The sequence below is a fragment of the Cohnella sp. OV330 genome, from assembly GCF_900112065.1.
Taxonomy (GTDB): Bacteria; Bacillota; Bacilli; order Paenibacillales; family Paenibacillaceae; genus Cohnella.
In genome coordinates this window covers 199,980-257,650 of the sequence record NZ_FOKE01000012.1, presented here as the reverse complement: position 1 = coordinate 257,650, position 57,671 = coordinate 199,980, and the positions used below count along the sequence as shown (strand labels likewise).

The window sequence follows — 57,671 nt, the reverse complement described above, 5'->3', positions numbered from 1 at the left end:
CGCTTCGAAGATCATGCAGGACCGCGCGCGGGAGAATCCGAAGATCGATTGGGGACTCGACAAGACGCCGCTCGAGGTCGTCGCAGGCCCGCTGGGCGTCACCGGCCTGAAGGTTCGCGACAACAAGACGGGCGAAGAAGAAGTGCTGGCAACGGACGGCGTCTTCATCGCCATCGGCCATACGCCGAACACGAAGTTCCTCGGCGGTCAGGTCGAGACCGATGAAAACGGCTATATCGTGACGAAGCCGGGCTCTTCCGAGACCAACATTCAGGGCGTATTCGCTTGCGGCGACGTGCAGGATACGAAGTACCGCCAGGCGATCACCGCCGCCGGCAGCGGCTGCATGGCCGCGCTCGATTGCGAGAAGTATCTCGAGGGCAGCATGATTCACGATTGGAGTCAGACGCTGGGCTGATCGGAAGACTGGGTCGCGCCGGCCTCCGGGCCGGCGCTTCTCGCTTGATGACTTATCCAATACTTTCAAGAGGTGTCTAACACTATGTCTCAATCGCTATACGTTGGCGTCGACCTGGGCGGCACGACGATCAAGATCGGTCTTTGCAACCACCTCGGCGAGCTTCTGCGCACCTACGAAGGACCGACCGAGACCGAGCTCGGCACCGACCGCATTTTGGACAATATCGCGGCTTACGTGCATTCGCTCGTGCCTCCCGGCACGCCGGAGTGGGAGCAGGTTCACGGCATCGGCATCGGGATCGCGGGCTTCCTCGACATTCCGGGCGGCGTCATCAAGTTCTCCGCCAACCTGCCTTTCCGGCAAGTGCCGGTCCGGCATATCATGGAGGAGAAGCTCGGCAAGCCGGTCAAGATCAACAACGACGCCAACGTAGCCGCGTTGGGCGAAGTATGGGGCGGCGCCGGCCGCGGCGTGCACAACTGCGTGTGCTACACGCTCGGCACCGGCGTCGGCGGCGGCATCATCGTGAACGGCCGGCTGATCGAAGGCTTTAACGGCATGGCGGGCGAGCTGGGCCATATGGCCGTCGTGCCGGACCTTGAAGCGATCCAGTGCGGCTGCGGCCAGATGGGTTGCCTCGAGACGGTATCCTCGGCGACAGGCATCATCCGGATGGCGAACGACGCCGTCGCGCGCGGCGACCGGACCTCGCTGTCCCTGGTCGACAAGATCATGGCGAAGGACGTATTCGACGCAGCCAAGGCAGGAGACGAAGTTTCCCAGCGTATCGTCGCGCGGGCGGCCTTCTATCTCGGCAAGTCGATGGCGGCACTCGCGGTCATCGTCAATCCGCAGCGGTTCATCATCGGCGGCGGCGTGAGCAAGGCCGGCGAATATCTGTTCGAGCAGATCCGCGAGACGTTCGAGAAGTTCTCGACGGATACGGCAAAGGAAGGCGTGGACATCGTTCCCGCCGAACTGGGCAACAACGCCGGCGTCGTAGGCGCGGCCGGACTTTTCTTATACGCTTAATTCGATTGAGAGGCGCCTGCTTGTCCGGTCAACGGCGGTCAGGCGCTTCGCATGTGGCAGGGGGGATGCACGTGGAAACTACGAGCACGACGGTATCAAGACCGACGCTCGTCATCATCACGGGAATGTCGGGCGCGGGCAAGACGATCGCGGTGCAGAGCATGGAGGACCTCGGCTTTTTTTGCGTCGACAATCTGCCGCCGGTGCTCATCCCGAAGTTTGCCGAGCTGATCGATCAATCCCAAGGCCGCATCGGCAAAGTCGCGCTCGTCATCGACCTCCGCGGCCGGGAGTTTTTCACGGCGCTGTCCGAGTCGCTGAATTATATTCGCGAGCACTATACGCTGCATTACGAGATCCTGTTTCTCGACGCGACCGACTCCGTGCTCGTCCAGCGCTACAAGGAAACCCGACGTCGGCATCCGCTCGCGCCCGAAGGCTTGCCGCTCGAAGGCATTCATGCCGAGCGCAAGCTGCTGGAGGATCTGAAGGGCTGGGCGACGCAGGTCATCGACACGAGCAGCATCAAGCCTGCCCAGCTTAAAGACAAGATTATCTCCCGGTTCACCGAGGAGGGGCGGAATTCGCTCGCCGTCAACGTCACGTCGTTCGGCTTCAAGTACGGCGTGCCGATCGACGCCGACCTGATTTTCGACGTTCGCTTTTTGCCGAATCCGCACTATGTCGAAAATCTGCGTCCCAAGACGGGGCAGGACGCCGAAGTTTACGACTACGTGATGAAGTGGCCGGAGACGCAGACGTTCCTGGCGAAGCTGCTCGACATGCTGCAGTACCTCATCCCGCTGTACCACAAGGAAGGCAAGAGCCAGGTCGTCATCGGGATCGGCTGCACCGGAGGCAAGCACCGCTCCGTCGCGCTCGCCGAATATCTCGGCCGCATGCTGAGCGCCGGCGAGACCGAAGCGGTCCGCGTCAGCCACCGCGACGCTGAGAGAGACCGTCATGGCTAAGCCGGGGCAGGGCGCCAGGAAGCCCCGCATCGTCGTGATCGGCGGCGGCACGGGACTGTCCGTCATGCTGAGGGGGCTGAAGCAAAAACCGCTCGATATTACCGCGATCGTCACGGTAGCCGACGACGGAGGCAGCTCGGGCATTCTGCGTTCGGAGCTGCAGATGCCGCCGCCGGGCGATATTCGCAACGTGCTGACCGCGCTGGCGGATGCCGAGCCGCTCCTGGCCGACATGTTGTCCTACCGCTTCATGGGCGGCGCGGGATTGGCCGGTCATAGCTTGGGCAATCTGATATTGGCGGCGATGACCGACATCTCGGGCGACTTCGTCGCCGGGGTGAGAGAGTTGAGCCGGGTACTCGCCGTGCGGGGACGCGTGCTCCCGGCCGCTAACCTGGCGATCCTCTTGAAGGCCGAGATGGAGGACGGCAGCATCGTCGAGGGCGAGTCGCAGATTCCGAAGTCGGGACTCGCGATCCGGCGGGTGTTCATCGAGCCGGCCGACGTCGAGCCGCTCGAGGAGGCCGTCGAGGCGATCGCGGAGGCGGACGCCATTCTGATCGGCCCGGGCAGCCTGTACACGAGCATCATGCCCAATCTGCTCGTGCCCAAGCTGGCGGAGGCGATCTTGAACTCGGACGCCGTGAAGATTTTCGTATGCAACGTCATGACGCAGCCGGGCGAAACCGACAATTACTCGGTAGGCGACCATCTCGATGCGATCCATGCGCACATCGGCCATCATTTATTCGATTATGTCATCGTGAACAACGGGGAGATTCCCCCGCAGGTGCACAGCATGTACGCGGAGCAGGGCTCGGCAGCCGTCCATCTGGACTTGGACGAGGTGGAGCGGCGCGGCTATAAAGTCATCGCCGACCGCTTGGTGCTGTTCCGAACCTATCTGCGCCATGATGCCGCCAAGCTGAGCGAGCACATCTACCAGCTGGTGGAGAACTGGATGCTGAGGAAGGAGTGAAGGCGACGTGTCGTTCGCCGCGCAGACCAAAAAAGAATTGACGCTCGTGGAGTCCGAGGGCTGCTGCGATATCTCCGAGCTGTCGGCGCTGATCCGGATGAACGGCGCGGTGTCGCTGACCAACAAGCGGATCGTGCTCGACATCTCGACGGAAAACGCGGCCATCGCCCGGCGTATTTACACCTTGATGAAGCGGCACTACTCCGTGCCGACCGAGCTGCTCGTACGCAAAAAGATGCGGCTCAAGAAAAACAACGTCTACATCGTTCGCGTGCCTGCGGGAGTCGAGCAACTGCTCGGCGAACTGAAGATCGCGAGCGCCGGATTCCAGTTCAATTCGGATATCGACAAGGATCTGGTGCGCAAGCCCTGCTGCAAAAAAGCTTATCTGCGCGGCGCCTTCCTTGCCGGCGGGTCCGTGAACAATCCGGAGGGTTCGTCTTACCATCTGGAGATCGCCTCCATGTACGAGGAGCACTGCAAAGCGCTCGTGGATCTCGCGAACAAGTTTCACCTGAACGCCAGGTTCATCGAACGCAAAAAGGGCTTCATCCTGTACATCAAGGAAGGCGAGAAGATCATCGAGTTTCTCAGCATCATCGGCGCGCATCAGGCCCTGTTCAAGTTCGAGGACGTTCGCATCATGCGGGACATGCGCAATTCGGTCAACCGGATCGTGAACTGCGAGACCGCGAACCTGAACAAGACGATCGGAGCCGCCGTCCGTCAGATCGACAACATCAAGCTGCTGCAAAAGGAAGTCGGGCTCGAGAACATGCCCGACAAGCTGCGAGAGGTCGCGGAGATCCGGCTCATGCATCCCGACATGAACCTCAAGGAAGTCGGGGACATGCTGAAGGGACAGGTCAGCAAGTCCGGCGTCAATCACCGGCTTCGCAAGATCGACGAGTGGGCGGAAAAAATACGGGGCGGCGCTTTATAAGCCTGTGGCACAACCAAGTGCTCTAATGCTATAATAGATAACAAACCATGTGCGGTGGGTCCCGTGTACCGGGATGAGAACAAAGACAGGGGGATTCGTTCCATGACGAGACAGCCGGTTGTTGTTCGGCTTAAGACGGGGCTTCACGCCAGACCGGCGGCCTTATTCGTGCAAGAAGCCAATAAATTCTCCTCGGACGTGTTCGTGGAGAAGGAAGACAAGCGCGTGAACGCGAAGAGCATCATGGGTATTATGAGTCTGGCGATCAGCTCGGGCACCGAAGTATCCATCAGTGCCGAAGGTTCGGACGCAGAGCAAGCTGTAACCGCTTTAGTCCAACTGGTCAGCAAGGAAGAGCTGGAGAACCAATAACAAGCAGATGCGCGAGCTCCCGGACGGGGGCTTTTTGCTTTTTTCGGACTATTTTATGGTTGACCTGCAACCTTTTGCCTATAATAGCCGTTGAGTAGACAAACCTGAATATGGAGGCGTCTATAATGGGTAAAAGGACCGTGCAAGTCGCATTGCTGGCCGCTACGATGGTAGCGGCGGGATGGTTCGGAGCGACGAAGCTGGGAGCGGATCAAGCGATGGCGGAGACGACAGGCGCCGTGCAGGCGGCAAGCATCCAGAACGCGGTGACGGTGGGTGCCGAAGGTACGATCAAGGTGGAACCGGACGTAGCGTATCTGAGCTTCGGCGTGGACGCGCGCGGCAAGACGGCGCAGGAAGCCCAGCAGGCTTCGGCGGCGAAGTTCGCGGCAGTCGAGAAGGCGCTGTACGAGACGTACAAGATCGATAAGAAGGACGTGCAGACGTCGAACTTCGGCGTACAGCCGGAGTACAACTACACGGAGAAAGACGGCCAGGTGCTGAAGGGCTACCTCGCGACCCATTCGGTGCGCGTCGCGTACCGCGATCTCGCGGGCATCGGCAAGCTTCTGGACGCGGTCTCCGCGGCAGGCGCGAACCGGGTGGACGGCGTGCAGTTCGGTACGGAGAAGCAGGACCAATACGAGCTTGAGGCGCTGAAGAAGGCGATGACCAACGCCGGCGCCAAAGCTTCGGTGCTCGCGACGTCGGCCAGCCGCACGTTGGGTCCGGTCATCAACATCGTGCAGGGCAGCGCGGCGAACGTGCCGATCGTCACGCCGAACTTCGGCATCGTGAAGTCGGCCGCTGCATCCGATGCCGGCGCTTCGTCCTCCGTGCAAAGCGGGCAGATCGAGATCACGACGAGCGTGACGGTGCAGTACCAGCTGAAGTAATAAGCGTCCGCGCTACGCGGATCGAGCCGCTCTCCGGTCGGAGGGCGGCTTTTTTTTGCGATCGAGAGAAGACGGGCGATGACGTGACGGGGGATTGACTCTCCCCTTGGAGGAGGCCTTACGATCGGAATATCCCATAGGAGGTGTCCGTATGAGATACACGGTCAAGGAAATGTCGGATCTGTCGAAAGTGACGATTAAGACGCTGCATCACTATCACAAGATCGGACTGCTCGTGCCGCTCGAGGTGAGCGAAGCCGGGTACAGGCTATACGGCCAGAAGGAGATCGAACGGCTGCAAGAGATTCTGTTCTATCGGGAGCTGGAATTCCCGTTGGGGGAAATCAAGCGTTTGCTGGATGGGGCGCAGGACCGTCTGCGCATCTTGGAGAGTCAGCGCGAGCTTATTCGAGAAAAGCAGCGGCGCATGGAACGTTTGTCCGTCACGCTGGAGGCTTCGATCGACTCGGAGCGGGAGGGCGCTTCTCTGCCGGCAGCGGCATTGTTCAGCGGATTCGGTACGGCGGAAGCGTGGGAAGCCGCGTTGGCGGAACAGAGCAGGCATCTGAAGGAAACGTACGACTTCGAGCTGCCCGGGGCGGATGCGATCGACCCCGTGCGGATGAATCGCCAGGCGGCAGAGGCTGCGCGATTTATGGATGAGATGGCGCGGGCGCTTCGCGAGGGTCGAGCGCATGACGACGAGGAAGCGCATGCCCGGATTGAACGTCACCTGGCGGCGCGCGCGGCAGAGGGTCAGCCTGCCAGCCCGGACGACTTTGCGGGACAGTCGCGTTTTTTCCTGGGCGACGTCTTCCACCGGGGCATGCTGGAGTCGATGCAGACCGGTCTATCTTATTATCTCTGCTTCGCCGCGGAATCGTATGCCGAAGCCAGTCGTCGAGCGTCATGAAAAAAGCCTCCTCTATCGTCGGAAAATCGACGGTGGAGGAGGCTTTTTGCGATGATTGCATTAAGCTTTAAGGCGATGCTCAAGGTTGCGCAGCTCGATGGCATCCTCTAACAGCTCGATGAATTCGTTGGACAAATTCATTTTCTTCGCTTCGCGATAAACTTCGAGCAGATGCTCGTCCTTCAGCGGGCGGAGCAGCGAGGCTTTATCCTTAAGCGTGCGTGCGATCATATGGCTTGAATCATCGTTAAAGGAGTGAGACGGCGGAATCGGGTTTTCAGGCATATGACGCGGCACCAAGTGCAAGGAGTGATAAGATTGGTTCATCAAAAATCTCCTTTCCGGCTTGCTGTCCAATTCCTCCTATTCCATAGCAATATATGGAGGGAAATGGCACGACTAGTGATTATAGAATAACATGCTCACGCGAGTCCGAAGAGGGGGCACTCGAGTTGTTAAATTTCTCTTGACGAAATTATCGATCTGTGTTAATAAAACCTATTCGATAGGGGCGGGAATGAGCCCTACTCTTGCTTACCCAATTATCGTTCAACTTCAGCCGGAAATTCAGACAATTGGCGCCTTACGCTATAAAGAGTGCATTGCGAAACGAAGGAAACGCATGCACAGCCGAATAGCCGCTCGTGATTATTGACTGAACCTTCTTCTATTGACTAAGCTGGGGCGGCCCCCTGCGGGCGGAACACCGGGGAGTGGACTTAAGATGAGGCCGTTACGCTTACGCTATTACCACAAGCTGATCCTGTTCGCCGTATGTCTGATTACGCTTCCCGTTGCGGCGGTCGGCGGCTTTTCCTATTTCAAGTCGTCCGATACGATTCAGGAAAAGGTGAACGGCAGCGCGCTGCAGCTGCTGATGCTCACCAGACAGCAGGTGGAACAAATCCTGGTGACGGCAGATAATGCCCTGACGCAGCTCGCGTCCAGCTCCACGCTGTCCAGAGCGCTGAACAACGACGTGTCGGCCCTGAATCGCAGCGACAACGTCCAACTCATCAATGACCTGCGTGAAGGAATGGGCCGGATCAAGCTCCATGACAGCGGCACGGGAGAAGTGAAGTTCGTGCAATTGCGCTATGCCTGGAGCCTGTCCACGACCTTCGGGTTCGTCAAATACGATCCGGAGGAGCGGGATTGGCGGGATGCCGTCCAACTAAAGCAGGGCGCGTATTGGACCGTCGGCGAGCAGTCGATCAGCTACGTCAAGCCGCTGCCCGCGGTATCCTTGGATCCTTCCGCCGTCGTCATCCTAAACATTCCGTATGCCGACATCAGCCGATATCTGGCTCCCCGGCAGGAGATGGGGATGCCGTTCATTTACGACCGGGATTTCCACATGATCCATGACCAACTGCCGCTGGCAGACGAGCAGCTGCCGGATTTGGCCCGCTATGCCCAGAAGATCGAAGATACCGGGCTCCAGCAAGGGTTGATACCCGTGCGCGTGAACGGCGAGAGCTACAATATTATTTTTACCAAATCGGACTACAACGGAGGCTGGACGTACGCCTCCTTCATCTCCGTCCGGGAGATGACGAAGGAAGCGGCGGCCATCAAATGGTTCACCCTCGCGGTCTGCCTGCTGGTGGCGACGGCGGGCGTCGCGCTTTCCCTCCCGGGAACCAGAAGCATTTACGTACCGGTAAGGCGCCTGTACGACCAGGTCATCGTCGCTCCCGGACGCGGCAAGCCCGCCGAAGCTAAGGATGAATTCGAAGAGATCGGCGAAAAGGTCAGGCACATCCTCCTCAGCGAGAAGCGGCTGAACAACGAGTTGGAGTACCAGCGGAAGCAATTGAACGACTTCCTCATGCTGAAGCGGTGCTGACCCTGTGTGCGGGTCAGTGCTTTTTTTTGAACATATCTGAAAGTTTAAATCGGAAGAAACCGCCGCTGCAGGCGAGGAAAACAACGTTGCAGGATCGGATAGGGTGCCAGAGCGTGCTGTAAGCGAGATAAGTACGGTTACAGGAGAAAGCCGCCGCTGCAAGCGAGGAAAGCAACGTTACTGGAGCGACTAGGGTGCCGGAGCGTGCTGTAAGCGAGAAAAGCGCGGTTACAGGAACGGATGAGGCGGAGTGTGCAGCCGAAGGGGCCGACAGGCCGAGCTTCTCTGACCGTTTTTCTTGCGGCGGAAGGTCGTCCGTCCAAAGCAAAAGCCCCCAAGAACCGCCTTGATGCGGCAGTTCTTGGGGGCTTATTGCCGATGGAACGCGCTATGCAAGTTCCTGTTAAACCTTCTCGATAACCTTGTCGACGAGGCCGTACTCTCTTGCCGTCTCGGCTTCCATGAAGTTGTCGCGGTCGGTGTCCTTCTCGATGCGCTCGAGCGGCTGGCCCGTGCGCTCCGAGAGGATGCGGTTCAGCTTGTCGCGAAGCTTCAGGATGCGGCGGGCGCGAATCTCGATATCGCTGGCTTGTCCTTCGGCGCCGCCGAGCGGCTGGTGGATCATCACTTCGGCGTTCGGCAGCGCGAAGCGCTTGCCCTTGGCGCCTGCGGCGAGCAGGAACGCGCCCATGGAAGCGGCCATGCCGACGCAAATCGTGGAGACGTCCGGCTTGATGTACTGCATCGTATCGAAGATCGCCATGCCGGCGGTGATGGATCCGCCTGGGCTGTTGATGTATAAGTGGATGTCTTTCTCCGGATCTTCGGCCGCGAGGAAAAGCATCTGCGCGATGATGGAGTTGGCGACCACATCGTTGACCTGGGTGCCCAGGAAGATGATGCGGTCCTTGAGCAGACGGGAATAGATGTCGTATGCCCGCTCTCCTCGATTAGTCTGTTCGACGACCATAGGGACAAAGCTCATTGCGTGATCCCTCCTCGGGGTTGTGAAAAGTGGTGTGGCGGTCCTGGCTCCGACGTCTCCCGGAAAGGCGCGGGTCGACCGTGAATCCATTCTAATAGATCATGAACCCAATGTCAAAGAAAGTCAAACATAGGTCAAATAAAAAGCGTCCGTATGGTACGGACGCGTCTGCTGCATCATAAGTTTCGGCAAAACTGCCTATTGAAGCGAATATGGCGCGCCCGTAGGGAATCGAACCCCAATCTCAGGCTCCGGAGGCCTGCGTCATATCCGTTGGACCACGGGCGCATGTCGATAACAGCAAGACTCATTATAGGCGATAGGGTAGGGAAAAGCAAGGGCTTTGAAAAGGATTCGAAAGGGGTACAAAGGGTACAGGGTCTTTCCATGTCTATATAGTCTCGCGGTGCTTGCGCGTATCGTCCGCGGCCGATATTGGGCTTGCAACGCGCCGGCGAATCCGATAGAATGAAAACAGGAAGTGGGACTTAAAATGTCACAGTGGGACGTAATCGGTCCCATACCGTGATTCCCCGTCGCATTCCGGCCATATTTATTCGGCATTTAAGGGAGAGACGGTAGAGGATGCGGAACATTCTTGAAATGCAGAAAAAGCTCGTGCCCGACATCATGCAGGTGCTGCAGAAGCGTTACGACATTCTGCGCCGCATCGGGGTCACGGGCACGGGCGGCAGACGGACGCTGGCGGCCAGCCTGGAGCTGACGGAGCGGACGCTGCGCGCCGAGCTCGACCTGCTGCGTTCGCAAGGCCTCATCGAGGCGGGAACGACGGGCGTCAGCCTGACCGACCGGGGGCGCCGCCTGCTGGAAGAGATGGAGCCGATGGTCCGGGAGCTGTTCGGCCTGTCCGACCTGGAGGCGGCGCTTCGCAAGCGGTTCGGCCTGAAGCAGGCGGTCGTCGTCCCCGGCGACTCCGACGTCTCCGAAGAAGCCAAGCGCGAGCTTGGCCGCGCGGGGAGCAAGGTGCTGCGCCGCGTCATCGGCCCCGGCGACGTCGTCGCCGTCATGGGCGGCACGACGATGGCGCGCATGGCCTCGCAGTTTTCGGTGCCCTCGCCGCTGCGCGACAACTGGTTCGTGCCGGCGCGCGGCGGTCTCGGCGAGAGCGTGGACTACCAGGCCAACACGATCGCTTCGGAGCTCGCCAAGCGGACGGGCGCGCGGTACCGCATGCTCCACGTGCCGGATCACCTGAGCGAGGACGCCTACCAGACGATCATGCAGGAGCCGAACGTGCGGGAGGTCGTGGACATGATCCGCAGCGCGCGTATCGTGGTCCACGGCATCGGGGACGCTAGCGCCATGGCCCGCCGGCGCAAGCTCGACGCGGGCACCGTGCAGGAGATTCTGCGCGACGGCGCGCTCGCGGAGGCGTTCGGCTACTACTTCGACCGGGAGGGCGCCGTCGTGCACCGCATGGCGACCGCCGGGCTCCGCCTCGAGGACATCGAGGCGGCCGAGTCGGTCATCGGGATCGCCGGCGGCCGCAGCAAGGGCGAGGCGATCGCCGCGGTCATGCGCTTCGGACACGACGACATGCTCGTCACCGACGAGGCGGCCGCCGAAGAAGCGCTGAAGCATGCCGGCGTCTGACGCTGACGCCGGCACCCAAGGACCGGGACGCAGCTCCCGGTCCGCCAGAACAAGTGGTCTCGGCGCTCCGTGCGCCTGACATAGATCAAATCTTATTTTCAAAACCCAAGGAGGAACTATCAATGACGGTCAAAATCGGTATCAACGGCTTCGGTCGCATCGGTCGCAACGTATTCCGCGCTTCGCTCAACAACCCTGAGGTAGAAGTGGTCGCCATCAACGACCTGACGGACGTTAACACGCTGAAGCACCTGCTCAAATACGACACGACGCACGGCAAGCTGAACGCGACGGTCGAAGCGGGCGAAGGCGCGCTGATCGTAAACGGCAAGACCATCAAGGTATTCGCGGAGCGCGATCCGGGCAACCTGCCTTGGGCTTCCGTAGGCGCCGAGATCGTCGTTGAATCCACGGGTATCTTCACGGCGAAGGAAAAGGCCGAGCTTCACCTGAAGGGCGGCGCGAAGAAGGTCATCATCTCCGCTCCGGCTACGAACGAAGACATCACGATCGTTATGGGCGTCAACGAAGACAAGTACGATCCGTCCGCTCACACGATTCTCTCCAACGCTTCTTGCACCACGAACTGCCTGGCGCCTTTCGCTAAGGTTATCAACGACCAATTCGGCATCGTCAAGGGCATGATGACGACGATCCACTCCTATACGAACGACCAAAGCGTACTCGACCTGCCGCACAAGGATCTGCGCCGCGCCCGCGCCGCTGCAGAAAACATCATCCCGTCCACGACGGGCGCTGCAAAGGCCGTATCGCTGGTACTGCCTGAACTGAAGGGCAAGCTGAACGGCATGTCGTTCCGCGTACCTACGCCTAACGTTTCCGTCACCGACCTTGTCGCCGAAGTTAAGGGCAACGTTACGGTCGACGAAGTCAACGCTGCGCTGAAGGCTGCTGCAGAAGGCCCGCTGAAGGGCATTCTGAACTACTCCGACGAGCCGCTCGTATCGAGCGACTACAACGGCGACCCGGCTTCCTCCACGATCGACGCGCTGTCCACGATGGTCGTCGAAGGCAACATGGTCAAGGTCGTTTCCTGGTACGACAACGAGTGGGGCTACTCCAACCGCGTCGTGGACCTGGCTGCGTTCGTCGCTTCCAAAGGTCTGTAAGAGTCACTTCATAGATGCATGAAAACGGCAAAGAGGAGACCTGGCGCTCCTCTTTCCGTCCGTACGGGCTTTATTGAAAACTGGAGGGAGAGTCTGCCTTATGAACAAGAAGAGTGTCCGCGACGTGAACGTATCCGGACTCAAAGTATTCGTCCGCGTCGACTTCAACGTCCCCGTCGAAAACGGCGCGATCACCGACGACACGCGCATCCGCGAAACGCTGCCTACGATCAAGTACCTGATCGAAAACGGCGCAAAGGTTATCCTGGCGAGCCACTTTGGCCGTCCGAAGGGCGAAGTCGTCGAAGAGTTGCGCCTGACGCCGGTCGCGGCACGCCTGTCCGAGCTGCTCGGCAAGCCGGTCGCCAAGGCCGACGAAGCCGTAGGCGCCGCAGTTCAAGCTAAAGTCGATGCGCTGCAAAACGGCGACGTGCTGCTGCTTGAAAACGTCCGTTTCTACCCGGGCGAAGAGAAGAACGATCCCGAGCTCGCGAAGCAATTCGCGGCGCTGGCCGATCTGTTCGTCAACGACGCGTTCGGCGCCGCTCACCGCGCGCACGCTTCCACCGAGGGCATCGCGCACCATCTGCCGGCCGTTTCCGGTCTCCTGATGGAGAAGGAACTCGACGTGCTGGGCAAGGCGCTTAACGATCCGGACCGCCCGTTCACGGCGATCGTCGGCGGCTCCAAGGTCAAGGACAAGATCGACGTCATCGACAAGATGATCGAGATCGCCGACAACATCATCATCGGCGGCGGCATCTCCTACACCTTCTTCAAGTCCCAAGGCTACGAGATCGGCCAATCGCTGCTCGACGAGTCCAAGCTTGAGAAGGTCAAGGAATTCGTCGAAAAGGCGAAGAAGCTCGGCAAGAAGCTGTACCTGCCGGTCGACCTCGTCATCTCCGACGACTTCAAGTCCGACAAGAACGTCGAGATCGTCGGTATCGACGGCATCCGTCCCGACTGGGAAGGCGTCGACATCGGTCCGAAGACCCGCGAGATCTACGCGGACGTCATCAAGAACTCCAAGCTGGTCGTGTGGAACGGGCCGATGGGCGTCTTCGAAGTCGAAGGCTTCTCGAAGGGCACCCGCGCGGTCGCGCAAGCTTGCGCCGACACGTCCGCATACACCGTCATCGGCGGCGGCGACTCCGCTGCCGCGGCTGAGAAGTTCAAGCTGGCCGACAAGATGGACCATATCTCCACCGGCGGCGGCGCGTCGCTCGAATTCATGGAGGGCAAGGCGCTTCCGGGTGTCGTAGCCCTTAACGACAAGTGAGGGTGAACCCATGAGCAGAACTCCGATCATCGCAGGCAACTGGAAAATGTTCAAGACCGTCTCCGAAGCTATCGGCTTCGTGTCCGAAGTAAAGGGCAAGGCTGAAGTCGCTGGCGTCGAGACCGTCGTCTGCGCGCCGTTCACGGCGCTGCCGGCGCTCGTCGAAGCGGTCAAGGGCACGTCGATCAAGGTCGGCGCGCAAAACATGCACTTCGAAGACAACGGCGCCTTCACGGGCGAGATCAGCGGCGTCTTCCTGAAGGATTTGGGCGTCGATTACGTCATCATCGGCCACTCCGAACGCCGGCAGTACTTCGCCGAGACCGACGAGACCGTGAACAAGAAGACGCACGCGGCGTTCAAGCACGGCTTGACTCCGATCGTATGCGTCGGCGAGAAGCTCGAAGAGCGCGAAGCCGGCAAGACCGACGAAGTCAACCGCGTACAGACGACGGCAGCGCTGGCCGGCCTTACTGCCGAGCAAGCGGCTGAAGTCGTCATCGCTTACGAGCCGATCTGGGCGATCGGCACGGGCAAGTCGTCGACGGCGACGGACGCGAACGACGCGATCAAGGCGATCCGCGGCGTCGTCGAAGGCCTTTTCGGCGCAGAAGTCGCCGCGAAGGTACGCATCCAATACGGCGGCAGCGTGAAGCCGAACAATGTCGCCGAGTACATGGGCGAATCCGATATCGACGGCGCGCTCGTCGGCGGCGCCAGCCTGGAGCCGGCTTCCTTCATCGCCCTGGTCGAGGGGGCGAAGTAAGATGGCCGCACCCAAGCCGGTCGCGCTCATCATTCTGGACGGCTTCGGCCTTCGCGAGGAGACGCACGGCAACGCCGTCGCTCAAGCGAAAAAGCCGATTTTCGACCGTCTGTGGGCGACCTACCCGCATACGCAATTAACCGCCCAAGGCGAGGCCGTCGGCCTCCCCGAAGGCCAGATGGGCAACTCCGAAGTCGGACACCTGAACATCGGCGCGGGACGCATCGTGTATCAGGACCTGACCCGGATTACCAAGTCCATTCGCGAAGGCGACTTTTTCGCGAACGAGACGCTGCTCGGCGCCGTGAACCATGCCAAGACGAACGGCAAAAAGCTGCATCTGTACGGCCTTGTGTCGGACGGCGGCGTTCATAGCCATATCGCGCACCTGTTCGCGCTGCTTGAACTGGCGAAGCGCGAAGGCCTGAACGACGTATATATTCATGCGTTCCTCGACGGCCGCGACGTAGCGCCGGACAGCGCGGTCGGCTACCTGACCCAGCTGCAGGCGAAGATCGAAGAGCTCGGCATCGGCAAGATCGCCACCGTGCAAGGGCGCTACTACGCGATGGACCGCGACAAGCGGTGGGATCGCGTCGAGAAGTCTTACCGCGCGATGGTGTACGGCGACGGCCCGACGGCCGTCGATCCGATCCAGGCGGTCAAGGCTTCGTACGAAGCGTCGGTCTACGACGAGTTCGTGCTGCCGACCGTCATCGTCGGCGCCGACGGCAAGCCCGTCGGTCTGGTCGAGTCCGAAGACGCGGTCGTGTTCTTCAACTTCCGTCCGGACCGCGCGATCCAGCTGTCCAACGTATTCACGAACGACGACTTTCGCGGCTTCGAGCGCGGCGATGGACGTCCGGTCGGCCTGTACTTCGTCTGCCTGACGCTGTTCAGCGAGACGGTCGGCGGGTTCGTCGCGTACAAGCCCAAAGAGCTCGACAACACGCTGGGCGAGGTGCTCGTGCAGCAGGGCAAGACGCAGCTGCGCATCGCCGAGACCGAGAAGTACCCGCACGTCACGTTCTTCTTCAGCGGCGGACGCGATCTGCAGCTGCCGGGCGAGACGCGGGTGCTGATCAACTCGCCGAAGGTCGCCACGTACGACCTTCAGCCGGAGATGAGCGCCTACGAGGTCGCGGACGCGGCGGTGAAGGAGATCGAGTCGGAGAAGCATGACGCGATCATCCTGAACTTCGCGAACCCGGACATGGTCGGCCACTCCGGCATGCTGGAGCCGACGATCAAAGCCGTCGAAGCGACGGACGCGTGCCTCGGCCGCGTCGTCGACGCCATCCTCGCCAAGGGCGGCGTCGCCGTCATCATCGCGGACCACGGCAACGCCGACATGGTCATCGACGATGCGGGCCGCCCGTTCACGGCGCACACGACCAACCCGGTCCCGTGCATCGTGACGAAGCACGGCGTGACGGTGCGCGACGGCGGCATGCTGGCCGACGTGGCGCCGACGCTGCTGTCGCTGCTCGAGCTGCCGCAGCCGGCCGAGATGACCGGACGCACGCTGCTCGCGCCGCTCGGCGAGTAACTCTTGAAGGAGGCGGCGGGTTCGCCGCCTTCGCCGGCCGCCGTCGCCCGGTCATCGAATCGTGTCCGGACGGCGGCAGGAATTCAGGCCTCTCGCGGCGAAGCTTGAGGACGGAGTTTCGTTTGCGGCGGCGATCGTTTCGGATACCGACAGCGCAATGCAAGCGAAAAATAGCTGCATTTTAGCAGTTATTCGTCGCTAGCCGCAGCGTGGGGATGCAAATAACTGCAAATAAGCAGTTATTTCGCTCCAAATCGGAGTAAACGGCTCGCGCAGGCGGAATTAGCTGCATTTTTGCAGCTAATCGGCTTGCATCGGCTTCACTGGGCGAAAATAGCTGCACATTCGCAGCTAACCCGCTGGAGGCGCGCGCAGTGACGAATCGCCGTGTATTCGCTTCGCAACGACGCTGCAGCGCATCCGCATCGCAACGAAGCTGCAGCGCATCCGCATCGCAACGAAGCTGCAGCGCATCCGCATCGCAATGACGCCTTTGCTTGCAGCCGAACTCAAGCCTGCAACGTAACAATCTACCACTAAAACAATCCTAAGGAGTGTTCACTCAAAATGACGATTATCTCTGACGTCTATGCACGCGAAGTACTGGACTCCCGCGGCAACCCGACGGTTGAAGTAGAAGTCCGCCTGGAATCCGGCGCGTTCGGCAGCGCCATCGTACCGTCCGGCGCATCCACCGGCGCTTACGAAGCCGTTGAGCTTCGCGACGGCGACAAGGACCGCTACCTCGGCAAGGGTGTCGAGAAGGCCGTCGACAACGTCAACTCCATCATCGCGCCCGAGATCATCGGCTACGACGCGCTCGACCAAGTCGCGATCGACCGCAAGATGATCGAGCTCGACGGCACGCCGAACAAGGCGAAGCTGGGCGCCAACGCGATCCTGGCCGTCTCCATCGCCGTCGCGCGCGCTGCCGCAGACGCGCTGGACCTGCCGATCTACGCTTACCTCGGCGGCTTCAACTCCAAGACGCTGCCCGTGCCGATGATGAACATCGTCAACGGCGGCGCGCACGCCGACAACAACGTCGACGTGCAAGAGTTCATGGTACTGCCGGTCGGCGCGCCTACGTTTAAAGAAGCGCTCCGCACGGGCGCCGAGATCTTCCACTCGCTGAAGAGCGTACTCAAGTCGAAGGGCCTGAACACGGCTGTCGGCGACGAAGGCGGCTTCGCGCCGAACTTCGGCTCCAACGAAGAAGCGCTGTCCACGATCATCGAAGCCATCGAAAAAGCCGGCTACAAGCCGGGCGTCGACGTGTTCCTGGGCATGGACGTCGCTTCCACCGAGTTCTACAAGGACGGCAAGTATCACCTCGAGGGCGAAGGCAAGTCTTACACGTCCGCCGAGTTCGTCGACCTGCTCGCAAGCTGGGTTGACAAGTACCCGCTGATCACGATCGAAGACGGCTGCTCCGAAGACGACTGGGAAGGCTGGAAGCTGCTGACCGAGAAGCTCGGCGACAAGATCCAGCTCGTCGGCGACGACCTGTTCGTCACCAACACCGAGCGTCTGTCGAAGGGCATCGAGCAAGGCATCGGCAACTCGATCCTCGTCAAGGTCAACCAAATCGGCTCCCTGACCGAGACGTTCGAAGCGATCGAAATGGCGAAGACCGCCGGCTACACGGCCGTCATCTCCCACCGCTCCGGCGAGTCCGAAGACAGCACGATCGCAGACATCGCGGTCGCGACCAACGCCGGCCAGATCAAGACGGGCGCGCCGTCCCGTACGGACCGCGTCGCGAAGTACAACCAACTGCTTCGCATCGAAGACCGCCTGGCAGGCTCCGCCGTCTACGCGGGCAAGAAGGCGTTCTACAACCTGAAGAACTTCAAGTAAGCCCTGCACGGCCCGCCGCGGCTGCGCGAATAGCATGACCTGACGATCCCCGGGGAACGCTGCCTTTACGGCAGCGCCTTCGGGGATTGTTTTATTTCGTGCTATAATGAAAGCCGTTCATCCAGACTGCGGGGGAGCTTTCGAAGTGAGAATCAAAAAGGTGTACCGGAACTATTTTCAGAACAATCTGTTCGTGAAAGTCATTCTCGTATTTACCGTCATCGTCAATCTGACGATCATAGCGTTTTCTTATTTTTTGTTCCACTTCAGCTCGGCCTCCATCGTGCGAAGCCAGCTGAACGACCAGCGCGAGGCGATGGACCGCGTCAATTTGTACATGGAAGCCAAGTACGATTGGGTCCAGAACGTCGTGCAGGACATTTACCGGAACAACCTGCTGGCGGATAACGTGTCTTATCTGCTGCGGCATTCTTATCAAGAATACATTCAATATACGCTGGGCGAAAATTACGCCAACGGCAGCGCCAGCGCGGCCAATGCGCTCGAATACTTCGGGAACAAGCTCGGCACCGACTCCGACATCCGCAACCTGATTCTGTACAGCGCCGACCAGCAGCTCATGTACGTTTACAAATACGCCGGAAACCCGAAGCTGTATCAAACGAACGCCGCCCGCTCCTTCATTCCGGACATCATGTCGCTGGAGGGCCCCAATGCTTCGACGCCGAACGTGTGGATCCGGAAGGCGATCGGACAATGGGATACGCGGCTATACGCGATGCGGAGCCAGATCAACGACAAAAGCACGCTCAAAAACGTCGGTCAGCTCATGGTGTATTTCGATTCCGAGATGGTTCGCCAGGCGCTGCTGCGCGTTTCTTCGCCTCTCAAAGGCACGATCCTCGTCCTGACCCAAGGCGGCAGCGTCATGTTCGACTCTTCCGGCAAGTACTACGGGCAAGCCTATCCTTATATGGACCAGATCAACGGCTCCCAGGACACCGGCAATACGGGAGAGCCGGCCTATATCTCGCGGCTGACGCAGAACGCGGCGGGCTATACGGTCGTGGGCATCGCGCCGAAGGCGGAGATCGCGCAGGCTTACGCCGGGCTGAAACGGGCGATCGTGCTCATCGGCGCCGTCTGCATCGCGTTTGCGGTCCTGATCCCGTCCCTGCTCATCGTCAACATCGCGAAGCGGACCAACAAGATCGTGCGCTTCATGAAGAAGGTCGAAGGCGGCGATCTGAGCGTTCGCCTGCAGGATGCCCGGGAGGACGAGCTCGGGCAGATCTCCCAGAGCTTCAACGAGATGGTGGAGGAGCTGAACCGGACGATCGACCGGGAATATAAATCGGAGATCAGGCTGAAGCAGACCGAGCTGGCGGCGCTTCAGGCGCGGGTCAATCCGCACTTCCTGTACAACACGCTGGAAGTGATCCGGATGCGGGCGATGTCCCAAGGAGCGAGCGATGTCGGCGAGATGATTTACAGCTTGGCCGCGCTGTTCCGCAACTCGGTGCGGGCGGGCCCGGACTGCACGCTCGGCGAGGAGCTGGAGACATGCCGGCTGTACCTCGAGCTTTTCCGCATCCGGTACAAGGACCGGATCTCTTATTCGATCGACTGCTCGCTTGCGTACGCTTCGGTCGCGATCCCGAAGATGCTGCTGCAGCCCGTGGTCGAAAATTATATCGTTCACGGCATGGAAAACGACCGTACCGACAACCGGATCGCCATCGAGGTCGCTGCGGAGGACGGCATGTTGCAGATCCGGGTGGTTAACAACGGCGCGCCGATCGACCCGGAGCGTCTTCGGCAGATCCGGGCCGATCTTGATTATCCGGAGCAGCGCGAGGGTTCGTTCGGGCTGCGGAGCGTGCATGAGCGGCTGAAGCTCATGTACGGGCCGGAGCACGGCATCGAGATCGAGAGCGAGCCCGGCAAGGGAACACGGGTCACGATCGGGATTCCGCTGGCCGAATAAGCGGTTAAAAACCGAAGGACCGAGGGACCGAAGGAGGACGTTGCGAAAATGTATAAGGTATTTATCGTGGACGACGAACCGTTCATCATCGAAGGCCTCATCGACTCGATCGACTGGCCGGCCTTCGGTCTCGAAGTCGTCGGCAGCGCAGAGAACGGAGAGCAAGCGCTCCGCCGCATCGGGCAGACGCCCGTCGACCTGCTGATCACCGACATCTCGATGCCCCGCATGAACGGCCTGGACCTGATCCGCGCCGCCCGCGAGAGCCGCCCCGACCTGAAGGCGATCATCCTGAGCGGCTTCAACGAATTCGATTATTTGAAGGAAGGCATGCGCCTCGGCATCGAGAACTACCTGCTTAAGCCGATCAACGTCAAGGAGCTGCACGATACGCTGAACAACGCCGTCGAGAAGCTGAACAGCGTCCATGCGGACGCGCTGCTGTCGCCGTACGACGTTCAGATCATGAAGGACAACACGCTGTACCGGTGGATCGGCGGCCGGATCTCGGAGGCCGAGTTCAACGAGCGTGCCGGCCTGCTGAATATCTCGTTGACGGATCCCTACGGCGTCATCGCCCTGCTGAGGCTTCCGTCCGCCGGCTCCGATGCGCAGGAAGACACGTTCGAGCGCGTCGCCCGCGCCTTCGAGGGGAGCGCCTCCGTATACCCTTTCCGCGACATGGACGGAGACATCGTCATCTTGGCCGGCCTCCCTTCCGATGAGGAGGCGGGCAAGCTGGAGCTGGCTCGCCGGGTCCTCCCGCTGCTCGAACAAGGCAGCCCGGGCGAAACGGCGAGACTATCGCTCGGCGGCGTGCATCCGCTCCGGACGGAGATCGCGTCCAGCTATAGCGAGGCGAAGAAGGCGCAGGAATATTTCATGATCTATCCGGAGCGCGAGTGGATAGACTATGCGGTGACGGAGCCGTTCAAGGAAGCGGAGCCGTCCGAGTTCCCGATCGATTGGGAGGCTTGCCGCAAGCTGCTCGTCGCCAGAGACAAGGAAGGCCTGGCGGCGGCCGTCGAAGCCGATCTCGAGCGGTTAAGGCGCCGGGAAGGCGTCACGCCGTCCTATCTGCACGAAGTGGCGGTGGAGCTCATCGTCCGCTTCAAGATGGAGCTCAAGGCGATCAAGCATTCGGACGAGACGGAGATGTTCTCGCAGGGCTTCGCCCAGGCGAACGCGGCTTCCGATTATACGGAGCTCGCCAAAGCGCTGCGGTCCGTCGCGGAGCGCTGCGTCGATTCGCTGGTGAAGGACAGCCGCAGTCCGGTCGTGCTGCAGGTGCTCGAGGAGATCCACCGTCACTACGCGGACGAGCTGTCCTTGAAACAGCTTGGCGCGCGGTATCACATTCATCCGGTATACCTGGGGCAGCTGTTCCAGAAGGAGACGGGCGAGAGCTTCACGGAGTATATCAACAAATACCGGATCGAGCAGGCCAAAAGGCTGCTGAAGTCCTCCGCGCTGAAGGTGCACGACATCGCGCGCCAGGCGGGCTATTGGGAGACGGGATACTTTTACAAGCAATTCAAGAAATACGTCGGCATCTCCCCGACCGAGTTCAAAGGCCTGCATTGACGCGGGATGAGCCTATAGGAGCCTACGGACTGCCGGTTGCGCAGTCCTTTCTTTATTTTGAACATGATTTATTAGGTTTGTCTTCTATTTGAAACTGCTTTCATGAATTAAAGTTGAATTGTTGCTGAGGGAATCAGAAATAAGGGAGGGCACAAGAAACATGAGTAAAATGACTAAAAAAACCGGCCTGACGGCCGCGGCTACCGTAACCGCGCTGTCGCTCGCGCTAAGCGCTTGCGGCGGCAACGACGCCAAATCGGATAGCGCTTCGGACAAGCCTGTCGAGCTGATCTGGTACACGATCGGCACGCCGCAGAAGGACGTCGACACCGTCATGGCGGAAGTCAGCAAGTACACCCAAGAGAAAATCAACGCCACCATCAAAATGAAAATGATCGACTGGGGCGACTATACGCAGAAGATGCAGGTACTGGTCGCTTCGGGCGAACCGATGGACATCATGTTCACCTCGGCAGGCGGCTTCGACTACGTGCAGAACGCGCGTAAGGGCGCGTTCCTCGAGCTCGACGAGCTGCTGGACAAGTACGGCCAAGGCATCAAGGACACGATCGATCCGGGCTTCCTGAGCGGATCCAAGGTTGACGGCCACAACTACGGCATCCCGGCGAACAAGGAGCTCCCGCAGCTCGAAGTATGGCGCTTCAACCAGAACCTCGTGGACAAGTACAAGCTGGACACGACCGGCGTCCGCACGCTGGACAGCCTCGAGCCGCTGCTGAAGACGATCAAGGCGCAGGATCCGTCGATCACGCCGTTCGCGATGGACAAGAACTACGTGCCGTACGTGCCTTACGACTATCTCGTGACGAACATGCCGATGGCCGTCAAGCTCGACGGTACGGACCTGAAGGTCGTCGATATCCTCGAGACGGACGAGATGAAGCAAGCGCTGAACACGATGCACAAATACTACCAAGCGGGCTACGTCGCGCCTGAAGCCGCGACGACCGGCTCGACGCAAGACCTGATGACTTCCGGCAAATGGCTGCTCGACCGCGCGCAAACCCAGCCGCTTGCAGAGACCTCCTGGTCGGCTTCCAACGGCTATCCGATCACTTCGACGCCTGCCAGCGACGCCGTGATCACGAACACGTCGGTACAAGGCTCGATCATGGCGATCTCGGCCAACTCCGAGCACCCGGACAAGGCGATGGAATTCTTGAACCTGCTCAATACCGATCCGGTCCTCCGCAACATGGTCGACTCCGGCATCGAAGGCACGCACTACGAGAAGATCGACGACAAGCACATGAAGAACCTCGACGCTTCCCAGAACTACAACATGCCTTCGTACTCGCTGGGCAACAACATGCTGCTCTACCTGAACGAGAACGATCCGGACGACAAGTGGGATCAATTCAAGAAGTTCAACGCGGAAGGCAAGCCTTCCCCGATCCTGGGCTTCAACTTCGACAGCACGAAGGTATCCACCGAAATGACGGCCATCCAGAACGTCAAGGAGCAATTCTGGGCGTCCCTGATGACCGGCACGGTCGACCCGGCGACATATCTGCCGAAGGCGATCGAACAGTTCAAGTCGGCCGGCCTCGACAAGATCATCGCCGAAGCGCAAACCCAGCTGGACGCTTGGGTCGCAGCCAACAAAGCTTAATAATCGGATGAAAATCGCGAGATCGGGCGGGTGAGCAATTCGCCCGATCTTTCGTTATTTTTTGTCGTATTCACAAAAGACCATAGGAGGGATTGGCGAACATGGTCGGATCCTTTTTCCGCTCGTTCAACCGCAACAAGGTTATGCTGCTCATGGTGCTCCCGGGCGCCATCTGGTTCCTTTTCTTTTCCTACCTGCCCCTGGTGGGCACGATCGCCGCATTCAAGCAATACCGCTTCAGCCGCCATGGCTTCTGGTACAGCCTCGTCCACAGCAAAAACGTCGGATGGGCCAATTTCAAGTTTCTCTTCAGCACGGACGCCGCGTGGTCGATCACTCGCAACACGCTGCTTTACAATATCGCGTTTATCGTTCTCGGCCTCGTATTCGCCGTCGCCCTGGCCATTCTGCTGTCGGAGCTGGCGAACAAGAAGCTGGCCAAGCTGTATCAGACCGGCATGTTCCTCCCGTACTTCCTGTCGTGGGTCATCGTCGGTTACTTCGCGTTCAGCTTCCTGAGCATGGACCGCGGCCTGCTGAACCATACGCTCGAATACTTCGGCATGGACCGCATGCAATGGTACAACGATCCGAAGGTCTGGCCTTATATTCTGGTGTTGGTCTATTTGTGGAAATCGATCGGCTACAGCAGCGTCGTCTATCTGGCCTCCATCCTCGGCATCGACCGTTCGCTGTACGAAGCCGCGATGATCGACGGCGCCAGCAAGATGCAGCAAGTGCGCAACATCACGCTGCCGATGCTCAAGCCGATCATCATCATCATGACGCTGCTCGCCGTGGGCAAGATCTTCTACGCCGACTTCGGCCTCTTCTATCAGGTGCCGCGCGACTCGGGCACGCTCTACTCCGTGACGAACGTTATCGACACGTACGTATACCGGGGCCTCAAGACGACCGGCGAGATCGGTATGAGCACGGCCGCGGGCCTATATCAATCCGTCGTCGGCTTCGTGCTCGTCATGGTGTCCAACTATGTCGTGCGCAAGGTCGACAAGGACAGCGCGCTGTTCTAAATTCCTGAATCGAAAGGAGGGCATATCCGGTGCCCAACGTGATGAAAAAGAAACGCAACTTCCACCAGGCATCGCCGGGCTGGAACATCGTGTTCAACCTGATCGCCGGCATATTCGCTTTTCTGTGCGTGTTTCCGTTCGTGTTCGTCGTCATCATCTCCTTCACCGAGGAGAAGACGCTGGCGACGGACGGGTATCGCATCATTCCCAAGGCCTGGAGCCTGGATGCTTATCAATATATATTCAAAACCGGCGATACGCTGCTGCGCTCCTACGGAGTCACGATCCTCGTAACGGTCATCGGCACGGTCGTCAGCCTGCTTCTGATCTCGCTGTATGCCTACGCGGTATCGCGCCGCAGCTTCGCGTACCGCCGCTTTTTCTCTCTGTTCGCGATCTTCACGATGCTGTTCAGCGGCGGCATGATCCCGACTTATATCGTCGTGACGCAGCTGCTCGGCCTGAAGGACAGCATCTGGGCGCTCATCCTGCCGCTCGCGCTCAATGCCTTCTATATCATGATCCTGCGGACGTTCTACATCACCGGCATTCCCGACGCGATCATCGAGTCCGGCAAGATCGACGGCGCCGGCGAATTCCGCATTTTCTCCACCATCGTACTGCCGCTGTCGCTGCCCGGCCTCGCTACGATCGGCCTGTTCAGTACGCTCGGCTACTGGAACGACTGGTTTAACGCCCTGTTGTACATCGACGATCCGAACAAGGTGCCGCTGCAGGCGATGCTGATGCGAATCGAATCGAGCATGCAGTTCATCCAGCAAAATTCGGCGAACGGCTCCATCAGCCTCGAGGTACTGCAGTCGATGCCGCAGGATACGGCCCGCATGGCCATGGTCGTGCTGGCGACGGTGCCGATCATTTTCGCTTATCCGTTTTTCCAGCGTTACTTCGTTCAGGGCCTGACGGTCGGGGGCGTAAAAGAATAAGCGGGATCTGAGCATAACCGCAGGAAAGGCGCAGGAAGGGCAAGAAAAGCGCCGGAAAGCGAAGGGAAGGTCGGGAAGGGCGCGGGAAAGGCACAGGAAAGCGAAGGCAAACAGGAGCTATCGTGCAAAAGTACACGATCGAGAGTCGCATTCTTTCGTCGTTCCGCCTATCGCGCAAAAGTGCAGGATTTTATGCCGAAGCACCCGGGTCCTCGCTTAAATAGACGAGCTACCGTGCACTTTTGCGCGATAGATCGCAAAAACCCTCCATACCAGCCTTGGATGATGCACTTTTGCAGGATAGCACTAGGTTAAGCAGAGGATAGGCAGTAGCCAAAGAACGAGCGGGATGTGAAAAAGAATGGATTTCAAGGACCCGTCGAAGCCGCCCCGCGTACGCGCGGAGCTGCTGCTTCGGCAGATGACGGCGGAAGAAAAGGTCGGCCAGCTCGTTCAGCCGTTCGGCTGGCAAGCCTATGCGCATAAAGACGGGAACGTCGTCCTGAAGGAGACGTTCAAGGCGCAGGTCGCGCGAGGCGGCGTCGGCTCGCTGTACGGCACGCTGCGCGCGGACCCGTGGACCGGCGTCACGCTGGAGACGGGTCTGTCGCCCGTTCGCGGCGCAGAGGCGGTCAACGAGATTCAGCGCTATGCGATCGAGCACTCGCGCCTTGGCATTCCGCTGCTGATCGGCGAAGAGTGCTCGCATGGCCATATGGCGATCGGCGCGACGGTATTTCCCGTGCCGCTGTCGATCGGCAGCGCCTGGAACGTCGATCTGTACCGCGAGATGTGCCGCGCGGTGGCGAAGGAGACGCGCGCCCAGGGCGGCGCGGTCACGTATTCGCCCGTGCTGGACATCGTCCGGGATCCCCGGTGGGGCCGGACGGAGGAGTGCTTTGGCGAGGACCCATTTCTCGTGGGCGCGCTGGCGGTCGCCGCGGTCGAGGGCATGCAGGGCGAGCGCCTCGACGCGCCGGACAGCGTCGCCGTGACGCTGAAGCACTTCGTCGGCTACGGCAGCTCGGAGGGCGGGCGCAATGCCGGGCCCGTCCATATGGGCTGGCGCGAGCTGCTCGAGGTCGACCTGCAACCGTTCCGCAAGGCGGTCGAGGCGGGCGCAGCTTCGATCATGCCGGCTTACAACGAGATTGACGGCGTCCCGTGCACGACGAACGCGAAGCTGCTGGACGAGGTGCTGGTCCGGGACTGGGGCTTCGACGGCATGATCATCACCGACTGCGGGGCGATCGATATGCTCGCGGCGGGGCACGACACGGCCGAAGACGGCATGGAAGCCGCCGTGCGGGCGCTCGAAGCCGGCATCGATATGGAAATGTCGGGCGAAATGTTCGGCAAGTACCTGCTACAGGCGCTGAGCGAGGGCAAGCTGAAGGAAGAGGCGCTGGACCGCGCGGTCGTGCGCGTCCTGACGCTCAAGTTCAAGCTCGGCCTGTTCGAGCGGCCGTACGTCGATGCGCAGCTCGCCGGCGAGGCGATCGGCGCGGATGCGCATGTCGCGCTGGCCAGGCAGCTGGCGGCCGAAGGCGTCGTGCTGCTAAAGAACGAAGGCGACGCGCTGCCGCTCGATCCGTCGGCCGGGAAGGTCGCGGTCATCGGCCCGAACGCCGACCTCGGCTATAACCAGCTGGGCGATTATACATCGCCTCAGCCGGCGGACAAGGTCACCACGGTGCTCGCGGGCATCCGTGCCAAGCTCGGGGCCGAGCGCGTGCTGTACGCGCCGGGCTGCCGGATCCGCGGCGAAGACCGGGACGGATTCCCGGCCGCGCTCGAGACGGCGCAGCAGGCGGACACCGTCGTCATGGTCGTCGGCGGCTCCAGCGCGCGGGACTTCGGCGACGGCACGATCGACCTGAGGACGGGCGCGTCCAAGGTGACCGAGGACGCCTGGAACGATATGGACTGCGGCGAAGGCATCGACCGCCTGTCGCTGCGTCTCTCCGGCGTGCAGCTGCAGCTGATCCAGGAAGTTCATAAGCTTGGCAAGCGGCTCGTGGTCGTCTACATCAACGGCCGGCCGATCGCGGAGCCGTGGATCGACGCGAATGCGGACGCGATCCTGGAGGCCTGGTATCCTGGGCAAGAGGGCGGCCACGCGATCGCAGACATTCTGTTCGGCGACGTCAATCCGTCCGGGCGCCTTACGCTATCGATTCCGAAGGATGTCGGGCAGCTGCCCGTTTATTATAACGGCAAGCGCTCGCGGGGCAAGCGGTATCTGGAGAGCGACTTGCAGCCGCAGTATCCGTTCGGATACGGGCTCAGTTACACGAATTACGAATATGCCAACCTGACGGTGACGCCTGTCGCGATCGGACCCGACGAAGAAGCAACCGTCTCCGTTGACGTGACCAACGCGGGCGGCGTCGCCGGTTCCGAGGTCGTGCAGTTGTACATCTCCGACGTCGCGAGCGAATGCACGCGGCCGGCGCTGGAGCTGAAGGGCTTCGCGAAGATCGGGCTGGCTCCGGGGGAGACGCGCGCCGTGCAGTTCCGGGTAGGCAGGGAACAGCTTGAATACGTAGGCCCGGCTTACGAACGGGTCGTCGAGCCCGGCCGCTTCAAGGTGCTGGTCGGGCGGCATTCGGCCGACACGCTGGCAGCCGATCTGCTCGTCAAGGAGGACGGGAACCGATGAACGCAAAAGACATTTTGGAACGTCTGCGCCGCTTCCTTCGCGAGCTGTCCGAGGCGCAATGGCTGGAACGGGCGGAAGTGAGCGATTGGGCGATCGACCGGGCTACCTACGTGTTGCCCGGGCAGTATGAAGAGATCGGGCCGTACGAATCGGAAGGGCTCGCCGCGTTTCCCAGCAAGCAGGGGACGACTTACTTTTTCCGCAAAAAGCTCGAGCTGCCCGGAGACTGGATCGCGTCGGGCGCCAGAATCGGCCTCGTATTCGAGTCCGGCGGCGAGGGGCTGCTGCGCGTAAACGGCGCCTCTTACCAGGGGCTTGACCGCAACCATACGTTCGTGACGCTCGACGCGGCTCGCACAGGCACGTCGCCGGAGCTGGAGATCGAGCTGTACGACCCGATCCCCGAACCCGTCGATCCGCTGAATCGGCAGGCGGTCATCCAGCCGCCGATCACCTCGATCCGCAGCGAGCTGGTACTGGCGAATGGCCCGGTGCAGCGGCTCATGTACGCCGCGACGGTCGTTCGAGACTCGGCGGTGCTGCTGCCGGAGTCGGACTTCCGCAAGGCGCGGCTGCTTGAAGCGCTGCTTCGCGCGATGGACGCGTACGTGTCCCTGAGCGAAGGGGATATTCGCGAGGGCGCGGCGGTCGCCGTCATCGAGGCGCGGCTTGAAGCGGACGTGCGCGCGGTCGGCGGCAACGCCGAAGGCGTCCAGCACATGGTCGGGCAGTCGCATATCGACGTCGCCTGGCTGTGGCCGGTGCGGGAGACGGTGCGCAAGACGAGCCGGACGTTCTCGACGGTGGACGCGCTCATGCGCGAGTATCCGGATTTCCGGTACGCGCAGAGCCAGCCGCTGCTGTTCGAGTTTCTGAAAAACAACGATCCGGAGCTGTATGCCCGCGTGAAGGGACGGATCGCCGAGGGCCGCTGGGAGCTCGTCGGCGGCATGTACGTCGAGCCCGACCTGAACATTCCGAGCGGGGAGTCGCTCATGCGGCAGATGCTGTACGGCCAGCGTTTCTACCAGGAAGAATTCGGGCGCGTCTCGGACATCGAGTGGCTGCCGGATACGTTCGGCTATTGCGCGTCCCTGCCTCAGATTCTGAAGCACGGCGGCGTTCGCTACTTCATGACGACCAAACTCAACTGGAACGATACGAACGTGTTCCCTTACGACCTGTTCCGCTGGGTCGGCATCGACGGCACGCCGATGCTGTCGTACCTGAACCATGGCATCAACGAGCACACGACGCCGAAGGATATCCACGAGCATTGGCAATCGTACCGGCAAAAGGACGTCTATCCCGAGCAGATGCTGCTTTACGGACATGGCGACGGGGGCGGCGGCGTGACGCGCGAGATGCTCGAATACGTCGACCGCGCGGACCTGATGGTCGGCCAGCCGGCCAGTAAGCACAGCACGGCAGCCGATTTCTTCGCTGGCGCGGAGGAGAAGCAGGGCGAGGTGCCGGAATGGCACGGCGACCTGTATCTCGAGCTGCACCGCGGGACGTACACGACCCACGGTCGCAACAAGCGCAGCAACCGCAAAGCCGAAGTGCTGTACCGGGAAGCCGAGCTGTGGCATGCCCTCGCGCTGCCGAAGCTGGACGCCGGACTCGACGGACGGCTGCGCAGCGACCTGCATGAAGGCTGGAAGCTGATTCTGCTCAACCAGTTCCACGACATCATCCCGGGGTCGGCCATTACCGAAGCGTACGTCACCTCGGACAAGGAGTACGGGACGATCTTCGAAAAGGGAAGCGATAGCCTGAACGCGATTCTGCCGGCGCTCGCAGGCGGCATCGATACGACGGCCGGCAAAGGCGTGCCGTACGTTGTATTTAACGGACTTGGCTGGGCGCGGGACGTGCAGGCTTTGCTGGCGGCTGAAAGGTTGCCCGCTGATGCGTTCGCCGCTTATGACGCTGAAGGCGTCCGTTTGACCGCCGATGCCGTCGGCGAGGATCGTCTGGCCGTGCGCGTGCCGGCGGTGCCGGCGTTCGGCTATAAGACGATCTGGCTGCGCGAGCAGAGTGAAACAAGCTCGGTTGCTGCGGACGCCAGGGCTCGCACGCTTGGCGACAGCTGGGAGACCGAAGCCTACCGCGTTCGGTTCAACGCGCGGGGCGAGATCGTCAGCCTGTTCGACAAGGCGGCCGGGCGGGAGATCGTGAAGGGCGGCGAAGCCGCGAACCGCTTCGGCTTCTACCACGACCGTCCGACGCTGTGGGACGCCTGGGACATCGACGAGCGCTACGAGCTGCAGCCGGCCGGCGAAGCCGAACTGCTGGAGAAAAGCGTCGCGCTGCAAGGCGAGACGATGGACGTGCTGCGGTTCCGCTGGCGGCTCCATCAGTCGGAGATCAGCCAGGACGTCGTGTTCTATCACGGCGACCGGCGCATCGACTTCCGCACGCGCGTCGTCTGGAACGAAGCGCATAAGCTGCTCAAGGTCGGCTTCCCGATCGACGTCGTGGCGAGCAAGGCGACGTACGAGATTCCGTACGGCGCGCTCGAGCGTCCGACGCATCGCAACACGAGCTGGGAGCAGGCCCAATACGAAGTCTGCGGCCACCGGTTCGTCGACGTGTCGGAACACGGCTACGGCGTCAGCCTGCTGAACGACTGCAAATACGGCTACGACATCCAGGGCACGACGATCCGCCTGTCCTTGCTCCGCGCCCCCAAGTGGCCGGACATCACCGCGGATCTCGGCGAGCATGAATTCACGTACTCGCTTTATCCGCACGAAGGCGACTGGCGGACGGCGCATACGCTGCGCCGTGCGGCCGAGCTTAACGCCGAGGACGTCGTGGTTTTGGCCGACCGTCAGAGCGGCTCCCTCCCGGCGTCTGGCGCGTTGCTGCCGTTCGAGAGCGAGCATGTCGTGCTCGACTCGGTCAAGCCTGCCGAGGACGGCGACGGCATCGTGCTGCGCTTGTACGAATCGTCCGGCGGTCGCGGCCGCGCCGTGCTGAACTGGCCTCGTCCGTTCGCGCGCGCCGTGCTGTCGGACGCGCTCGAGGCTGAGGGAGAGGCGATTGCGGCCGAGGACGACCGGATCGCGCTGTCGTTCGCGCCGTTTGAGATTAAGACCGTTAAGCTTTTAGATCACTAATATAATCCCGGCGGGATCGGCGGTACGTGGCGGAATATCGGTGCGCGAGCGTCTTCACTCGGTTAAATGTCCCGTTCGCGACGGAATAGCGATGTGCCAGCGTGTTATCTGGGCAGAATCGGCCTTTCGCAACGGAATAACGATGCGCCAGCGTCCTATCTCGGGGCCACCGACGGTACGCCCAAGCGCCGACAGCGGCACGAATTGCCGCTAACACACGCGGCTCTGCCGCTTCCAGGCCCATTAGCGGCACTAAATACCGCTAATATACGCCACGGTCGCACCCATTTTTTTAGCGGTACGCAACGGTATAGGGATGCGCCAGCGTCTTATCTCGGTTGGATTGGGGATCACGGTCCGGCGGTAATGCTTAATAAAATTTTAGATCGTTAAATCACATAGAAGCGGGGTCTTGCCTGCCATGGAACAATTCAGATTGCCACAGATCGCGATGCCGAAGCTGACGCTGCCGGCGGCCGTGCGGGACGTGCTGGCGGAAGCCGAGCAGCGTCTCGCGCACCGTCCGAAGCTGCTCCGGCTTTTCAAAAACTGCTTCCCGAACACCCTCGAGACGACGACCAAGCTGCTGGACGACGGCACGACGTTCGTCATCACCGGCGACATCCCGGCCTCGTGGCTGCGGGATTCCGTCGAGCAAGTCGTCCACTACGTGCCGCTGGCCAAGGACGACGCCGACCTGCAGCGCATCATCGCGGGCCTCATCCGCCGCCACATCGCGTACATTCAGATCGACCCTTACGCGAACGCGTTTAACGAATCCGCCAACGACTGGCACTGGAACACGACCGACGTCACCGAGATGTCGCCGTGGGTATGGGAGCGCAAGTTCGAGATCGACTCGCTGTGCTTCTCGATGCGCCTGGCGTACCTGTACTGGAAGGAGACGGGACGCGCGGACGTATTCGACGCAGGCTTCAAGCGGGCGATGCGCCTGATCGTCGACCTGTTCAAGACCGAGCAGCGCCACTTCGAGCAATCGCCGTACCGCTTCACGCGCAACAACGGCATCCCGACTGATTCCCTGTGCAATAACGGCTTGGGCATGCCGGTCAACTACACGGGCATGGTCTGGTCCGGCTTCCGCTCGAGCGACGACGCTTGCGATTTCCACTACAACATCCCGGGCAACATGTTCGCGGTCGTGGCGCTGCGCCATATGCAGGAGTTCGCCGAGTGGGTGTTCCGCGACATGGCGCTGCTGGAAGAGCTGAAGGCGCTCGAGGCCGACATCGACCACGGCATTCAGCTGTACGGCATCTACCGTCACCCCGAGTTCGGGCCGATTTACGCATACGAGACCGACGGCTACGGCAACTACTGCCTGATGGACGACGCGGGCACGCCGGGCCTGATGTCTATCCCGTACCTTGGCTACGTATCGGCGGACGATCCGATCTACCAGAACACGCGCCGCTTCGCGCTGAGCAAGGAAAATCCGTTCTACTACGAAGGCAAGGTCGCGCGCGGCATCGGCAGCCCGCATACGCCGCCGGATTACATCTGGCATATGGCGCTGTCCATGCAGGGCATCACGGCGTCGACCGCCGAGGAGAAGCTCGAGATGATCGCGATGCTCGAGGCGACGGACGGGGACACCGGGTTCATGCACGAAGGCTTCCACGCCGACGATCCGGCCGTGTTCACGCGCAAGTGGTTCGCCTGGTCCAACAGCCTGTTCTCGCAGCTCGTCTACCGCGCGATGAAGGATGGATTGCTCGATGGATAAGGATTCGGTAAATAAGGGTTCGATAAATAGGGATTCGTCGAAAATCATCGTCTTTTACGACCCGGCATTTCCGGGCGCTCCGGCGCTGACGGAAGAGGAGGCGCGGCTGATCGGCGTAGTGGCGAATGCGGAGGAGCTCGGCGAGCGCCTGCGCCGCGCGGACGGCGGCAGCTTCGTGTCGCTGCACGCGCCGTACTTCCCCGTCGGCGCGTGGGAGGACATCCTTGCGTACCTGAAGCGCGGGGGCGGTCTGCTCAGCGCGGGCGGCGCGCCGTTCCGCAAGCCGGTTCTCCGCAAGGACGGCGCTTGGCATGTCCAAGCCGAGCAGACGGCCTATCATCGCCAGCTTCGCATACACGAGATGCTGCGGGTGTCCGCGGATCCCGTGGCGCGGCACGCTTCGCACGCCGATATCCCGCTGTTCGCGGGACAGGAGGCGTTGCTTGACGTTACCGACACATGGAACCTCGTGCCGCACGTGTCGAGAGCGAGCGACCTGCCGCATCAGATGGGCTCGGCAGGCCCGATGGACGCGCACGTGTACGCGCTGCTCAGGGGCATGTCGGCCGACGGACGCGAGCGGTCCGCGCCGGTCGTCCTGTGGGAGAACACCAAGGGCGACTTCGCCGGCAGCCGCTGGCTGTTCGTGAACCAGCCGCTCGGCGACGCGTTCGCGGCGCGCGGCGGCTGGGCGGCCCTTGCGGGCTGGGCGCGTTTCTGCGCGCGCGGCGTGACCGAGCTGTGGCTCAAGCCGAGCTATGCGGTCTATGAAGCGCACGAGCGTCCGCTGCTGACGCTGCAGGCGCAGGCGCTCGGACGCGGCGGCGCAGCAGGCGGCGAGTCCGTCAATGCGGCCGACCGCGGCAAGCAAAAGTGGACGTTCGACCTTCGGGTCGAAAGGGAGGCGAAGGGACAAGACGGCGCGGAAGAGCCGTTCCGCCTGACGCTTAGCAAGAAGGTAGGCCGGGAGCTGGACGTATGGCGGATTCCGGTACCGACGGACGTGCAAAACGGCTTCTACCGGGTGTCCTGCCGGGCCGAATCGGAGGACGGCGAAGTCCGTTATCTCCGCCAGGGCTTCTGGGGCGCAGATCCGGACCTGCTGGCCGAAGGCACGCCGATTCGGGCGGGACGCGACTACTTCGAGCAGGACGGGCGTCCGCTGCCGATCGTCGGCATGACGTACATGACGAGCGACGTCGCGCGCAAATTCCTGTTCCTCCCGAACGTATCGGTATGGGACCGCGACATGGCGCAGATGCGCCGGGCGGGCATCAACTGGATCCGCACGGGCATCTGGACGGCTTATCGCAACATCATGCAGGTCGACGGCCACGTCTCGGAGGACGCGCTGCGCGCGATCGACGCGTTTCTGTTGACCGCCAAGAAGCACGGGCTGCAGGTGACGTTCACCTTCTTCTCGTTCACGCCGGAGACGTGGGAGGGCGTCAACCCTTATCTCGATCCCCGCAGCGTAGAAGCGCAGAAGCGGTTCATTCGCTCGATCGTCAGCCGTCATCGGGAAACGAAGCACGTCGACTGGGATCTGATCAACGAGCCTTCGATGTTCGATCCGGTCCGCATCTTCTCCGACGGTCCGCGTTCGAGCCGCGATCCTTTCGAGCGGGGGGCGTTCGCCGAGTGGCTGGAGCGGCGGCACGGCACGATCGCACGCCTGCGCGAGCGCTGGAGCATGACGCCGGGCGAGCTGCCGGACTTCGCGTCGGCCGAGATTCCCGAGCCCGAACAGATCAACTTCGACGTGCAGGACATGCACAGCGGGAAAAAGGGAACGCGCTGGCTCGACTACGCGCTGTTCTCGATGGACATGCACAACCGGTGGGCGAGCCAGCTCGTCGCCGCGATCAAAGACGTTTGCCCGGACCATCTCGTGACCGTCGGCCAGGACGAGGCGCTCGGCGCGCAGCGGCCGTCTCCGTTTTTCTATGGAAAGGCGGTCGACTACACGACGGTGCATTCCTGGTGGCTGAACGACCAGCTGCTGTGGGACGGCGTCTTCGCCAAGACGGCGGACAAGCCGAACGTCGTGCAGGAGACAGGCATCATGTACGTAGAAACGCCGGAGGGGCTCGCGAAGCGCTCGGAGCAAGAGCTGAAAGCGATGCTGGAGCGCAAATACGCCTATGCCTTCGCGGCAGGCGGCGCCGGCGCGATCCAATGGATCTGGAACACGAACTTCTATATGGACAACGCGAACGAATCCCATATCGGGGCGCTTCGCGCGGACGGCACGGAGAAACCGGAGGCGGACGTCTCTTACGACTTCGGCGCGTTCATGGAGAAGACGCGCGATCTGTTCAAAGGGCGCGAGCTCGAGGGCGTGGCGGTCGTCTTCCCGTATTCGAACGATCTGTCCAACCGCAAGCTGGCCTTCGACGCTACGACGAAGCTGACCCGCGTGCTGTCCTACGAGCTGAACGTGCCGTTCCGCGGCGTGTCCGAGTACGACCTGAAGCCGCTGCTGGACGAGCCGGCCAAGCTGATCGTGCTGCCTTCCGCCCACAACGTGGACGACGCTGCGTTTGCGCAGCTGCTTGACATCGTCGGCCGGACAGGCGCGACGCTGCTCGTCACCGGTCCCGCGGGCCTCGACGCGTACTGGCGGCATACGGACCGTCTCGCGGAGACGCTGGGCGCGCGCAAGCCCGCCAACGTCGTTCGCGAAGAGCGGCTCGCTGTCCGCGGCAAGCGCTACGCGGTCAGCTACGGCAGCCGGCGCATCGCGCAGGTCGCCAAGGAAGTGCCGGCCGACGGCGCCGGCTCGGGAGCGGATGTCGTGGTCGACGTGTTCTACGGAATCGGCCGCATCCTCTGGTGCCCGCTGCCGGTCGAGCTGAACGAACGCAGCGAGCCGATCGCGGCGCTGTACGCGCACGCGCTGGAGACGGCAGGCTATAAGCCTGCGCTCGAGTGGCTAGATGGCGGCGACCTGCCGGGCGTCTACGGGCGCAAGCTTTCTTTTGCGGATGGCGCGTTGTACGTATTCGTCTCGGAATATGCATACGATACGCCGATCCGGGTGAAGGACGCTTCGACCGGAGCGACCTATTCGTTCCTGCTGGAGCGAGAGCGCTCGGTGCTGTTCTCGGTCGACCGGGAGGGCCGCGCGACGGCCGTCTATCGCCCCGGCGAGACGACAATACAAACAGATATCGACGCCTGAGCGATCAGGAGAGGAGAGAATCATGTTGGAGCCAAAAAGAACGGCCCATATCATCTCGCACACCCACTGGGACCGCGAATGGTATTTACCCTATGAAAAGCATCACGTCCGCCTGATCCGCCTGATGGATACGCTGATGGACACGCTCGAGCGGGAAAAAGAGTACCGCAGCTTTTTCCTCGATGGCCAGACGATCATTCTGGAGGACTACCTCCAGGTGCGTCCGGAACGCCGGGAGCGGCTGGAAAAGCTGATCCGCGAAGGCCGGATTCATATCGGTCCCTGGTACATTCTGCAGGACGCGTTCTTGACGAGCGGCGAGGCCAACCTGCGCAACCTGCTCATCGGTCACCGCGACGCCGCGCGGTACGGGACGATCTCGAAGGTCGGCTACTTCCCCGACACGTTCGGCAATATCGGCCAGGCGCCGCAGATCATGAAGCAGGCAGGCATCGACAACGCCGTGTTCGGACGCGGCGTGAAGCCGACCGGGTTCAACAACACGGTGGCCGATTCGGAGTACGAATCGTCGTTTTCCGAACTCGTCTGGGAAGGACCGGACGGGTCGCGCGTGCTCGGCATTCTGTTCGCCAACTGGTACAGCAATGGCAACGAAGTGCCCGTAGACGCGGCCGAAGCGAAGGCATACTGGGATCGCAAGCTGGCGGATGCGGAGCGCTATGCGTCGACCGGCCAACTGCTCTATATGAACGGCTGCGACCACCAGCCGATTCAGACGGATCTGCCCGAGGCGATTCGCGTCGCCCGCGAGCTGTATCCGGACACGAAGTTCGTGCATTCGAGCTTCGAAGACTATCTTGCGTCGGTTCGGCAGTCGCTCGGCGACAACCTGTCCGTCGTCAAGGGCGAGCTGCGCAGCCAGCGCACCGACGGCTGGTCGACGCTCGTAAATACCGCTTCCGCACGGGTATACCTCAAGCAGATGAACCAGCTGGGGCAAGCGCTGCTGGAGCGCGTGGCGGAGCCGCTGGCCGCGATCGCGCACGGCGTCGGCGAAGCTTACCCGCATCACCTGATGACCTATGCATGGAAGACGCTTATGCAGAACCATCCGCACGACAGCATCTGCGGCTGCAGCGTCGACGAGGTCCATCGCGAGATGGTGACCCGGTTCGAGAAAAGCCGGCACGTCGCCGAGGCGATCATCGACGACAGCAAGCGGGCCGCGGCGGATGCCGTGGATACGTCGGCATTCGGCCGTTACGGCGCGGACGCGCTGCCGCTCGTGGCGTTCAACACGACCGGCTGGCCGCGCACGGGCACGGTCGAGATCGAGCTCGACGTCGAGCGTATCTATTATCGCGACGGCGTGCCGCCCGAGGAGATGCAGCGCCGCATGAAGACGCTGGACATCGGCGGGCGCGTATTGGTGGATGAAGAAGGGCGTGCCGTAGCTTGCCAAGTGGAAGATCTCGGCCTGCAGTTCGGCTACGATCTGCCGGACGACAAGTTCCGCCAGGCTTACTGGACACGGCGCGTGAAGCTGACGTTCGAGGCGGCGGACGTGCCGGCGCTCGGTTGGAAGGCATACGCGTGGGTCAAGGCGGCCGCTGCTGGAGAGGCTGCCGGCGGAGCGGCTGCTGCGGTGACTGCGGCGCCTTCGCTTGTCAGCGGCAAGCGAGCGCTTGAGAACGACCGCCTGCGCGTCGAAGTCGCGGACGACGGCACGTTGGCCATGACGGACAAGCAGACCGGACGCACCTACCGCGATCTGCTCGTCTACGAGGATACCGGCGACATCGGCAACGAGTACATGTACCGGCAGCCGGAGGGCGAGACGGCGCTGACGACGCGCGGCCTTGCGGCCGACATTCGGATCGTGGAGGACGAAGCGCATCGCGGCGCCATCGAGATCGTGCATCGCTGGGCCGTGCCGGCTTCGGCGGACGCGCTGTTCGAGGAAGAGAAGCGGGAAGCCGTTTACTTCCCGGAACGCAAGGCGCAGCGCGTGGCGGAGACAGTGCCGATGGAGATCCGTACCGTCGTCAGCCTGGAGCGCTCGGGCCGCGGCGTCGGCATCCGCACGACGATCGACAACCGCGCCAAGGATCACCGGGTACGGGCGTTGTTCCCATCGGACATTCAAGCGAAAACGCATATGGCGGACGCGATCTTCGAGATCGCGCGCCGGGATACCGAGCCTGCCGCCGAATGGCGCAACCCGAGCAACGCCCAGCATCAACAGGCGTTCGTGGACGTCGCGGACGGCGAAGCCTTCGGCTTGACGGTCGCGAACCTCGGCCTGAACGAGTACGAGGTGCTCCGCGACGGACGCGGCACGATCGCGGTGACGCTGCTGCGGTCGGTCGCCGAGCTGGGCGACTGGGGCGTCTTCCCGACGCCGGAAGCGCAGTGCCTGGGCGTGCATACGGCCGAGCTGCTGCTCGTTCCGCACGGCGGCGACGGGGCGACCGACGGCGCTTATGCCGAGGCGTATCAGTTCCAGGCGCCGTGGACGCTGGCGCAGACCGGCATGCACGAGGGCGCGCTGGCTGCCTCCGGGCAGCTTCTGAGCTGGGAAGGCGAGGGCGTGGCGTTCTCCTCCGCCGCGATCGGCGAGGAGAGCGGGGACTTGATGGTCCGCTGGTTCAACATGCGGCCGGAAGCGGCCGAGCTGCGCGTTGCGGCGACGGCAGCGTCGTTCTACGAGAGCGACGTGCTTGAGCGGCGCGTGGCTGAAGCTGCCCCGGCAGCGGCAGGCGTCGCATTTTCCCGCCAACTGGGCGCCTGCGAGATATTCACGCTGGGCATCCGGAGCGCGGCACCGGCGCGAGCGTAAGGTAACGTCATACAGCGTTACTTTTGCGTGCTGACCGGCCGTAAAGGCGAAAGTAGCATCGTATAGCGTTTCTTAAGCGAGCTGACCGTCCATAGCGGTGAAAGTGGCGTCGTACGGCGTTACTTTAACGTGTTGACCTTCCGTAGCGGCGAAAGTAGCATCGTATGGCGTTACTTTAGCGTGCTGACCGGACAGAGCGACGAAAGTAGCATCGTATGGCGTTACTTTAGCGTGCTGACCGGACGGAGCGACGAAAGTAGCATCGTATGGCGTTACTTTAGCGTGAAGACAGTCGTAGCGGCGAAGTAGCATAGTACGGCGTTACTTTAGCGTGCAGACCGTCTGTAGCGGCGAATTAGCGTCGTACAGCGTTACTTTAGATTGTTAATCAGCCAACATGTAAACGGGATGGTAGCAGGACGATCTGCTTCCATCCCGTTTTTTGCCGTAGCGGCTAGGGTGTGAAGGGATGCGCTGGGCATAGCAAAGCTCGGCGGAACATCGTGACCTTTTGGTGCCGTTGGGCCGAAAATGGGTGCGGCATGATGTACCCGTTAACGGCATGAAAGGGAGCGGCGGGCGCGGGCGCGGGTCACGAAGTCCAAATGCCATATAAAATGAGCTAATATCGGAATCGTAAGCGTTCTCCTTGAATGCCTATAATAGGATCAAGCACAATAAACGCTATAAGCGCGTCCGCGCTAATCCCCTATTTGGAGGTAAATGACGATGAGCAAGCCGCAAGTGGGCATCCAGCTTTACTCCGTACGCGACCGCAGCGAGAAGGACTTCCTCGGCACGATCCGCGAGATCGCCGAGATCGGATACAAGAACGTCGAATTGGCCGGCAACTACGGCGTTTCCGCCGCCGACCTGAAGAAGGCGCTGGCAGACGCAGGCCTGAACGTCAACTCGGCGCACGTCGGCCTGAACGTGCAGGAGCCGGACAAGTTCGAATCCGACCTGAACGAGAAGGTCGCCTATTATAAGGAGCTCGGCGTCAAGCGATTCGTCGTGCCTTACTACCCGCTGCCCGAAAATCCGTCCGTCGAGGACGTCAACAAGTTCGCCGACACGCTGAAGCGCGCTTCCGCGGCCGTGCGCGCGGCCGGCCTCGAATTCGGCTACCACAACCATGCGTTCGAATTCAAGCCGGCCCAGGACGGCAAGCTGGTTATCGATCACCTCGCCGAACAGCTGTCGGCTGAAGAGCTGACCTTCGAATTCGACCTCGGCTGGGTGAAGGTCGCAGGCCAGAATCCCGCCGCGTTCATCGAGAAGTACGCAGGCCGCCTGCCGCTCGTGCATGCCAAGGACTTCAAGGACGACGGCAAGGACACCGAGATCGGCAAGGGCTCGGTCGATTGGGACTCCGCGCTGGCGGCTGCCGAGAAGGCGGGCGTCGAGTACGTCATCATCGAGCAGGAGCAGTACGACGTGAGCTCGCTCGAGAGCGCGAAGCTGAACTACGCTTGGTTCAAGGAGCGCGGCTGGATCTAAAAGACCGCACCGCGATTCGCTGACGACAGCCCGGCCGGACGGCCGGGCTTTTTGCTATGCGCGCCTCATTCTTCACCTCCCCTTCATGCGGAATTCATACCATCTTCATGCATATCCTGCCAGTCCAGGGATAGAGTAAGAATAGCGATTCATTCTTACTTATAGAGGTGACCATGGGATGGCGAACGAGACGAATCAGAACGGCGGACAACAACAAGGCGCGGAAACGGATATGACGCTGACCAATCGCCAAGGACATCCGATCACGGACAACCAGAACGTGCGAACGGTGGGCAGCAGAGGTCCGACGACGCTGGAAAACTATCATTTCCTCGAGAAAATCACGCACTTCGACCGCGAGCGCATTCCCGAGCGGGTCGTGCATGCGCGCGGCGCCGGGGCGCACGGCTACTTCGAAGCGTACGGAAAGGCGGGTGAAGAGCCCGTCTCGAAGTATACGCGCGCGAAGCTGTTCCAGGAGGCGGGCAAGCGGACGCCGGTATTCGTTCGTTTTTCGACCGTCGTGCACGGCGGCCACTCCCCGGAGACGCTGCGCGATCCGCGCGGATTCGCGGTCAAGTTCTATACGGAGGACGGCAACTGGGATCTCGTCGGCAACAACCTCAAGATCTTCTTCATCCGCGATCCGCTGAAATTTCCAGACATGGTGCACGCGTTCAAGCCGGATCCGGTGACGAACGTCAACAATATGGAGCGCATGTTCGACTTTCTCTCGCTTACGCCTGAAGCTACGCATATGGTCACGTTCCTTTTTTCACCCTGGGGAATTCCGGCGAACTATCGGCAGATGCAGGGCTCGGGCGTCAACACGTATAAATGGGTTAACAAGGACGGCGTCGGCGTGCTCGTCAAGTACCACTTCGAGCCGCTCAAGCTGCCGATCCGCAACCTGACGCAGGCCGATGCCGACAAGATCATCAGCAAGAACTACAGCCATGCGACGCAGGACCTTTACGAGGCGATCGAAAAAGGGGAGTATCCGGAGTGGGAGCTGCGGGTGCAGATTTTAAGCGACGACGAGCATCCCGAGCTCGACTTCGACCCGCTCGACCCGACCAAGCTGTGGCCGGAAGACGTGGCGCCGATGCTGCCCGTCGGCAAGATGGTTCTCGACCGCAATCCGGCTAATTACTTTGCGGAAGTGGAACAGGCCGCGTTCGGTACCGGTGTACTGGTGGACGGTCTCGACTTTTCGGACGACAAGCTGCTGCAGGGACGGACGTTCTCCTATTCGGACACGCAGCGCCATCGCGTCGGCACGAACTATCTGCAGCTGCCGATCAATGCGCCCAAGACGCATGTCGCGACGAACCAGCGGGACGGTCAGATGGCGTACAACGTCGACTCGGCGCCTGGCCAAAGCCCGCACGTCAACTACGAGCCTTCCTCGCTCGGCGGGCTGAAGGAAGCGCCCAAGCCGGGCAAGGATCACGAGCCGGCGTACAATGCGAAGCTCGTGCGGCAGAAAATCGACCGGCCGAACGACTTCAAGCAGGCGGGAGAGACGTACCGCGCGTTCGAGGACTGGGAGCGCGACGAGCTGATCGCGAACCTGGTCGCGAACCTCAGCATCTGCAAAGCGGACATTCGCGAGCGGATGATCGGCTATTTTACGCAGGCCGATCCGGACTACGGCCGCCGCGTTCGCGAGGGGCTGGAGGCGAACGGGCTGCAGCACGGCAATCCGGCCACGGGAGCGGCCGCTTCGGACGCCGGCGTCGAAGAAGCGAAGAAGCTGGGCGGAGAGACGGACGGGTATTGAACCGTAACGATGGATATTGACGGTACCGTTGCGCAGGACGACTAGCGCGGCAGCAGAAGGCCCAGCATCCGGCATGACCGGCGGCCGGGCTTTCTGTTCCTTTAAAGCTATGGTTGCTACGTTCCTGGGGCTTGTGCTATTATGAAACTAACGTTTTATGCCTATTGAACCGTTTCTCAGTGTTCCGGCATCACGGGGGGTGGAAGCAGTGGAAATCGCTTTGAAAATCGTACTGGTCATTTTCTCGCTCGGTCTGATCGGCACCGTATTGTTGCAGCGCGGCAAGAGCGCAGGCCTGTCGGGCGCCATCTCCGGCGGTGCGGAGCACTTGTTCGGCAAGCAAAAGGCACGGGGATTGGATCTGTTCCTTCAACGCCTCACGATCGTTCTGGCAGTCGGATTTTTCGTTCTGTCCTTGGTCGTTGCTTACGTCGTGAGTGTGTAATTGCAACGTCGATCAAGCGGGAAGCACGGGCTTCCCGCTTTTTTTGTATCGCGAATCGGCCTGGTGCGATTTACCAAGCGTCTGCTTCCCCGTCCGACCGCGTCCCGGTACCGTAGCGATATTTGGTTCGGGACATCTTGCTGCGCTCCGATTGGCTCACCGCTAAATCGTGTATACTATTGGAAGATGAGGTGATGCCAGTGCCATCGTGGAGCGAGCAGGAGCTGCTCGAGATGATGAAGAATCCAGACTACAAGCCGCTCACGTACAAGGAGCTCGAAGAACACTTCGAGATTACGGACGCCGCCGACTTCAAGGCATTTCTGCGTCTGTTGACGGAGATGGAGGAAGCGGGGAAAATCATGCGTTCCCGCGCGCAGCGCTACGGCCTGCCCGAGCAAATGAATCTGCTGCGGGGCCGGCTGCAGGTGCACGCGAAGGGCTTCGCCTTCCTGCTGCCCGAGCAGGAGGGACATCCGGATCTCTATATTAACGCGAACGATCTGAAGGGCGCGATGAACGGGGATATCGTACTCGCCCGTATCACGTCCAAAAACCACGACGGCAGCCGCATGGAAGGCGAAGTGGTGAAGATCGTCAGCCGGGCCGTCACGCAGGTCGTCGGCGTGTTCGAGCATCACGAGAGCTACGGGCTCGTCATTCCGGACGACAAGCGGATCAACAAGGAGATCTACGTCCGTCCGGCGAATTTCAAAGGTGCGGTAACCGGACAGAAGGTCGTAGCCGACATCGTGCACTATCCGGAGGGCAAGGCGGCCGCCGAAGGCGAGATCGTCGAGGTGCTCGGCCACAAGGACGATCCCGGGGTCGACATCCTCAGCATCATCCGCAAGCACGGTCTGCCGGAGAAGTTCCCGGACGAGGTGAACGCCGAAGCGGAAGCCGCGCCGGACGCCATCTCCGAGGAAGAGATCGTCGCCCAAGGCCGGCGCGACCTGCGGGGCAAGACGATCGTGACGATCGACGGCGAAGACGCCAAGGATCTGGACGACGCGGTAAACGTGGAGCGATTGCCGAACGGCAACTATCTGCTCGGCGTACATATCGCGGACGTCAGCTACTACGTGAAGGACAAGTCCCGGCTGGACGAGGAAGCGTACAACCGCGGTTGCAGCGTGTACCTCGTCGACCGCGTCATTCCGATGCTGCCGCACCGGCTGTCGAACGGCATCTGCTCGCTGAATCCGAAGGTGGACCGCCTGACGATGTCCTGCGAGATGGAGTTCGAAGCCGGCACGATGAAGCGGGTCCGCCACGACGTTTTCACCAGCGTTATCAAGACGACGGAGCGCATGACCTACACGAACGTCCGCAAGATCCTCGTCGACGAGGATCCGGAGCAGATGGAGCGGTACGCGCCGCTCGTCGAGACGTTCCGCACGATGCGCGAGCTGGCGCTGGCGCTGCGCGACAGCCGGATGCGCCGCGGCGCGATCGACTTCGACTTCGAGGAGTCCAAGGTCATCGTGGACGAGGAAGGCAAGCCGGTCGACATCGTGAAGCGCGAGCGCTCGATCGCCGAGCAGATCATCGAGGAGTTCATGCTGGCGGCGAACGAGACGGTGGCGGAGCATTTCCACTGGCTGAAGGTGCCGTTCCTGTACCGGATTCATGAGGATCCGGACAGCGAGAAGCTGCTGACGTTCGTTCAGTTCGCTTCGAACCTCGGCTATACGGTGCGCGGCAAGGGCAATTCCGTGCATCCGCGCGCGCTGCAGGATCTGCTGGAGCAGATTCGCGGTACGAAGGAAGAGAACGTCATCAGCACGATGATGCTGCGTTCGATGAAGCAAGCCAAATACGATTCGCAGAGCCTCGGACACTTCGGGCTCGCGGCCGAATTTTACACGCACTTCACGTCCCCGATCCGGCGTTACCCGGACCTGGTCATTCATCGTGTCATGCGCGAGGTGCTGGAGAACGGCGGAGCGCTGCCGGAGGAACGTCTCGAGCAATGGGCGGTACGCATGCCGGACATCGCGCAGCAGTCGTCCGAGAGAGAGCGCGTGGCCGTCGACGCGGAGCGCGACACGAGCAAGCTGAAGAAGGCCGAATTCATGCTGGACAAGATCGGCGAGGAATACGACGGCATCATCAGCGGCGTGACCGGCTTCGGGATGTTCATCGTGCTCGACAATACGGTGGAGGGTCTGGTCCGTCTCGGCGAGATGAGCGACGACTACTACCACTTCGACGAGCGCCAGATGGCGCTGCTCGGCGAGCGCACGAGCAAGGTGTACCGATTGGGAGACGAAGTGCGGATCAGAGTGGGACGGGTGAACATGGACGATTATAACATCGACTTCGAAGTGGTCGGCATGAAGCCGCGCAGCGAGAGCAGAGGCGGCGGAGCGGGCCAGCGAAGCAATGGGGGACAAGGCGGCGCCGGCGGGTTCGCGGGCGCGCGCAAGGGCAAGAAGCGCCGCGGCGGCGGGGAATCGCCGGCGGCGGAAGGCAGTCGCGGCGGAGCAGGGCGCGGCGAAGGCGGCGGACGTCGCGGCGGCGCGCGCGGGGATAGCGGCGCCGGGCACGCGGCGCCGCCGTTCGTGGCCGCCGGCGCGAAGCCGGGCGGCGGCAAGCGCGGTCGCGGCGGACGCGTGGACGTCGCCAGCGACGAGCGCGACGAGTCGCCGATGCTGAGCGAGCTCGGCGAGTTCGAGCAGTCGGCGGTGCAGCTGCCGCAGCCGCATCGGCGCGGGGCAGGGCTGGCGAGCGAAGAGATGATCGGCTTGGGCAGCGATGCAGGGGTTCCGCCGCTGCACGAGCGCGACCGCGAGCCAGTCGACGTGAATCGCGATTCGCCGGACTACGTGCCGGCGCCGACGCAGAAGAGCAAGCGCGGTCCGAAGCTCGACATGTGGGGCCTCCCGTTCACAACGCGCAAGTACGCGAACGATGACGACGAGGAGCGCTTTTACGGCGAGAAGAGCCAGCTGCGCCGCGAGCGCAGCGCGCTCGGCCACGGCCGCAGCGGCGGCAACCGCTCCGGCGGCAGGCCGGGTCCAGGCGGCGGCGGTCCAGGCGGCCGAGGCGGCCGCTTCGGCGGCAAGCCGGGGCCAGGGGGGCGTCCGCAGCAGGGCACCGCGCAGGGCAAGGGCGGCGCGCAGCAGGGCGATGCCGGGCGCAGCGCGCGCGCCAAAGCCGCCGCGCAGACGGCGGCGGCATCCGCCTCCGGCGCCAAGAGCGCGCCTGAGGGCGCGCGTCCGGAAGGCGCCGCCAAGCCGCGCCGCCGGCGCAAGCCGAAGGCCCCTGGCGCCAAGCCGACGCCATCGCCAGATCAGCAATAAGGAGAGACCCGCCGCAGCCGCGGCGGGCTTTTTTTGTGCGCCGGAGCGCCTTCGCCTTCTCATGTATGCACGTAAATCCACACTTTACAGCCCAAGCCCCGCGCTTCGTCCCAAGTATGTACGTCGATCAACACATTACAGCATAAGCCCCGTGCGTCGTCCCAAGTATAAACGTCGATCAACACATTACAGCCTAGGTCCCGCGCTTCGTCCAAAGTATGAACGTAGATCAACACTTTCCCGGATATGCTCCGTTCCCCGCCCCAAGTGTGCCTGTCGATCAACAAAACCGTCGCCCAAATCCAAGCCTTTACCGGACAAATCCCATTAGACAATCCAGGGGCAATCCGCTAGGATAGATCATGGTAAACATGGACGCGAAGCAGCGTCGACGGGAGGAACGGAGTGATGGCAGTGCAGGACAAGCTGTATCATGTGCTAGGAGCCAAGCAGTTCTCGCGGAGCGAGCTTGAAGAGTTGTTCGCGGCATCGCGGATGATGGAGGACGTCGTACGCGCGGGAGGCGACCGGCGTCATGCGGGACGCATTATGACGACGCTGTTTTTCGAGGCGAGCACGCGGACGCGGCTGTCGTTCGAGTCGGCGATGAACCGTCTTGGCGGCAGCGTCATCGGAACGGAGAATGCGGCGCAATTCTCGTCTGCCATCAAGGGCGAGACGCTCGAGGATACGATCCGGATCATCACGGGGTACAGCGACCTCATCGTCATGCGTCATACGGAGATCGGAGCGGCGAAGCGCGCGGCGGCTGTGTCGGGCGTACCGGTCCTTAATGCGGGAGACGGCGCGGGCGAGCACCCGACGCAGGCACTCCTGGACGCTTACACGATCCAGAAGGAATGCGGCAGCCTCGACGGCCTGAGCATAGCAATGGTCGGGGACCTGGCGTACGGGCGGACGGTACACTCGCTGAGCTACATTCTCGCCAATTTCAAAGACGTCAAGATCTACTACATCTCTCCTGAAAACGTGCCGATTCCGCCATCGGTCAAGCACTACATGGACGACAAGGGCGTGCGCTATGAGGAAACGACGGACTTGAACGCTGTGGCCGGATCGGTCGACGTGCTGTACCAGACGCGGATCCAGAAGGAGCGCTTCCCTTCTCCGGAAGAGTACGACAAGGCAGCCGGCCAATATATCGTCGACGCCGAGCTGATGAACCGTATGCGCCGGGACGCGATCGTACTCCATCCGCTGCCCCGAGCCGGCGAGATCGCCGAAGAAGTGGATGCGGACCCGCGTGCCGCGTATTTCCGCCAGGCGCAGAACGGCCTCTACATTCGCATGGCGCTCATCGACAGGGCGCTGCAAGCTGAATAACGGTGGATCGACGTCGGAGACAATCTCCGGCGTCGATTTTTTTGCGCATCGGACATTGGGTACGCTATTTTCGCATTTCAGCGGATTATTTTGTAAGCTGTTGGACACAGGAGCCGCTATTTGCGCTTATGTCGTCCTCTGAGCCCCTTTCGAACAGGAATAGCGTATCTCCAGTCCGCAATAGTGCCGAACAGAGCGCTTTTGAAGGAAATAACAACTCCTGTGTCCGCAAGGTAACGTTACCGAACCGTAGTTATCGTTTCGCGCGATTGGGTACTTTATGAAGGGTCATATGCTGCGGCGTGCCGCTCCGTTCTCCGGCGACATAGTTGTGAGCGGCTGGAAGCGCATGCTATAATGAGAGTCCGATCAAAATGGAATCCGTGAGGTGAAGCAGCATGGTGAAGAGCAAGGACCAGTTCGACAAGCCGCTCGCGCAGAACAGGAAGGCTTCGCATGACTACTTCATCGAGGATACGTTTGAAGCGGGCATGGTGTTGACCGGCACCGAGATCAAGTCGCTCCGGGGCGGCAGAGCCAATATGGGCGATGCGTTCGCGACCATTCGGAACGGCGAGATTTTCCTGCACAACATGCATATCAGTCCGTTCGAGCAGGGCAACCGGCACAATCCGACCGATCCGACGCGCACGCGCAAGCTGCTCATGCATAAGGCGCAGATTCGCAAGCTGATCGGCGCTTCCAAGCAAGAGGGTTACACGATCGTGCCGCTGAAGGTGTACACGCGCAACGGCTACGCCAAGTGCCTCCTCGGTCTCGGCCGAGGCAAGAAGAACTACGACAAGCGCGAATCCGCCGCTAAGAAGGACGCGGAGCGCGATATCCAGCGGGCGCTGCGTGAAAAGCAAAAGGTCGCCAAGTAAGACGGCGCAGCGCGCACTGACGGCGAGGAAATCTGCGTGCCGTACAGCTGTTTTCCGTTAATCGGCCGCATCAGGCAGTCATCGCCATCCATCCCAGTAATGCCGTGCGGTATTTGGCGGCGGGGTGTGCTATACTATAGAAGTTCCACCGATTCGATTCGTTTTATGCACCGTGTTCGTACTCGCCGATCTTCGCTGTTACGGGAAGATAGGCACCTGAAGATCCGTTCGCTTGGCCGACTGCTATCTGGTCCGCCGCGAAGGCTTCGCTTCTCATTTAGGGGCCGTTTATGGATTCGACGGGGGTAGTTCGGACATGAGTAGCGGGTAGTAGGGCTGCGGCTGCTTCACCAACGCGGAAGCCAATTAACTGGCAAACAACAACCAACCTACGCTGTAGCAGCCTAAGAAACTGCTCTCGTGCTCCTACCTTCCATCGCCCATGTGGCGGGATAGGGGCTCAACTTTAGTGGGATACGCTGTCTAGTCTCCGCCTGGGGCTAGCTGAAGAAGACAATCAGGCTGACCCGAAGGGAATCCGGTGACAGGGAGTCTCTAGGGTGACATCAAATCTGTCACTACACCCGTAGAAGCTTATGTTGCGTTATCTTCGGACAGGGGTTCGACTCCCCTCGGCTCCACCATAAAGACTCTGACCGCATGAGGTCAGAGTTTTTTTGTTATGGTGAAAGCCGAGGGGGCAGTCGCTGCCCCCTAGTTCGAAGAGGACATTGGGGTTCGACCGCGCGCAGGGAGCGAAGCGAACGAGCACGGCATCTGATTCCACCGCTGCGCTCTACTTCGTCGAATAGGCTTCGTCAGCCATTTCAATCGTGAATCATATACTCCCCTCGGCTCCACCATCATTCAAAGCCAGCCGCATGAGGCTGGTTTTTTGCGTGATTTGAGAGCCAGCCGCGCTCCCAATTCGATGAATAGGCACATATACCTATCCTTTGTCGAACGACGTCGACCGATAAACTACTCAAGGACTTATTCATCATTTAGGAGTGGCGCTAACATGAAGATTTCTACCTGGTTAAAAGTGATGAGCGGCGTGTTTGTTTTTCTGACAGTCCTGAACGGAATTAGTGTCTACAGTCTTCAAAAGAGCGTGGCAAAGGAACGCAAGACGGTAAAAATGCAAGCGGAATTCAAGCAATTGGGTATCGATCTAGCCAACTCGTCGGACTATTTGACCAACGAGGCAAGAGCGTTCGTGCAGTTCGGCGATAAAGTTCACTACGACAATTACTGGAAGGAAGTCAACGAGACCAAGACGAGAGATCATGTCGTAGAACGGTTAACTGCATTGGGCGCGCCTAAGGAAGAGCTGGATCTGATATCGGAGTCCAAACAAAAGTCCGACGCGCTTGTCAAAATAGAAGATGCGGCGATGAAAGCTGCGGAGAACAAAGATTTTAACAAAGCCAGGGAACTCATGTTTGACAGTAATTACGAGGCAGCTAAAAAGAAGATTATGGAGCCGCAGCAGCAGTTTCTGCAAAAGATGAATACGAGAGCGGAGAATGAAGCAAACGCCGCTAAGCAAAAGGCAAGTCAGATGCTTATCGTAACGATTGTTTTGCTAATCATTACATTCGGTGCCTTATTCGCGATATTTATCATGATCTATGTGAAGTTAAGGCCGCTTAAGGCAGTCAATGAAAAAATCGCCGAAATCGCGCAAAGCGGAGGAGACCTTACCGGAAGGTTGGCTTACTCGGGCAAGGACGAGATCGGAGAAATCTCTAAATCCTTGAACGCGATGTTCGAAGCTCTGCAATCCATCATTAAAGATGTTCGTCATGCTTCCCGCAGCGTACTGGACTCGTCGAGCAAGTTGGTTGAAAACACGAAAGAAAACGAAAGCGCGACAGAGGAAATTACGAAGCAGGGAACTACGATTGAGCAAGGCGCGACGACATCCGTGCAAAGCACGCGCGATGCCTCGTCCGCTATCCACGAGATGGCTGCAGGCGTACAGCGTATTGCCGAATCCGCGGAGGATCTTTCTAATATCGCAAAGGGCACGGAGCAAGAGGTAGCAAGCGGCGTCAACTTCATTCAGCAGGTTAGCGAGCAGATGGCCCATATTAGCGATTCTGTTGGTTCTACAGTAGAGATCGTATCCAACTTGAAAGAACGCTCTTCTCATATCGAGAAAATCGTTGGCGCGATTACGGAAATTTCGAATCAAACGAATCTGCTCTCCTTAAATGCTTCGATTGAAGCGGCAAGAGCGGGCGAGCATGGGAAAGGCTTTGCTGTAGTAGCCGGAGAGATCCGGAAGTTGGCTGAGCATTCCTCGGCTTCGGCAGGGCAAATATTCGGATTGCTGCAGGACATTAGGAAGGATTCCCAAGAGACCGAACATGCGATGCAACAAGTAACGAGCGAAGTATTGGCGGGACAGAAGAAGATGTACGAAGCCATGGAATCGTTTGAAAATATTTTGAAATCCACGCAGGAAGTAGCCTGGAAAGTTCAAGAGGTATCTGCTGTCAGCGAGCAAATGGCGGCAGGGTCTGAGGAAATCGCAGCATCGGTGTCCGAAATGGCGAGTATATCGGAGGAATCGCTATCGGGCGTTAAAGCGGTGAACGATATGACTTCCAAGCAAAGCGCTTTAGTTCAGGAGGTTGCTTCGCTCACGGACTTGCTTAGCAAGGATTCTCGGAGCCTGGAAGCCCTCGTGATGAAGTTTAAGGTGTAAAAGGAATCGCAAAGGAGAGACACCGCGCTAGGTGTCTTTTTTTGTTTAATGGCGTATACCATGGGATTTATTCCGTTGTATAACAATAAGAGGAGAAGGTGATAACGGTTTGCGGTTAATTATGAGCATAACGGAAAGAGATGTCCTAAGCGGGTATTCACGCTCTTGGATATATTGACGAACATAAATTTAAAAATCAATTCATGCAACGATCCTATTGCTATATCGCCAAGGCGGTGAGTCAACAGGGGAACGTGGAGTTAACTGAAGAAGAAATTCAATTAGGTATGCAAATGAGGTGGGTGAACTTCGAAGAAGCTATCGCAAAATTCCAATTCCCGATCGACAATTGCAAGGATTACTCCACGAGGTTTATGCTTCTTAGGGATCTTACGATTTTGGAGCATGCTTCTCGATGGTTCAGTAAAGGAGAATTTATGCATGGGTGATTACGTTTGGACGATCTTTGTAGCGGGAGAAGTGGGGACCTTCCCAAATTTTTATCCGATCGGGCTTTATTCTTCACGCGAAGGTGCCATAGCAGAACTGGATGTATTGCCACGAGATATGAATTATCAGCTCTTGAGATTGCCCGTCAATCGGATGTTCCCGTATCATCACAAAAAAAGCGGCATGTTGGCTGGCGTGGATGGCATTCACCACGAGCACTTTCATTTCAAGGATGAAGATACAAGAAACCTTACGTAATCGGATGGAGGCGCCTGATCATGCGCATCAGACGGGCTTATGTAGAAGATATCGAAGCGCTCATTCTCATGCGCTGGGAATTCACGCTGGAGCATCAGCCTGATACGAGCGACGACTTCGAGCTTTTTGCCGCCGAGTGCAGAACGTTTTTGGAAGAAGCGATTCGCGGCGAACGGTGGCACATCTGGATGGCGGAAGTTGAAGGCGTCATCGCATCGCATATCTACATCCAATTGATCAATAAGGTGCCGCGGCCAGGGCGCGTTACATATCCGTTTGCCTACATGACCAATGTCTATACGGATCCGGCTTACAGATCGCAGGGAATCGGGAGCCAATTGCTCGAGGCGATTCGGGCGTGGGCGACGGAGAACAAGTTTGAATTCATTATCGTATGGCCGAGCGAAGAGAGCAGGAAGTTCTATGGTCGCAACGGCTACACGCTGAACAATGATACGATGGAGCTCCATTTATAAGTAAAGCAAGCCCGACGTATGAATTCTCCCTCTTTAACATACCGTGCAAGTAAACGGTAAATTACAAGAGGGCGAAAGGCAGGGGCGGTCATGGCCGGAAACGATGCGGAAAAAGTATGGCGGCAGATGACACAGGATCATTCAGGAAACTGGGGAATGGACATCGATCACTGGGATTGGGTGCCGGGCGTTGGCGTGATTGCGCTGCTGGAATACTACGAGGCAACGCGCGAGGAGCGGGTGCTCTCGTATTTACAGGATTGGGTGAAACGGAATGAGTCGAAGGCCAAGGGGAAAGCGGTGATTAACGCCATCGCGCCGTTTGCGATCTTCCCTGCGCTTTATCAGCTGACGGGGGACGCTAAGTTTAAGGATGAAGCGGTACGCGTAGCCGAATGGCTGCTGAATGAGGCGCCGCGTACGCGCGAGGAAGCCCTTGAACATACGGTGACCGAAAACGTGGCGTTCTCCGAGCAGGTATGGGCGGATACGATCTTCATGGCGGTGCTGTTCCTGGCGCGAACGGCCTCGCTCCTCGGAAGCAGGGCGTACGCCGAGGAGGCGCTGAAGCAGGTGCTGATTCATCTGCGCTTGCTGCAGGATCCGCTGACGGGCGTGCTGTTCCACGGCTGGAACTGTGCCTCGGGCGATCATATGTCGGGCGCCCGCTGGACGCGGGCGAATGCCTGGATTGCCGCAGGCGTCCCGATGATCGTAGCGGAAATTGACGGGCTGGTCGACATTCCGCAGGAGTTGAAGGAGCGATACGGGCGTTTGATGAGCGGGCTTCTCGCTTATCAGCAGGAGGATGGACTATGGAGCACGGTGATGGACCGGCCTGATTTTTACAGAGAAGTGTCGGGCAGCGCGGGGATTGCTTATGGCCTTTTGAAGGCGGTCGAGATGAAGCTGATCGCCGATGAAGAGGTGTACGCGGGTGGAGCGAAACGTGCTTATCGCGCGATTGTTCCTTATATAACGGCAGAGGGCTTGGTCACGGGCGTATCCGGCGGCACGCCGGTGATGCCGACGATCGAGGCGTACCAGAAGGACGTGTCTACGTATCCGACTCTGTACGGGCAAGGGCTGGTGCTGATGCTGCTCGCCAAAATATCGCAAAGGAGCGAGTAGATGATGCGTAATGCCGAGCTCCTCGCCTCGATCCAAGCAAAGGATAAAGCTTATGATGCCGAATTCAAACTGGTTCGGGTTCGCATGACGAAGACGTATCACACGGCGTTAAAGCCGGATCTGCATCCTTTCGCATATGAGCTGTACGTCTCGACCTGCTACGCGTACGATCTGTTGCAGTATGGCGGCGAGGAAAACGTGAAGCGGGCGGCGGACATTCTCGAGGTCGTCATTGCGCGGCAGGATCAGGATTCGAGTCGTTCGACGTACGGGATCTGGCCGTATTTTGACGAGGAACCGCTGGACCAGATGGATCGCCCCGACTGGAACATGGCGGATTTTCACGGCAAGAAGCTCGTGCTCATTTTAAAAAATCATTCGGAACTGCTCCCTTCTTCGCTCATCGACAAGCTGCGCGGCGCCGTATACCACGCCTGCCAGGCGATCATCATCCGCAATGTCGGCCCGCATTACACGAACATTGCTATCATGGGGGCGCTCGTCACGCTGCTTGGCGGCGAGCTGCTGGGCCAGGAAGAGATTCGCAGCTATGGCGAGCGACGCCTCCGAACGTTCCGAGACTACACGATGGCGATCGGTACGTTCTCGGAGTACAACAGCCCTTGCTATACGCCGATCGCGATCGAAGAGCTGCACGGCATCTACGCGGAGTCGAGCACGGACGGGGCGGTTGCGGACGCGGAGAAGTTGCTGGATCTGGCTTGGCATATGATCGCGAAGCACTATCACCCTACGACGGGGACGTGGAGCGGTCCGCACAGCCGGACGTACAGCACGCAGCTGCGGCCGAACGAAAGTGCCTTTCTTCAAAATGCGCTGAAACAGGAAGTAGAGCCGGGGGATATTCGTTGTCCTGAGAAGTACCGCTATCTATTCACCTCGACGGAGGAACGCTACTTCACGGAGCCGACGCTTAAGGCGGACGAAACGGGCTACCAAAACTATGCGACGACGTATCAAAACGAACGGCTGTCGCTTGGCAGCTATACCTCGGGCATCATGTGGAACCAGCGCCGCAATCTGCTTGGCTACGTGGATAGCGGCGGCGGCCATGCCGTGTCGATCCAGTTGCAGTTTTTGAAGGACGGCAAGGACTTCTGCTCTGCGGTTTTCACGGGCGTGCAATCGCGCGGGCAAGCGCTGTTCGCCTTTAACCTGGCGACGGATAACGGCGGTTGGCATCAGGATCTGGATATCATTAACGGCAGGTGCAGAGCGGCGGATTTGCGCATCCGGCTTCTCCTCGGCGGCCATGCGGCGAACGCGGAGTTGCCGACGACACAGACGGGCAACCGGTTTGTGACCGTGATCGGGGAGACGGTGTTGCAGGTGGAGGCCATATTGGATCGCTCGGATTATGGCGAACTCCAGCTTCAGACAGAGCGTAGCGCAGAAGGCCTCAGTTTGGACTATGTCATCTCGACGGGCGAGGAGCGGGATTTCGATTTTCATGCGCTGGAGCGGGCAGTCTGGGTTTTTGCGCTCTCGCTAGGCGAGGATCGGCCGCCTCCGGCCGTCGACATCCAGGAGAACGAATCGTCGCTGACTGCGTCTATTCAGACGGACGACGGCTTGGCGTCCATCACCGTGCCGCAGAAGCCGCGGAAGACCCGCGAGCTCTATCAGGAGAACAAGGTTCAGTTGCCTTCGGCTTTGCTGGGGGAAATGGAGTAGAGAAATAGAGGTAATGAATAAGATTAGCCTTCAATGCTGCTTCGGCAGGCTGCCGGAGGATGCTGCAAGGATTTTAAAGGGATTTTCCGTAGACAGATAATGGAGCGGGTGTCTATCCGCTCACCTCGGCCGCCTACTCGCTTAACGCCGGCACTTTGTACGACTTCAAGGCGGTCGCGAACGGAAGCACGCTGGAGCTCTGGGTGAACGGGACCAAGCAGCTGACAACGACCGATACCCCCATTTCGTCCGGCCAGTTCGGCTTGTACGCGCACCGCGCTAACGCGAAGTTCGATAATGCGATGTAGTATTGAACGTTCCCTATTGACAGTTGTCTCGCTTCTGGAATAAAGTGTAAATCAACGGGCAGTACCGCGGATCGACTCCGTCCCTTGAGGATGGAGTTTTTGCGTTTTAAATTACATTTTTAAATCCGGTTAAAGGGGATGCGAGCTGCGATGGAGATGTACACGGATCGATTGAAGCTGCGATTGGTCGAGCCCAAGGATGCGGAGCCTATCGAGACGCTGATCAATGACAAGGAAATTGCGCAAACGACGCTGGGGATCCCGCATCCGTATCCGCCTGGCGGGGCGGCCGCATTTATTCGGCGCAGGCAAGAGGCGGCGAAGAAAGGGGACGGGTTTTCATTCGCCGTCCTCGACCGGCCGACTGAGACGTTTATGGGCATCGTGGGACTGCGAATCGATCCGTCGCATCATCATGCCGAACTGGCTTACTGGTTAGGAAGAGCCTATTGGAACCACGGCTATTGCTCGGAGGCGGCGAACCGGGTATTGCAGTTCGCATGGGAAGGCTTGAAGCTGCATCGCGTTTGGGCCGCGGCCATGACGCGGAATCCGGCTTCGTTTCGCGTGATGGAAAAGTTGGGAATGAAGCATGAAGGGGTTTTTAGGGGACATGTGTTAAAGGACGGCGCGTACGAGGATTTAACCTATTATGCTTTACTGCGTTCGGAGCTGTCGTAAGTAAGGTTAACCGCGTTAAAGGAGGTTTTCCGTTGGAAAAGACATTTAACGGCGCAAAATTAGAGGTCGTCCAAGGGGATATCACGCAATCCTCCATGGCGTGCATCGTGAATGCGGCCAACAGCAGCTTGCTGGGCGGCGGAGGCGTCGACGGGGCGGTTCACCGCGCGGGCGGGAGACGCATACTGGACGAGTGCGTACGCATCCGAAGCGAACGGGGCGGATGTCCTGTCGGAGAAGCCGTCATTACAACCGGGGGAAACCTAAAGGCCGATCATGTGATTCATACGGTGGGGCCGGTCTGGAACGGCGGCGAGCGGGGCGAAGCCGAGAAGCTGGGAAATTGCTACCGGAGCGCGCTTCGCCTAGCCGAGCAGCATGGAATCGCGAGCCTTTCTTTTCCGAATATCAGCACGGGCATCTATGGATATCCGAAGGGCCAAGCCGCCGATGTAGCGATCGAGGCGGTTACCGAGGTCCTTGCGCGCAAGCATGCGTTCGAGCGGATTCAGTTCGTATGCTTCGACCGCGAGAACTATGACTTGTACGTGAAACGGATCGGCGCACTGTGATTCGCCTACAATTACCCCCAAGTCATCAACGTTATCAACAGGATATAAACAACATGTGCACAGAGTTGTGCACATGTTCCCTTTTCATCGATTCGCTGGAACTTGATATTTAACGCACGGAGGAACTTGTATACAGAAGTTTCAACCGTCAAGCCATGTCTTTAACAGGAAGCGGTTTTCCGTCTTCTCTTTGCCCAATCGAACCACAAAAGGTTTATCCCCAAGTTGTCCACGGGTTGTGCACAAACTTATGCACATGTGGACGCAATTAACACGCATCATTGTCTCTCCGCTATGTACGCCTTACCCCATTCTCCGATTGACGAATTCGGATCCCCCATTCCTCGCCTTCGGGTCCGATGATACAATGAATCCTAGCGACTGAACAGAGGGGAAGGCGAGATAAATGGCGTCAAAAAATACGATTTTATTCATCGGTGATTCGATTACGGACGGCGCTCGCGGCCGGACGAGCGATCCCAATCATATTTTGGGGCACGGTTTCGTATTTCAGATCGCGGGTCGCTTGGGCTTGGAGCTGATGCCCCGCATGTGGTGAACCGCGGCATCAGCGGGGATCGGGCATCGGATCTGTATGCCAGGTGGAACGAAGACGCGATCAGCGTGCAGCCGGATCTTATCAGCATCCTGGTCGGCGTCAACGACGCCTATCATCTGATCCAGGGCGACGCGCGCGGCGCATCGGACCGATATAGACTTGCGTATACGCATCTCCTCGAAGAGACGCGGACGGTGCTTCCGAATGCGAAGATCGTTTTGTGCGAGCCTTTTATCCTGCGGACCGGCTCCCTCGACGAGAAGTGGACGGCCTGGGAAACGAAAATGACAGCTTATCGGCAGATCGTGCAAGAGCTGGCCGACAGCTACTCGGCGACGTTCGTACCGCTTCAGCACCTATTCGACGAAGCTTGTGAGCGGGCGCCCCGGGAGCACTGGCTCTGGGACGGCATCCACCCGACCGCCGCCGGCCACGAGATGATCGCGCGACAATGGCTTGAAGTCGTGTCCTTGCCGGACTTGCGAGGATAAAAATTTCCCATCCGCGCAACCTAATCGGATGCCGAGGCAAACTTGCCCATGGGGCGCGCCGACGCATGGACTTCGGAGACGCGGAGGGATATCGGTGGAAAACTTATATACGGCAACCGTGACGGTCACGGGCGGACGCGAAGGCAAGCTGTCTTCGAGCGACGGCGTGCTTCAACTGGAGCTCCGCATGCCGAAGGAGCTAGGCGGAACGGGCGGCGCGGCGACGAATCCGGAGCAATTGTTCGCGGCTGGTTATGCGGCTTGCTTCGAGAGCGCGCTGAACCTGGTATGCCGAAGGCGAGACGTCAAGTACGAAGGCACCGAAGTGACGGGCAGCGTCACGATCGGCAAGGACGCGGACGGCGGATTCGCCCTGGCGGTGGCGCTGGACGTGAAGCTAATGGGCGTCGATCGGACGCTTGCCGAACAACTGACCGCCGAGGCGCATCAGGTGTGTCCGTATTCCAAGGCGACGAGGGGCAATATCGAGGTTGCGATCAACGTCGTATAACGGCGCGGGTGACTACAAAAGCCAAATAAGACACCGCGACCTTTTGCGAAAAGGCGGCCGGTGTCTTATTCTTTTTAAATAAGGTTATTAACGATCCGTATTCTGAGTGCCGCTGGCGGATTGGCCTTGCTCGAAAGCTTCTGCCGCTTCCTCCGCGGAGAACTCGGTATCGTCTTGACCGGGCACGGGCAGCTGGTTCAGCTTGGTCGTCTGAACCTCCGCCTTGGACGGTTCGTTCTGGTTATTGGTCATGGGGCACCTCCTTGGACGATTTTTACAACCATTCCAGCATGCCACTTTTTGGACGAGAATATGTGCACAACAGTCGAGGGG

43 protein-coding genes, 1 tRNA gene, 1 other RNA gene and 1 pseudogene (1 of these 46 only partly in view) are annotated in these 57,671 nt (G+C 60.1%); 42 read left to right on the top strand and 4 right to left on the bottom strand.

The window, feature by feature from the left end; genetic code table 11:
- From trxB to BM235_RS25590, 8 genes are all read left to right on the top strand, one after another.
- On the top strand, window positions 1-418 hold the 3' end of the coding sequence (gene trxB, locus BM235_RS25625; protein WP_090117128.1) for a thioredoxin-disulfide reductase. It extends 533 nt beyond the left edge of the window; 418 of the gene's 951 nt are visible here — the last part of the coding sequence; its start codon lies beyond the left edge, outside the window; its stop codon occupies window positions 416-418.
- 84 nt (window positions 419-502) lie between these two features.
- On the top strand, window positions 503-1,453 hold the full coding sequence (locus tag BM235_RS25620) for an ROK family glucokinase (protein ID WP_090117082.1): 951 nt from the start codon (window positions 503-505) through the stop codon (window positions 1,451-1,453).
- A 71-nt stretch (window positions 1,454-1,524) separates the two neighbouring features.
- On the top strand, window positions 1,525-2,424 hold the full coding sequence (gene rapZ, locus BM235_RS25615) for an RNase adapter RapZ (RefSeq protein ID WP_255374596.1): 900 nt from the start codon (window positions 1,525-1,527) through the stop codon (window positions 2,422-2,424).
- On the top strand, window positions 2,417-3,403 hold the full coding sequence (gene yvcK, locus BM235_RS25610) for a gluconeogenesis factor YvcK family protein (RefSeq protein WP_090117080.1): 987 nt from the start codon (window positions 2,417-2,419) through the stop codon (window positions 3,401-3,403). Before rapZ ends, yvcK begins: the two co-directional genes overlap by 8 nt.
- Before the next feature lie 7 nt (window positions 3,404-3,410).
- Window positions 3,411-4,346 carry a DNA-binding protein WhiA gene (whiA, locus tag BM235_RS25605; RefSeq protein WP_090117079.1) on the top strand — a complete coding sequence of 312 codons (936 nt, stop codon included), beginning with the start codon at window positions 3,411-3,413 and terminating at the stop codon, window positions 4,344-4,346.
- Window positions 4,347-4,448: 102 nt separating this feature from the next.
- Window positions 4,449-4,718 (top strand): HPr family phosphocarrier protein, encoded by a 270-nt coding sequence (locus tag BM235_RS25600; RefSeq protein ID WP_090117078.1) that lies wholly within the window; start codon window positions 4,449-4,451, stop codon window positions 4,716-4,718.
- Window positions 4,719-4,843: 125 nt separating this feature from the next.
- Entirely contained in the window at window positions 4,844-5,614 is a 771-nt protein-coding gene (locus BM235_RS25595) for an SIMPL domain-containing protein (RefSeq protein ID WP_158544081.1), read from the top strand.
- A 151-nt stretch (window positions 5,615-5,765) separates the two neighbouring features.
- The gene (locus tag BM235_RS25590) at window positions 5,766-6,527 is read left to right on the top strand and encodes a MerR family transcriptional regulator (RefSeq protein ID WP_090117076.1); all 762 of its coding nucleotides are present in this window, start codon (window positions 5,766-5,768) and stop codon (window positions 6,525-6,527) included.
- 60 nt (window positions 6,528-6,587) lie between these two features.
- Here the strand turns inward: BM235_RS25590 and BM235_RS32735 are convergent, their stop codons facing one another.
- Entirely contained in the window at window positions 6,588-6,854 is a 267-nt protein-coding gene (locus BM235_RS32735; RefSeq protein WP_255374595.1) for a sporulation histidine kinase inhibitor Sda, read from the bottom strand.
- Window positions 6,855-7,251: 397 nt separating this feature from the next.
- Here BM235_RS32735 and BM235_RS25580 point away from each other — a divergent pair, with 397 nt between their 5' ends.
- Window positions 7,252-8,376 carry a cache domain-containing protein gene (locus BM235_RS25580; RefSeq protein WP_090117074.1) on the top strand — a complete coding sequence of 375 codons (1,125 nt, stop codon included), beginning with the start codon at window positions 7,252-7,254 and terminating at the stop codon, window positions 8,374-8,376.
- A 403-nt stretch (window positions 8,377-8,779) separates the two neighbouring features.
- Here the strand turns inward: BM235_RS25580 and clpP are convergent, their stop codons facing one another.
- Together clpP and BM235_RS25570 are read right to left on the bottom strand one after the other, a co-directional pair.
- Window positions 8,780-9,361 carry an ATP-dependent Clp endopeptidase proteolytic subunit ClpP gene (gene clpP / locus BM235_RS25575; RefSeq protein ID WP_090117073.1) on the bottom strand — a complete coding sequence of 194 codons (582 nt, stop codon included), beginning with the start codon at window positions 9,359-9,361 and terminating at the stop codon, window positions 8,780-8,782.
- 213 nt (window positions 9,362-9,574) lie between these two features.
- Window positions 9,575-9,649: transfer RNA gene (locus tag BM235_RS25570), tRNA-Arg, on the bottom strand.
- Between the two features lie 297 nt (window positions 9,650-9,946).
- On the opposite strand from BM235_RS25570, the gene BM235_RS25565 reads away from it, so the two are divergent.
- The 33 genes and pseudogenes from BM235_RS25565 (at window position 9,947) to BM235_RS25410 (ending at window position 57,338) form a co-directional block, all read left to right on the top strand.
- The gene (locus tag BM235_RS25565; protein WP_090117072.1) at window positions 9,947-10,975 is read left to right on the top strand and encodes a sugar-binding transcriptional regulator; all 1,029 of its coding nucleotides are present in this window, start codon (window positions 9,947-9,949) and stop codon (window positions 10,973-10,975) included.
- A gap of 122 nt (window positions 10,976-11,097) precedes the next feature.
- Window positions 11,098-12,105, top strand: a complete 1,008-nt coding sequence (gap, locus tag BM235_RS25560; protein WP_090117071.1) for a type I glyceraldehyde-3-phosphate dehydrogenase — start codon at window positions 11,098-11,100, stop codon at window positions 12,103-12,105.
- A 100-nt stretch (window positions 12,106-12,205) separates the two neighbouring features.
- Window positions 12,206-13,387: a phosphoglycerate kinase gene (gene pgk, locus BM235_RS25555; protein ID WP_090117070.1), complete on the top strand. Its 1,182-nt coding sequence runs from the start codon at window positions 12,206-12,208 to the stop codon at window positions 13,385-13,387.
- Window positions 13,388-13,397: 10 nt separating this feature from the next.
- Window positions 13,398-14,153 carry a triose-phosphate isomerase gene (gene tpiA / locus BM235_RS25550; protein WP_090117069.1) on the top strand — a complete coding sequence of 252 codons (756 nt, stop codon included), beginning with the start codon at window positions 13,398-13,400 and terminating at the stop codon, window positions 14,151-14,153.
- A gap of 1 nt (window position 14,154) precedes the next feature.
- Window positions 14,155-15,702, top strand: coding sequence for a 2,3-bisphosphoglycerate-independent phosphoglycerate mutase (gpmI, locus tag BM235_RS25545; RefSeq protein WP_090117068.1), 1,548 nt, complete (start codon window positions 14,155-14,157; stop codon window positions 15,700-15,702).
- Window positions 15,703-16,269: 567 nt separating this feature from the next.
- Window positions 16,270-17,562, top strand: coding sequence for a phosphopyruvate hydratase (gene eno, locus BM235_RS25540; RefSeq protein ID WP_090117067.1), 1,293 nt, complete (start codon window positions 16,270-16,272; stop codon window positions 17,560-17,562).
- A gap of 145 nt (window positions 17,563-17,707) precedes the next feature.
- Entirely contained in the window at window positions 17,708-19,510 is a 1,803-nt protein-coding gene (locus BM235_RS25535; RefSeq protein WP_090117066.1) for a sensor histidine kinase, read from the top strand.
- A gap of 48 nt (window positions 19,511-19,558) precedes the next feature.
- Window positions 19,559-21,094: a response regulator transcription factor gene (locus BM235_RS25530; protein WP_090117065.1), complete on the top strand. Its 1,536-nt coding sequence runs from the start codon at window positions 19,559-19,561 to the stop codon at window positions 21,092-21,094.
- Window positions 21,095-21,254: 160 nt separating this feature from the next.
- On the top strand, window positions 21,255-22,727 hold the full coding sequence (locus BM235_RS25525; protein WP_090117064.1) for an ABC transporter substrate-binding protein: 1,473 nt from the start codon (window positions 21,255-21,257) through the stop codon (window positions 22,725-22,727).
- Window positions 22,728-22,828: 101 nt separating this feature from the next.
- A complete protein-coding gene (locus BM235_RS25520) occupies window positions 22,829-23,761 on the top strand; it encodes an ABC transporter permease (protein ID WP_090117063.1) in 933 nt (310 codons plus the stop codon).
- Between the two features lie 41 nt (window positions 23,762-23,802).
- On the top strand, window positions 23,803-24,708 hold the full coding sequence (locus BM235_RS25515; RefSeq protein WP_090117127.1) for a carbohydrate ABC transporter permease: 906 nt from the start codon (window positions 23,803-23,805) through the stop codon (window positions 24,706-24,708).
- A 361-nt stretch (window positions 24,709-25,069) separates the two neighbouring features.
- Window positions 25,070-27,370 (top strand): glycoside hydrolase family 3 N-terminal domain-containing protein, encoded by a 2,301-nt coding sequence (locus tag BM235_RS25510; RefSeq protein ID WP_090117062.1) that lies wholly within the window; start codon window positions 25,070-25,072, stop codon window positions 27,368-27,370.
- 14 nt (window positions 27,371-27,384) lie between these two features.
- A complete protein-coding gene (locus BM235_RS25505; RefSeq protein WP_090117126.1) occupies window positions 27,385-30,495 on the top strand; it encodes an alpha-mannosidase in 3,111 nt (1,036 codons plus the stop codon).
- Between the two features lie 421 nt (window positions 30,496-30,916).
- Window positions 30,917-32,242, top strand: a complete 1,326-nt coding sequence (locus BM235_RS25500) for a glycoside hydrolase family 125 protein (RefSeq protein ID WP_090117061.1) — start codon at window positions 30,917-30,919, stop codon at window positions 32,240-32,242.
- Window positions 32,235-35,426, top strand: coding sequence for an alpha-amylase family protein (locus BM235_RS25495; RefSeq protein ID WP_090117060.1), 3,192 nt, complete (start codon window positions 32,235-32,237; stop codon window positions 35,424-35,426). The genes BM235_RS25500 and BM235_RS25495 overlap by 8 nt, the downstream gene beginning before the upstream one ends.
- Before the next feature lie 25 nt (window positions 35,427-35,451).
- Entirely contained in the window at window positions 35,452-38,226 is a 2,775-nt protein-coding gene (locus BM235_RS25490) for an alpha-mannosidase (protein WP_090117125.1), read from the top strand.
- A gap of 729 nt (window positions 38,227-38,955) precedes the next feature.
- Complete coding sequence (locus BM235_RS25485; RefSeq protein ID WP_090117059.1) at window positions 38,956-39,726, top strand: sugar phosphate isomerase/epimerase family protein; 771 nt, start codon at window positions 38,956-38,958, stop codon at window positions 39,724-39,726.
- Window positions 39,727-39,949: 223 nt separating this feature from the next.
- Window positions 39,950-41,509: pseudogene (locus tag BM235_RS25480) on the top strand (catalase); the annotation flags it as partial.
- A gap of 208 nt (window positions 41,510-41,717) precedes the next feature.
- Window positions 41,718-41,954 (top strand): preprotein translocase subunit SecG, encoded by a 237-nt coding sequence (gene secG, locus BM235_RS25475; protein ID WP_090117057.1) that lies wholly within the window; start codon window positions 41,718-41,720, stop codon window positions 41,952-41,954.
- 194 nt (window positions 41,955-42,148) lie between these two features.
- Entirely contained in the window at window positions 42,149-45,262 is a 3,114-nt protein-coding gene (rnr, locus tag BM235_RS25470; RefSeq protein WP_090117056.1) for a ribonuclease R, read from the top strand.
- Between the two features lie 408 nt (window positions 45,263-45,670).
- Window positions 45,671-46,606, top strand: a complete 936-nt coding sequence (gene pyrB, locus BM235_RS25465; protein ID WP_177244287.1) for an aspartate carbamoyltransferase — start codon at window positions 45,671-45,673, stop codon at window positions 46,604-46,606.
- A gap of 398 nt (window positions 46,607-47,004) precedes the next feature.
- Complete coding sequence (smpB, locus tag BM235_RS25460) at window positions 47,005-47,490, top strand: SsrA-binding protein SmpB (protein ID WP_090117055.1); 486 nt, start codon at window positions 47,005-47,007, stop codon at window positions 47,488-47,490.
- Between the two features lie 280 nt (window positions 47,491-47,770).
- Window positions 47,771-48,134: a transfer-messenger RNA gene (gene ssrA, locus BM235_RS25455) on the top strand.
- 377 nt (window positions 48,135-48,511) lie between these two features.
- Window positions 48,512-50,206 carry a methyl-accepting chemotaxis protein gene (locus BM235_RS25450; protein WP_158544083.1) on the top strand — a complete coding sequence of 565 codons (1,695 nt, stop codon included), beginning with the start codon at window positions 48,512-48,514 and terminating at the stop codon, window positions 50,204-50,206.
- A gap of 441 nt (window positions 50,207-50,647) precedes the next feature.
- Window positions 50,648-50,914 carry a hypothetical protein gene (locus BM235_RS25445; protein ID WP_090117053.1) on the top strand — a complete coding sequence of 89 codons (267 nt, stop codon included), beginning with the start codon at window positions 50,648-50,650 and terminating at the stop codon, window positions 50,912-50,914.
- Between the two features lie 20 nt (window positions 50,915-50,934).
- Complete coding sequence (locus tag BM235_RS25440; RefSeq protein WP_090117052.1) at window positions 50,935-51,390, top strand: GNAT family N-acetyltransferase; 456 nt, start codon at window positions 50,935-50,937, stop codon at window positions 51,388-51,390.
- 90 nt (window positions 51,391-51,480) lie between these two features.
- A complete protein-coding gene (locus BM235_RS25435) occupies window positions 51,481-52,521 on the top strand; it encodes a glycoside hydrolase family 88/105 protein (protein ID WP_090117051.1) in 1,041 nt (346 codons plus the stop codon).
- On the top strand, window positions 52,522-54,216 hold the full coding sequence (locus BM235_RS25430) for a hypothetical protein (protein WP_090117050.1): 1,695 nt from the start codon (window positions 52,522-52,524) through the stop codon (window positions 54,214-54,216).
- A 155-nt stretch (window positions 54,217-54,371) separates the two neighbouring features.
- Window positions 54,372-54,524, top strand: a complete 153-nt coding sequence (locus BM235_RS32185) for a LamG domain-containing protein (RefSeq protein WP_158544085.1) — start codon at window positions 54,372-54,374, stop codon at window positions 54,522-54,524.
- 150 nt (window positions 54,525-54,674) lie between these two features.
- Window positions 54,675-55,205 (top strand): GNAT family N-acetyltransferase, encoded by a 531-nt coding sequence (locus tag BM235_RS25425; protein WP_090117049.1) that lies wholly within the window; start codon window positions 54,675-54,677, stop codon window positions 55,203-55,205.
- Window positions 55,206-55,237: 32 nt separating this feature from the next.
- Entirely contained in the window at window positions 55,238-55,777 is a 540-nt protein-coding gene (locus BM235_RS25420; protein WP_199408964.1) for an O-acetyl-ADP-ribose deacetylase, read from the top strand.
- A 507-nt stretch (window positions 55,778-56,284) separates the two neighbouring features.
- The gene (locus BM235_RS25415; protein ID WP_255374602.1) at window positions 56,285-56,827 is read left to right on the top strand and encodes an SGNH/GDSL hydrolase family protein; all 543 of its coding nucleotides are present in this window, start codon (window positions 56,285-56,287) and stop codon (window positions 56,825-56,827) included.
- A 94-nt stretch (window positions 56,828-56,921) separates the two neighbouring features.
- Complete coding sequence (locus tag BM235_RS25410) at window positions 56,922-57,338, top strand: organic hydroperoxide resistance protein (protein ID WP_090117048.1); 417 nt, start codon at window positions 56,922-56,924, stop codon at window positions 57,336-57,338.
- Between the two features lie 87 nt (window positions 57,339-57,425).
- Here the strand turns inward: BM235_RS25410 and BM235_RS32180 are convergent, their stop codons facing one another.
- Window positions 57,426-57,590, bottom strand: coding sequence for a hypothetical protein (locus BM235_RS32180; protein WP_177244286.1), 165 nt, complete (start codon window positions 57,588-57,590; stop codon window positions 57,426-57,428).
- Window positions 57,591-57,671 lie beyond the last annotated feature (81 nt).

What these genes read in the sequence shown, in the direction of transcription:
- BM235_RS25530 (WP_090117065.1), top strand. Translation starts at nt 19,559, where the DNA reads ATGTATAAGGTATTTATCGTGGACGACGAACCGTTCATCATCGAAGGC.
- BM235_RS25495 (WP_090117060.1), top strand. Translation starts at nt 32,235, where the DNA reads ATGGATAAGGATTCGGTAAATAAGGGTTCGATAAATAGGGATTCGTCG.
- BM235_RS25520 (WP_090117063.1), top strand. Translation starts at nt 22,829, where the DNA reads ATGGTCGGATCCTTTTTCCGCTCGTTCAACCGCAACAAGGTTATGCTG.
- BM235_RS25445 (WP_090117053.1), top strand. Translation starts at nt 50,648, where the DNA reads ATGGGTGATTACGTTTGGACGATCTTTGTAGCGGGAGAAGTGGGGACC.
- BM235_RS25600 (WP_090117078.1), top strand. Translation starts at nt 4,449, where the DNA reads ATGACGAGACAGCCGGTTGTTGTTCGGCTTAAGACGGGGCTTCACGCC.
- BM235_RS25525 (WP_090117064.1), top strand. Translation starts at nt 21,255, where the DNA reads ATGAGTAAAATGACTAAAAAAACCGGCCTGACGGCCGCGGCTACCGTA.
- BM235_RS25485 (WP_090117059.1), top strand. Translation starts at nt 38,956, where the DNA reads ATGAGCAAGCCGCAAGTGGGCATCCAGCTTTACTCCGTACGCGACCGC.
- smpB (WP_090117055.1), top strand. Translation starts at nt 47,005, where the DNA reads ATGGTGAAGAGCAAGGACCAGTTCGACAAGCCGCTCGCGCAGAACAGG.
- eno (WP_090117067.1), top strand. Translation starts at nt 16,270, where the DNA reads ATGACGATTATCTCTGACGTCTATGCACGCGAAGTACTGGACTCCCGC.
- yvcK (WP_090117080.1), top strand. Translation starts at nt 2,417, where the DNA reads ATGGCTAAGCCGGGGCAGGGCGCCAGGAAGCCCCGCATCGTCGTGATC.
- BM235_RS25440 (WP_090117052.1), top strand. Translation starts at nt 50,935, where the DNA reads ATGCGCATCAGACGGGCTTATGTAGAAGATATCGAAGCGCTCATTCTC.
- clpP (WP_090117073.1), bottom strand. Translation starts at nt 9,361, where the DNA reads ATGAGCTTTGTCCCTATGGTCGTCGAACAGACTAATCGAGGAGAGCGG.
- gpmI (WP_090117068.1), top strand. Translation starts at nt 14,155, where the DNA reads ATGGCCGCACCCAAGCCGGTCGCGCTCATCATTCTGGACGGCTTCGGC.
- gap (WP_090117071.1), top strand. Translation starts at nt 11,098, where the DNA reads ATGACGGTCAAAATCGGTATCAACGGCTTCGGTCGCATCGGTCGCAAC.
- BM235_RS25435 (WP_090117051.1), top strand. Translation starts at nt 51,481, where the DNA reads ATGGCCGGAAACGATGCGGAAAAAGTATGGCGGCAGATGACACAGGAT.
- BM235_RS32180 (WP_177244286.1), bottom strand. Translation starts at nt 57,590, where the DNA reads ATGACCAATAACCAGAACGAACCGTCCAAGGCGGAGGTTCAGACGACC.
- BM235_RS25510 (WP_090117062.1), top strand. Translation starts at nt 25,070, where the DNA reads ATGGATTTCAAGGACCCGTCGAAGCCGCCCCGCGTACGCGCGGAGCTG.
- tpiA (WP_090117069.1), top strand. Translation starts at nt 13,398, where the DNA reads ATGAGCAGAACTCCGATCATCGCAGGCAACTGGAAAATGTTCAAGACC.
- BM235_RS25565 (WP_090117072.1), top strand. Translation starts at nt 9,947, where the DNA reads ATGCGGAACATTCTTGAAATGCAGAAAAAGCTCGTGCCCGACATCATG.
- rnr (WP_090117056.1), top strand. Translation starts at nt 42,149, where the DNA reads ATGCCAGTGCCATCGTGGAGCGAGCAGGAGCTGCTCGAGATGATGAAG.
- BM235_RS25500 (WP_090117061.1), top strand. Translation starts at nt 30,917, where the DNA reads ATGGAACAATTCAGATTGCCACAGATCGCGATGCCGAAGCTGACGCTG.
- BM235_RS25590 (WP_090117076.1), top strand. Translation starts at nt 5,766, where the DNA reads ATGAGATACACGGTCAAGGAAATGTCGGATCTGTCGAAAGTGACGATT.
- BM235_RS25620 (WP_090117082.1), top strand. Translation starts at nt 503, where the DNA reads ATGTCTCAATCGCTATACGTTGGCGTCGACCTGGGCGGCACGACGATC.
- BM235_RS25595 (WP_158544081.1), top strand. Translation starts at nt 4,844, where the DNA reads ATGGGTAAAAGGACCGTGCAAGTCGCATTGCTGGCCGCTACGATGGTA.
- BM235_RS32735 (WP_255374595.1), bottom strand. Translation starts at nt 6,854, where the DNA reads ATGAACCAATCTTATCACTCCTTGCACTTGGTGCCGCGTCATATGCCT.
- BM235_RS25425 (WP_090117049.1), top strand. Translation starts at nt 54,675, where the DNA reads ATGGAGATGTACACGGATCGATTGAAGCTGCGATTGGTCGAGCCCAAG.
- BM235_RS25430 (WP_090117050.1), top strand. Translation starts at nt 52,522, where the DNA reads ATGATGCGTAATGCCGAGCTCCTCGCCTCGATCCAAGCAAAGGATAAA.
- BM235_RS25515 (WP_090117127.1), top strand. Translation starts at nt 23,803, where the DNA reads ATGAAAAAGAAACGCAACTTCCACCAGGCATCGCCGGGCTGGAACATC.
- pgk (WP_090117070.1), top strand. Translation starts at nt 12,206, where the DNA reads ATGAACAAGAAGAGTGTCCGCGACGTGAACGTATCCGGACTCAAAGTA.
- BM235_RS25580 (WP_090117074.1), top strand. Translation starts at nt 7,252, where the DNA reads ATGAGGCCGTTACGCTTACGCTATTACCACAAGCTGATCCTGTTCGCC.
- pyrB (WP_177244287.1), top strand. Translation starts at nt 45,671, where the DNA reads ATGGCAGTGCAGGACAAGCTGTATCATGTGCTAGGAGCCAAGCAGTTC.
- BM235_RS25450 (WP_158544083.1), top strand. Translation starts at nt 48,512, where the DNA reads ATGAAGATTTCTACCTGGTTAAAAGTGATGAGCGGCGTGTTTGTTTTT.